43 protein-coding genes and 1 pseudogene (1 of these 44 running past the window's edge) are annotated in these 57,671 nt (G+C 71.4%); 27 read left to right on the forward strand and 17 right to left on the reverse strand.

Annotation, left to right across the window (positions count from 1 at the left end):
* Positions 1-52 precede the first annotated feature (52 nt).
* Entirely contained in the window at positions 53-295 is a 243-nt protein-coding gene (locus ACN27F_RS02450; protein WP_421430920.1) for a response regulator transcription factor, read from the forward strand.
* 32 nt (positions 296-327) lie between these two features.
* Here ACN27F_RS02450 and ACN27F_RS02455 read toward each other — a convergent pair whose 3' ends face one another.
* Positions 328-1,356: a LuxR C-terminal-related transcriptional regulator gene (locus ACN27F_RS02455; RefSeq protein ID WP_421439915.1), complete on the reverse strand. Its 1,029-nt coding sequence runs from the start codon at positions 1,354-1,356 to the stop codon at positions 328-330.
* A 422-nt stretch (positions 1,357-1,778) separates the two neighbouring features.
* Between ACN27F_RS02455 and ACN27F_RS02460 the strand changes: the two genes are divergently transcribed.
* The 10 genes from ACN27F_RS02460 to ACN27F_RS02505 all read left to right on the forward strand — a co-directional run bounded on the left by ACN27F_RS02460 (position 1,779) and on the right by ACN27F_RS02505 (position 18,240).
* A complete protein-coding gene (locus ACN27F_RS02460) occupies positions 1,779-3,560 on the forward strand; it encodes a BTAD domain-containing putative transcriptional regulator (protein ID WP_421430921.1) in 1,782 nt (593 codons plus the stop codon).
* Positions 3,561-3,630: 70 nt separating this feature from the next.
* Entirely contained in the window at positions 3,631-5,820 is a 2,190-nt protein-coding gene (locus ACN27F_RS02465) for a TOMM precursor leader peptide-binding protein (protein ID WP_421430922.1), read from the forward strand.
* Between the two features lie 35 nt (positions 5,821-5,855).
* Positions 5,856-7,736, forward strand: coding sequence for a TOMM precursor leader peptide-binding protein (locus tag ACN27F_RS02470; protein ID WP_421439917.1), 1,881 nt, complete (start codon positions 5,856-5,858; stop codon positions 7,734-7,736).
* A gap of 14 nt (positions 7,737-7,750) precedes the next feature.
* Entirely contained in the window at positions 7,751-9,502 is a 1,752-nt protein-coding gene (locus ACN27F_RS02475) for a nitroreductase family protein (RefSeq protein ID WP_421430923.1), read from the forward strand.
* Positions 9,503-9,524: 22 nt separating this feature from the next.
* A complete protein-coding gene (locus tag ACN27F_RS02480) occupies positions 9,525-12,314 on the forward strand; it encodes a lantibiotic dehydratase (RefSeq protein WP_421430924.1) in 2,790 nt (929 codons plus the stop codon).
* Positions 12,311-13,351: a lantibiotic dehydratase C-terminal domain-containing protein gene (locus tag ACN27F_RS02485; protein ID WP_421430925.1), complete on the forward strand. Its 1,041-nt coding sequence runs from the start codon at positions 12,311-12,313 to the stop codon at positions 13,349-13,351. The genes ACN27F_RS02480 and ACN27F_RS02485 overlap by 4 nt, the downstream gene beginning before the upstream one ends.
* Positions 13,348-14,550 carry a peptidase M50 gene (locus tag ACN27F_RS02490; RefSeq protein WP_421430926.1) on the forward strand — a complete coding sequence of 401 codons (1,203 nt, stop codon included), beginning with the start codon at positions 13,348-13,350 and terminating at the stop codon, positions 14,548-14,550. The genes ACN27F_RS02485 and ACN27F_RS02490 overlap by 4 nt, the downstream gene beginning before the upstream one ends.
* Before the next feature lie 23 nt (positions 14,551-14,573).
* Entirely contained in the window at positions 14,574-15,506 is a 933-nt protein-coding gene (locus tag ACN27F_RS02495; protein ID WP_421430927.1) for an ABC transporter ATP-binding protein, read from the forward strand.
* Positions 15,503-16,258, forward strand: coding sequence for an ABC transporter permease (locus ACN27F_RS02500; protein ID WP_421430928.1), 756 nt, complete (start codon positions 15,503-15,505; stop codon positions 16,256-16,258). The genes ACN27F_RS02495 and ACN27F_RS02500 overlap by 4 nt, the downstream gene beginning before the upstream one ends.
* 5 nt (positions 16,259-16,263) lie before the next feature.
* Positions 16,264-18,240, forward strand: coding sequence for a TOMM precursor leader peptide-binding protein (locus ACN27F_RS02505; protein WP_421439919.1), 1,977 nt, complete (start codon positions 16,264-16,266; stop codon positions 18,238-18,240).
* A gap of 98 nt (positions 18,241-18,338) precedes the next feature.
* Here the strand turns inward: ACN27F_RS02505 and ACN27F_RS02510 are convergent, their stop codons facing one another.
* Positions 18,339-18,533, reverse strand: coding sequence for a thiazolylpeptide-type bacteriocin (locus ACN27F_RS02510; protein ID WP_421430929.1), 195 nt, complete (start codon positions 18,531-18,533; stop codon positions 18,339-18,341).
* Between the two features lie 161 nt (positions 18,534-18,694).
* Between ACN27F_RS02510 and ACN27F_RS02515 the strand changes: the two are divergent.
* From ACN27F_RS02515 to ACN27F_RS02565, 11 genes and pseudogenes are all read left to right on the forward strand, one after another.
* Positions 18,695-19,975, forward strand: a pseudogene (locus tag ACN27F_RS02515) (amidohydrolase); the annotation flags it as partial.
* 111 nt (positions 19,976-20,086) lie between these two features.
* Entirely contained in the window at positions 20,087-20,575 is a 489-nt protein-coding gene (locus ACN27F_RS02520; protein ID WP_421439921.1) for a glutathione peroxidase, read from the forward strand.
* 273 nt (positions 20,576-20,848) lie between these two features.
* On the forward strand, positions 20,849-22,180 hold the full coding sequence (locus ACN27F_RS02525; protein WP_421430930.1) for an MSMEG_0569 family flavin-dependent oxidoreductase: 1,332 nt from the start codon (positions 20,849-20,851) through the stop codon (positions 22,178-22,180).
* Positions 22,177-22,521, forward strand: a complete 345-nt coding sequence (locus ACN27F_RS02530; protein WP_421430931.1) for a hypothetical protein — start codon at positions 22,177-22,179, stop codon at positions 22,519-22,521. Before ACN27F_RS02525 ends, ACN27F_RS02530 begins: the two co-directional genes overlap by 4 nt.
* Complete coding sequence (locus ACN27F_RS02535) at positions 22,503-22,988, forward strand: amidohydrolase family protein (protein WP_421430932.1); 486 nt, start codon at positions 22,503-22,505, stop codon at positions 22,986-22,988. The genes ACN27F_RS02530 and ACN27F_RS02535 overlap by 19 nt, the downstream gene beginning before the upstream one ends.
* Before the next feature lie 14 nt (positions 22,989-23,002).
* Entirely contained in the window at positions 23,003-23,515 is a 513-nt protein-coding gene (locus ACN27F_RS02540; protein ID WP_421430933.1) for an MSMEG_0572/Sll0783 family nitrogen starvation response protein, read from the forward strand.
* 10 nt (positions 23,516-23,525) lie between these two features.
* Positions 23,526-24,578 carry an MSMEG_0568 family radical SAM protein gene (locus ACN27F_RS02545; RefSeq protein WP_421430934.1) on the forward strand — a complete coding sequence of 351 codons (1,053 nt, stop codon included), beginning with the start codon at positions 23,526-23,528 and terminating at the stop codon, positions 24,576-24,578.
* Positions 24,575-25,933 carry an MSMEG_0567/sll0787 family protein gene (locus tag ACN27F_RS02550; protein ID WP_421430935.1) on the forward strand — a complete coding sequence of 453 codons (1,359 nt, stop codon included), beginning with the start codon at positions 24,575-24,577 and terminating at the stop codon, positions 25,931-25,933. Before ACN27F_RS02545 ends, ACN27F_RS02550 begins: the two co-directional genes overlap by 4 nt.
* A 73-nt stretch (positions 25,934-26,006) precedes the next feature.
* Complete coding sequence (locus ACN27F_RS02555; protein WP_421430936.1) at positions 26,007-26,843, forward strand: carbon-nitrogen hydrolase family protein; 837 nt, start codon at positions 26,007-26,009, stop codon at positions 26,841-26,843.
* Positions 26,844-26,847: 4 nt separating this feature from the next.
* A complete protein-coding gene (locus tag ACN27F_RS02560; RefSeq protein WP_421430937.1) occupies positions 26,848-27,675 on the forward strand; it encodes a carbon-nitrogen hydrolase family protein in 828 nt (275 codons plus the stop codon).
* The gene (locus ACN27F_RS02565) at positions 27,675-28,727 is read left to right on the forward strand and encodes an MSMEG_0565 family glycosyltransferase (protein WP_421430938.1); all 1,053 of its coding nucleotides are present in this window, start codon (positions 27,675-27,677) and stop codon (positions 28,725-28,727) included. The genes ACN27F_RS02560 and ACN27F_RS02565 overlap by 1 nt, the downstream gene beginning before the upstream one ends.
* A gap of 69 nt (positions 28,728-28,796) precedes the next feature.
* Here the strand turns inward: ACN27F_RS02565 and rhaS are convergent, their stop codons facing one another.
* From rhaS to ACN27F_RS02585, 4 genes are read right to left on the reverse strand one after another with little or no spacing between them, the layout of a single operon-like run.
* On the reverse strand, positions 28,797-29,855 hold the full coding sequence (gene rhaS, locus ACN27F_RS02570; protein ID WP_421430939.1) for a rhamnose ABC transporter substrate-binding protein: 1,059 nt from the start codon (positions 29,853-29,855) through the stop codon (positions 28,797-28,799).
* Positions 29,852-30,901, reverse strand: a complete 1,050-nt coding sequence (locus ACN27F_RS02575; protein ID WP_421430940.1) for an ABC transporter permease — start codon at positions 30,899-30,901, stop codon at positions 29,852-29,854. The genes rhaS and ACN27F_RS02575 overlap by 4 nt, the downstream gene beginning before the upstream one ends.
* Complete coding sequence (locus ACN27F_RS02580; RefSeq protein WP_421430941.1) at positions 30,891-31,949, reverse strand: ABC transporter permease; 1,059 nt, start codon at positions 31,947-31,949, stop codon at positions 30,891-30,893. Before ACN27F_RS02580 ends, ACN27F_RS02575 begins: the two co-directional genes overlap by 11 nt.
* On the reverse strand, positions 31,946-33,445 hold the full coding sequence (locus ACN27F_RS02585; RefSeq protein ID WP_421430942.1) for a sugar ABC transporter ATP-binding protein: 1,500 nt from the start codon (positions 33,443-33,445) through the stop codon (positions 31,946-31,948). Before ACN27F_RS02585 ends, ACN27F_RS02580 begins: the two co-directional genes overlap by 4 nt.
* A gap of 415 nt (positions 33,446-33,860) precedes the next feature.
* On the opposite strand from ACN27F_RS02585, the gene ACN27F_RS02590 reads away from it, so the two are divergent.
* Positions 33,861-34,880: a LacI family DNA-binding transcriptional regulator gene (locus tag ACN27F_RS02590; RefSeq protein ID WP_421430943.1), complete on the forward strand. Its 1,020-nt coding sequence runs from the start codon at positions 33,861-33,863 to the stop codon at positions 34,878-34,880.
* Here ACN27F_RS02590 and ACN27F_RS02595 read toward each other — a convergent pair.
* The 9 genes from ACN27F_RS02595 to ACN27F_RS02635 form a co-directional block, all read right to left on the reverse strand.
* On the reverse strand, positions 34,877-35,419 hold the full coding sequence (locus ACN27F_RS02595; protein ID WP_421430944.1) for a flavin reductase family protein: 543 nt from the start codon (positions 35,417-35,419) through the stop codon (positions 34,877-34,879). The genes ACN27F_RS02590 and ACN27F_RS02595 overlap by 4 nt on opposite strands.
* Complete coding sequence (locus ACN27F_RS02600; protein WP_421430945.1) at positions 35,412-35,825, reverse strand: Fur family transcriptional regulator; 414 nt, start codon at positions 35,823-35,825, stop codon at positions 35,412-35,414. Before ACN27F_RS02600 ends, ACN27F_RS02595 begins: the two co-directional genes overlap by 8 nt.
* Before the next feature lie 120 nt (positions 35,826-35,945).
* Complete coding sequence (locus tag ACN27F_RS02605) at positions 35,946-37,574, reverse strand: MFS transporter (protein WP_421430946.1); 1,629 nt, start codon at positions 37,572-37,574, stop codon at positions 35,946-35,948.
* Positions 37,492-38,223 carry a class I SAM-dependent methyltransferase gene (locus tag ACN27F_RS02610; protein ID WP_421430947.1) on the reverse strand — a complete coding sequence of 244 codons (732 nt, stop codon included), beginning with the start codon at positions 38,221-38,223 and terminating at the stop codon, positions 37,492-37,494. The genes ACN27F_RS02605 and ACN27F_RS02610 overlap by 83 nt, the downstream gene beginning before the upstream one ends.
* Positions 38,224-38,301: 78 nt before the next feature.
* On the reverse strand, positions 38,302-39,087 hold the full coding sequence (locus ACN27F_RS02615) for a thioesterase II family protein (protein WP_421430948.1): 786 nt from the start codon (positions 39,085-39,087) through the stop codon (positions 38,302-38,304).
* Complete coding sequence (locus ACN27F_RS02620) at positions 39,084-40,301, reverse strand: cytochrome P450 (protein WP_421430949.1); 1,218 nt, start codon at positions 40,299-40,301, stop codon at positions 39,084-39,086. The genes ACN27F_RS02615 and ACN27F_RS02620 overlap by 4 nt, the downstream gene beginning before the upstream one ends.
* Positions 40,298-42,220, reverse strand: coding sequence for a Gfo/Idh/MocA family oxidoreductase (locus ACN27F_RS02625; RefSeq protein WP_421430950.1), 1,923 nt, complete (start codon positions 42,218-42,220; stop codon positions 40,298-40,300). Before ACN27F_RS02625 ends, ACN27F_RS02620 begins: the two co-directional genes overlap by 4 nt.
* Complete coding sequence (locus ACN27F_RS02630; RefSeq protein ID WP_421430951.1) at positions 42,217-43,356, reverse strand: saccharopine dehydrogenase NADP-binding domain-containing protein; 1,140 nt, start codon at positions 43,354-43,356, stop codon at positions 42,217-42,219. Before ACN27F_RS02630 ends, ACN27F_RS02625 begins: the two co-directional genes overlap by 4 nt.
* Entirely contained in the window at positions 43,353-48,899 is a 5,547-nt protein-coding gene (locus ACN27F_RS02635; protein ID WP_421430952.1) for an amino acid adenylation domain-containing protein, read from the reverse strand. Before ACN27F_RS02635 ends, ACN27F_RS02630 begins: the two co-directional genes overlap by 4 nt.
* A 126-nt stretch (positions 48,900-49,025) precedes the next feature.
* Between ACN27F_RS02635 and ACN27F_RS02640 the strand changes: the two genes are divergently transcribed.
* The gene (locus ACN27F_RS02640; RefSeq protein WP_421430953.1) at positions 49,026-50,732 is read left to right on the forward strand and encodes a (2,3-dihydroxybenzoyl)adenylate synthase; all 1,707 of its coding nucleotides are present in this window, start codon (positions 49,026-49,028) and stop codon (positions 50,730-50,732) included.
* Here ACN27F_RS02640 and solA read toward each other — a convergent pair.
* Complete coding sequence (gene solA, locus ACN27F_RS02645) at positions 50,710-51,855, reverse strand: N-methyl-L-tryptophan oxidase (protein ID WP_421430954.1); 1,146 nt, start codon at positions 51,853-51,855, stop codon at positions 50,710-50,712. The two genes, ACN27F_RS02640 and solA, sit on opposite strands and share 23 nt — an antisense overlap.
* Positions 51,836-52,921: an LLM class flavin-dependent oxidoreductase gene (locus tag ACN27F_RS02650; protein WP_421430955.1), complete on the reverse strand. Its 1,086-nt coding sequence runs from the start codon at positions 52,919-52,921 to the stop codon at positions 51,836-51,838. The genes solA and ACN27F_RS02650 overlap by 20 nt, the downstream gene beginning before the upstream one ends.
* 246 nt (positions 52,922-53,167) lie before the next feature.
* On the opposite strand from ACN27F_RS02650, the gene ACN27F_RS02655 reads away from it, so the two are divergent.
* The 3 genes in view from ACN27F_RS02655 to ACN27F_RS02665 are tightly spaced (at most 33 nt apart) and all read left to right on the forward strand, a layout consistent with a single transcriptional unit that may run on beyond the window.
* The gene (locus tag ACN27F_RS02655) at positions 53,168-54,490 is read left to right on the forward strand and encodes a DegT/DnrJ/EryC1/StrS family aminotransferase (protein ID WP_421430956.1); all 1,323 of its coding nucleotides are present in this window, start codon (positions 53,168-53,170) and stop codon (positions 54,488-54,490) included.
* 33 nt (positions 54,491-54,523) lie between these two features.
* Positions 54,524-54,796: a tautomerase family protein gene (locus ACN27F_RS02660; protein ID WP_421430957.1), complete on the forward strand. Its 273-nt coding sequence runs from the start codon at positions 54,524-54,526 to the stop codon at positions 54,794-54,796.
* On the forward strand, positions 54,793-57,671 hold the beginning of the coding sequence (locus ACN27F_RS02665; protein ID WP_421430958.1) for an amino acid adenylation domain-containing protein. Its footprint extends 3,973 nt past the window's final position; only the first 2,879 of its 6,852 coding nucleotides appear in the window; it begins with the start codon at positions 54,793-54,795; its stop codon lies off the right edge, out of view. Before ACN27F_RS02660 ends, ACN27F_RS02665 begins: the two co-directional genes overlap by 4 nt.

A 57,671-nucleotide genomic window follows, 5' to 3' on the forward strand; every position in this document is an offset into this window, starting at 1 on the left:
GAAGACTTGATCGCTCCAGCTGCAAGTCATCGTGACTTACGGGGAGGCAAGTGTGATCATCGGCGTCGCTCCCGACCCGGGCGTGCTGAGCAACCGTGAGGTCGAGGTCATGCGGCACCTCGCGGCGGGCCTGACGTACGCCGCCACGGCCCGGCAGATGCGGATCAGTCCACATACCGTCGACGCCTATCTCCGTCGCATCAAGAAGAAGGTCGGCACCCGGAGCCGCACCGACCTCCTGCTGCTCGCCGTCAGCCTGTCCGGCGGGTCGGTGTCGTCACCGACAGCGGTGTGACCGGCTCCCGGGTGCCGGCCACCAGGCGGCCGTCAGCCCTGGCCGGTGGTGTCCGCGTCCACGTCGAGCAGTCCCCGTGCAGACATGAGCACGCCCGCCTGGAAACGGCTCCGGGCGCCGAGTCGCTCCATGATGTTCGCGATGTGTCGACGCGTCGATCGCAGCGACAGGCCGAGCCGGCGCGCGATCGCCTCGTCCTTCATCCCGGCGGCGAGCAGGTTGGCGATCGTACGGTCAAGGTCGCCGGAGACGGCCTCCAGACCGTCGGCAGCCGCGGTCGCGTACGGCTGGGCATGGGTCCACATCATGTCGAACACGTCGCCGAGAAACGCCACGATGGACGGCTCGCGAATCACCACGGCGCCCGACGCCCCGTCGCGCTGCGGTACGAAGGCCACCTCCCGGTCGAAGGTGATCAGCCTTCCGAACAGCTCGTGCGCCGTCCGGTACTCGGCGCCGAGCGCGGACATCCGCCGCGCGTACGCCTGGCTCGCCTTGTTGAACCTGGCCGTGTGGCTGTAGAGCACACGCATGCGCACACCACGCTGGAGCATCTCGACGTCGCGCCGGGACGCCTCGTCCAGTGCGTCCGCGTCGCGGTTGCCGCCGGGCTGGCTGGCGATCACCTCGGTCCGACACTCCACGGCGGCGTTGTTGATCGCGGCACGCACCTCGCCGATCCCCGGAATCACCTCGACCGCCAGTGATCCGCGACTCATCGCCTCAAGATACTCATGCCGCAGGCTCGCATATTGGAGGCGCACTTCGTCGGCGTGCGCCTGATAGCAGCGGATCACGCTTTCGAGCGGAGCGATCGCCACCATCAACGCGAGTTCAGGATTTGCCGCCTGAAATCGCGACGTGTCGCCACCCATTTCGGTGACGAGCCCACGGGACAGCAGCAGCTGAATGGCTTCCGCCATCTTGGCGCGGGTGAGTCCCAACTCCTCCGAGGCGTCCCATACCTGCGTGCGCCCGTGCCGGACTATCCAGCGGTAGACGGCTGCTTCGAGCTCCGACGGTCCGGTAGGAAGTTCCGGCAGGTCCGCCCCTCCCAGCACGGTCAAGCGTCCTCCTTGGTCGGCCGGCGTCCCGGTTCGCCCCATCAGGCCAGTATCGCCCGCAACCCTTCGCGTGTCATACGAGCAGCCCCGGGTTGTACCGGAACGCCTGGACGGCCGGCCGCGGCGCCACGACCCGGCATCAGCGGGAGTGATGTTTCGTCGCCAAAAGCGCGATGCCTGTCGAATAAGAGCTGTTTGCGGAAATAGCCAGTGATGAGCGATTGGCGATCCACCGGTGTCGACGCACCAGGGTCACCCATCGACGATCCGGTCGGAGATTTAGATCTTCCTATTGATGATACTGATCGACCTCGGTAGCATGGCTGAGCGATCCTCGATGCGGATGTCGAGGACCTCCAGACTCCAAAGAGGCGGTCCAACAGCCGGCTGATCGGTGGGCGCTACCCGGGGATTGTGTCATGACCAGCGAAATCGTGACGGAGGGCGGGCGCCAGGATCGGCGGCTGAGGTTCCGGATTCTCGGGCCCTTGACCATGGCCCACGGCGCGGACTCGGTCGTTCTACCGCCGTCGAAGCCGACAATTCTGCTGGCGGCACTGCTGCTCAACGCCAATAAGGTGGTCACCGTCGAGGCGTTGTGGCAGGCCATCTGGAATGACGAACGACCCGCTGCCGCGCGGGCCGCACTGCAGACCTGTGTACTCCGTCTCCGGCAGCTCTTCACGAAGTACGGGATATCGAACAGCGCTATCGAGACAGTACCCGGTGGCTACCGGATGGTCGCCGACGCGCGAACGCTCGATCTCGTGCACTTTCGCGAACTGGTTCGGCACGCCGCCGAGGCGCACGAGCCGGCCGCGCGCCTCGACCTGCTGGACGAGGCACTCGCGCTCTGGCACGACGCGCCGCTGGCCAACGTACCGTCCGACGTGCTGCGCACCGGTGTCCTGCCGGGACTCGTCGAGGAACGGCTGCGGACCATCGAGCGGGCCACCGACATCCGGCTCGCGTGTGGCCAGGTCGGGGCCGCACTGCCCGGACTGTGGCGGGTGTCCCGGGAGCACCCCGGGCACGAGGGCATCTCGAAACGGCTCGCCGAGTCGCTCTACCGGACCGGCCGACAAGCCGACGCGCTCGCCGAGATCCGACGGATCAGAAGCTATCTGCGCACCGAGTTGGGGGTGGATCCGGGCACCGCCGTCGAGCAGCTCGAGATCGCCATCCTGCGGGGTGAGGGGCCGGGACAACCGCCCGCCGGACCTCGGACACCCGTGCGTGCCGACAGCCGCTACGGCGTCGAGCCCTTTCCCACCACGTCCCGGTTCACCGGACGTGCCGACGTCAGCGCCGCGATCCTCGCCGCGCTGGATCCGGACCGTGGCCCGGGTACCGCCATCGTGGTGACCGGACCGCCCGGGATCGGCAAGACCGCGGTGGCCGTGCACGTCGCGCGGCTGGCTCAACGACGCGGCGCGGGTACGCCGAGCCTCCTTCGGGCGACCGATCCGGACGGCCTGCCCCGGGCCGCCGGTCAGATCGCCGCGGACCTGCACGCGCGACGCGCCCGGGTGCCCACCGGTGGACCGCAGCGGGCCGTCATCGTGCTGGACGACGTCCGCGAGATACAGCAGATTCCAGCGGATCTGCTGTGCTGTGTACCGGACCGGTCGGTGATCGTGACCAGCAGGATGAGCCTGGCCGGCCTGGTGGTGCGCAGCGGCGCCCAGGTCCATCGGCTCGACGTGCTCGACCAGGAGGAGTCCGTCGCCCTGCTGGGTTCGCTGCTCGGTGCCGACCGGGCAGACGCCGAACCGGCGGCGCTGCGGGCGCTCGCCACCGCCTGCGGGCACTTCCCGCTCGCCCTGCGGATCGCCGGGGCGCGACTGCTGACCCGGCCGAAGATGCAGGTCAGTGATGTGGTCGCGTGGCTGGCCCCGGACCGGATCGACCGGCTGGCCCTGCCCGACGATCCACAGATGTCGGTGGTCCAGCGGTTCCGTGGGTGGCTCGACCGCCTCGACCCGGCGCTCGTCGACGCCTTCGTGCGGCTCGGCAGTGCCGCCCCGCCGGTGTTCACCGCCGCCGACGGCGCTGCCGCACTCAGGACCACGGCGGCCGACGCGGAGCCGCTACTCGACCAACTGGTCGACGCGAACCTGCTGGAAGAGGGGTCCGGCCACTACACGATGCACGAACTTCTCCGAGTCTTCGCCCGTGGCTGCGCCCGCCCGGTGTCTTGAGAAAGGTGTGGCCCAGTTGTCCGCAACGTATGACCGAATAGCCCAGACCAGGCCACGAGTCCGTCGGGATGTGCTCTTCACCAGCACGCCGGAAGGCGTGCTCTTCCACAACGCCGAGGGCGGCTTCACCCTGAAGTCTCGATCCGCCTACCGATTCGCCAGCCTGCTCGTGCCGTACCTCGACGGTCGTCACCGGGTCGCCGACATCTGCGCCGCGCTGCGGCCCGACCAGCGGGACATGGTCGTGCACCTGGTGACCGCCCTCTACGAACGGGACCTGGCGCGGGACCTACCCGTCGAGGTCGGGATCGACCTGCCGGCCGCGGTACACCGCCGGTTCGCCGCCCAACTCGCCTACATCGAGCACTACCGGGACAGTCCACAGGCCCGCTTCCGCCGGTTCCGCGACACCGCCGTCGCGGTACTCGGCACCGGCCCGGTCGCCCGGTCCTGCGCCCGAAGTCTGATCCGTAACGGCGTGGCCGGTGTCGGCGTGCACCCGGCGGCCGACCAGGACGACCCGCGCCTGGCCGAGGTCCTCGCGGAGGCGGACGAGCTGACCGCGGCGGGCTGCCCAGCTGAGATCGCCACGATCGATCCGGCTCCGTCCACCTGGTCCGACCTGGCGCCGTACGATGTCGTCGTCGTAACGGACGAGGTCGCGGCACCCGGGCGGACGCTACCGCTGCTCGCATCGGCGGTACCGGCCGGCCGGACCCTGCTGCCGATGTGGTCGTTCGGGGAGCGGGCGGTCGTCGGACCGATGAGTACGGCGGAGCGCCTCGGCTGCTGGACCTGCGCTCTGCTGCGGCTCGGCGCCAACGGCGACCGTGGCGCGGCGGCCGACCTGTGGAGCGGGTCCAGTTCCCTGCTGACCGCCGCACCCAGCGGTCAGCAGCCGCTGGAGCCGGTCGCCGCGATGCTGGGCAACCTGCTCAGCTACGAGATCTTCCGCATCACCACCGGTGCGCTGCCGCCGGAGACCGATGGCAAGATCATCATTCAGAACCTGACGTCGGTGGACGTACTCGCCGAGACGCTGCTGCCCCATCCGGCCTGCGCACGATGCGTCACCCACGCCACCCGGCAGGCCGGCCACCGGACCGCAGCGCGGGTGACGCCGGCGGATCTGGACGCGGAGCTGGCCGGTGACACCACCACGGCCGACCCGGAAGGCCAGCAAGCGGCGGCGGAGGTGATCCTCGCCGACCTCGACCGCCGGTCGGTGCTGATCGGTCGGCATGCCGGAGTGTTCATCGCGTTCGACGACGACGCCTGGACACAGACCCCCCTGAAGGTGAGCATGGTCGAGGTCTCGCTCGGCCACGGGCCACGGCGCCGGATCGCGGCCTTCGACATCCACCACGTCGCCGGAGCCAGGCGCGCCGCGCTGCATCTCGCCGCCGAGGTGTACGCGGCGTGGGCTCCCCCCGCGCCGTCCGACTTCGACGAACCGGCCGGACCGGCCCTGCCGAGGGTGTCGCCGGCCGCGCTGGCCATCGCCAGCGGAACCACTGACGGCGGTTCGGCCTCGATCCGCTACCGCACAGCCACCTCGCTGCTGACCGGCGCACACCGCCGGGTGCCCGCCGGAGCGGTCCAGCCGCTCGGCCCCGACAACCGGGACCGGATGTTCCTGACCGGGCCCGCCGGCGACGGAGCCGGGCCTTCCGCCGCCGCGGCGACCTGGCACGGCCTGCGCTCGGCGTGGTGTCATCTCGCGCTGCTGGCGGCGATCAGGGGCCGGACCCCGCTGCGGCGGGTCGTCCTGCGTGCCCCGTACGGCGGTCCGGAGCTGGAGTTCCTTGCCAAGTCCGCGGACAACCTCGGGGTCACGCTGGAACTGCTGGACCTCACCCCGGCGGCACCGGGCGGGATGCACGTCCTGCTCGCCCGGTACACGGACGCGGGCACCGGGGCCACCGGGTGGCGGGCGGGCGCGCACACGTCCTGGAACCGAGCCGCCGTCGCGGCCGTGCGGGATCTGCTCGGCAGCGTCCAACTCGGCCGGCAGCTTGCGGACGGCACCGCCGTCGACAGTGGTGACCCGCTGCTGACCGATTTCGACCCGGGCACGCTGACACCGGTCGACGACGTCGCCGTGCCGACCAGCACCGGGCAGCGTCGGCCGGGACTCCTGGCCGACGCCGTCCGGGCGTGCGGCTACGAGCCGTTGGTCGTCGAGACCACGCCGGTGGACCTGCGCATCGGCGGTGTCACGACGGTCCGGGTGCTGCTCGCCCGGCAGGAGGACCGGTGACCGCGCCAGGCCTGACCGATCACCCCCTTACCGACCTGCTGGAGCGGGCGCTGAGTACGGAGCACCGGGCCGGGCCACGGATCAAGGTGTACGAGCTCGGCCGGCGTGACGAGCTGACGGCGCCGATCGGAGCCGACGAGCCGCCCGGTTGCGCCCGTCGGATTCCGGTCTTCCTGTACGGCCACCATGCGGTGATCGGTCCGCTGCCGGACCTCGGCACCGACCGGCCGGGATGCGCGTGCTGCCTCGCCCGCCGGTGGCAGTCGGTCCGTCCGGCGACCCTGCGCGACGCGCTGGAGCTCGGCGGTGTCGGCCGCGCCGTCGGCGCCAGCCCGTACCTGACCCCGTTCGCCGTCGACCTGCTGGTGGCGGTGATCCGGGCACAGACCGGCGATGCCCGGCACGACGCCGCAACGCGACGGCCGCCGCAACGCGTCCACCAGGTCGACCTGGCCGGCCTGCGGGTCCGCACGCTGTCCCTGGTGCCGGATCCGGAATGCCCACGGTGCGCCCGGCGCGTACCCGACACCCGCCAGCGGGCGGTGCCGGTGCTGCGGCCGGCGCCCAAACCTCGTCCTGACTCGTTTCGGCTACGGCCGGTCGAGGCGTACCCGTTCGAGGTCGAAGCGTTCGTCAACCCGACGTGTGGCGCCCTGAGCGGGTCCGCGATCCATGACCTGTCCTCGACGTCCACCGCCGCGGTCGTCGGCGCCTTCACCCTGCGCTCCGGACGGTACCTGCGGGAGACCCTCTACGGTGGGCACACCGACAGCTACGCCACCAGCGCCAAAGTGGCGGTGCTCGAAGGGCTGGAGCGGGCCGCCGGACTGCGACCCCGGGGTAAGGCGACCGTCGTGGTCGCACCGCTGGACGACCTCGGCGACGACGCGCTCGATCCCCGCTGCTGCGGCGTCTACTCGGACGAGTTCTACCGCCGGAATCCACACCTGACCAGGTTCACCGGGAGCACCCAGGTGAGCTGGGTGTGGGGTTACTCGTTGCGCGACGAACGCCCCGTCCTGGTGCCTGAGGTGCTCGCCTACTACCACACACCGCCGGCCGAGGCCCGGTTCGTGCAGGAGACCTCGAACGGTTGCGCCTCCGGTGGCAGCTTGACCGAGGCGATCTACTTCGGGCTGATGGAGGTGGTCGAACGCGACGCCTTCCTGCTCGCCTGGTACGGCCGGGCGGCATTACCGGAGATCGACCCGACGACCAGCACCCGGCCGCAGACCCGCCAGATGGTCGACCGGTTGGCGATGTACGGCTACCAGGCACGGTTCTTCGACACCCGGATCACGTTCACCGTGCCGGTCGTCACCGCCATGGCGGTCCGTCGCGACGCAGGTCCGGGCACGCTCTGCTTCGGCGGCGGAGCCAGCCTCGATCCGGAAGCCGCGTTGGCGGCCGCGCTCTGCGAGATCGCCACCGACGCGGTGAAGCTCCGCCTGCGGGTCGACGCGGACGAGGCACGGCTGCGCCCGATGCTGGATGACTTCGACCTCGTCCGTGGCCTGCACGACCACCCGCTGCTCTACGGTCTACCGCAGATGGCGCGGCACGCCAGGTTCCTGCTCGATGCCCGACCGGGCGGGCCGCAACCGCTCCGCGAGCGGTTCGCCACGGCCGAGCCACCCGCCGCTGACCTGCTCACCGACCTGCGCCGGTGCGTGGCCGAGATCGCGGCCGCAGGCTTCGACGTCATCGTGGTCGATCAGACCCTGCCGGAGGGGCGCGATCTCGGGCTGTACACGGTCAAGGTGATCGTGCCCGGTCTGGTCCCGATCGATTTCGGCTGGCAGCGGCAACGGGCGCCGTTGCTGCCCCGCACCCGTACCGCCCTGCACGCGGCCGGTCTGCGCGACCGCGACCTGCGGCCGGAGGAGATCCACGCCGTGCCCCACCCATTTCCCTGATCGGAGGTACGGCGATGTCCGCAGCACCGCGAGATCCCCGCCACGACCCGACGGCCGACGAACCGACGGGCAGCGACCCGACGGGCTATGCCCGGGAGTACGCGGCGGCGGTGCTGCGGCGCGGCCGGGTGCCGATGGAGCCGGCGGACTTCACCCCCGACTGGGGCGACGCGCCGCGCAAGGGCAAGTTCTTCCCCGGACCGGACCTGCTGCCGCTGCCGCTGCCGCTGGCGACGAGCAGCGAAGCGACGACCGCCCCCGGGGCGGCGACGACCGCCACCGTGCAGGCCGGGCTGCATCCACCAGCTGAGGTACCTCCCGGTCGGGGATTCGCGTTGCCGACGCTCGCCGGGATGCTGCACGACTCGTACGCCGTGATCGGACGCCGGCTCGGCGTCCAGGCGAACACGGACCTGGCGACGCTGCCGTCCTATCCCCGGGCGAACTGGTACCGAGGGACGGCCTCCGGTGGCGGGCTGTATCCGTGCGGGATCTACTGGTGCTGCGGGCCTACCGGCCCGCTGACGCCCGGCGTCTACTACTACTCGACGCCGCACCACGCCCTCGCTCCGTTGCTGGTCGGGGACGTCGCCGGCGTCGTCCGCGCGGCGCTCGGCGAGCTGCCCGCCGCCGCCCGGACCGACCAGTTTCTCATCGTCGACGTGAAGCTGTGGCAGAACGCCTTCAAGTACAACAGTTTCTCGTACCACGCGGTGACGATGGACGTCGGAACGACGCTCCAGACATGGCGGATCTGGGCCCGGGCCAACGGCCTACGGATCGAGCCGGCGTTGTGGTTCGACGAACCGCCGCTCAACCGACTGCTCGGCATCGACGCCGAGGTGGCGGGGGTCTTCGCGGTCGTTCCGCTCGACTGGGACCACGACGGTCCGCCCGCCCGCGACGCGACCGGCCACCAGCCGCCGTCGCCGGCGGAGTCGACCTGGCCGGAGTCGACCTGGCCGGCGACCACCTGGCCGGCGCCGGCGGTACGGCACCGGGACCGGGAGCGGTCCCGCCGGGTGCTGACGTTCTCCGCGCCGGCCCGGATGCGCCGGGCGACACTCGGGCGACTGGCGGACCGACCGAGCCCGGCTGATCTGCGCGCGGCGGCGGCGACCGCCGTACCCGACGGTCCGTGGCCACGGTTGCCCGACCCGCCGCCGCTCACCATGGACGTACGGACCGCGTTGCGTCGCCGTCGCAGCAGCTTCGGCCGTTTCGAGGCGCGGGTCCCGCTCGAAGCGGCGGCGCTGGCGGCACTGCTGGCGGCGAGCGCCGGGACCGGGTTCGACGTCGACACGCTCGGCCCGGGCACGCGCCCGCTGGTGAAGATGTACGCCTTCGTGAACCACGTCCGGCACGTTCCGCCCGGCGAGTACGAGTACGACCCGGTCAGGAACGCGCTACGACCGATCCGGACCGGCCCGCCCGGCGAATTCCTGCAGCGCAACTACTTTCTGGCCAACTACAACCTGGAGCAGGCGGCGGCGGTGCTGGTGCCCACCGTCCGTACGGCCGCGGTGCTGCAGGTGGCCGGCGACCGCGGCTACCACCTGGTCAACGCGACGATCGGCGCGGTGGCGCAGACCTGCTACACGGCCGCCTCGGCGCTGGGTGTCGGCTGCGGCGTCGCGCTCGGCTTCGACAACGTCTCCTACGTCGAGGAGCTCGGGTTGACCGGCACCGACGAGTACCCGCTGCTCATCATGCTGGTCGGTCACGAACGTCCCGACCCGGCCGACTTCAACTACGAGCTGGTCTGAGCGGGCCGGAAGGAGTATCGCCGTGCAGGAGCTGCTGGGTGCGGGCACGGTGGCCGCGACCACACCGCCGGACCCGGTCCTCAGCCCGCTGTTCATGCTGCGGGTGGCCGGGCTGCCCACCGCCGCGGTGCACCGGCTGCGCTGCCCCGCCGCCAGTGACTGGGCCGACACCGTGGTACGCCGCCAGGAGCAGCTGCGGGTCCGGGCAGCGGAGCTGAGCGATCTGCTGCACGGCCTGGTCAAGGCCAACGAGGACGGCCGCGCACGGCGACGGCTGCTGGCCCTGCGTCGGCAGGTGTTCGCGAACGTGCTGCCGGATGACCCGGCGGGTGCGGTCGATCTGGTGCATGGGTTCGACGGACACACCGCGGCGCAGCTGTCCGACTGGTTGTCCGACCAGCGGGAGCTCATCGCGTTGACGGGGCAGGGCGCGGCGCTGCTCGCCGACGAGGTCGCCGCCGGCCGGGACGAACTCTGGCGGCTCGCGGACGATCCCCGACTGCGGCTCGGTCTGCTGATCGCCTCACCCGTGCTGGACCGCCAGCTGCCGCGACACCCGCCCGGCGACGCCGTACCCGACAAGCGAATTCGCCGGATGGAACGGACGCTGCTGTCCTACGTCTACCGTACGGCCGGCAAGACCAGTCCGTTCAGTACCTTCACCGGCGTCGGCCTGGGCTGGTTCAGCCGGGTCACCGCCGCCCCGATCCAGGTCGTCGCCGAGCCGTCCGACGATGGCCGGCCGGGGTGCCCGCCGGCCGGCAGCGCGTCGACCAGGATCGACCTGCCCAGAACGTGGCGGAGTCGGGTCCAGCTCAACGTGGTGGTCCTCAGCCGGCTGATCGAACTGATTCTCTCCGACCCGGTACGGCGAGCCGACCTGCCGGTGCAGCTGACCGTCGGTTGGCGTCACGACGACGATCGCATTCGCTACGTACGGCACTGGGTCACCACCGGCGACGAGGACGCGACGGTCAGCTTCGACGCGGTCCGCGACCGGTTGTTCTTCCTGCGCCGCAGCGGCGTGCTCGACCGCCTGATCGACCTGTTCGGGCGGCGCTCCCGGCTGCGCTGCGGCGACCTGACGCGATGGTTGGTCGACGAGCAACGGGCGTCGCCGGCAGAGTGCGAGCGGTACCTGTCCGCCCTGCTCGAACTCGGCATGCTGCAGGTGCCGGACCTGCGGATCGACGTGCACAGCGCAGATCCGCTGGGCGAGCTGCGGGACGTGTTGCGGGATCTGGGCCGTGGCTGGGCGAACGACCTGGCCGGCCGGCTGACCGGAATACTCGTTCTCACCGACCGCTATCCCGCCGCGGGCCTGGCGGAGCGACGTCGGCTGCTGGCCGAACTTCGCGACCGGTTGACCCGTCTCGCGGCGGAACTGAGCCCCACACCCCCGCCGATCCCGCAGGCACTGCTCTACGAGGACGTACGGCTCGACGGGGAGCCGGCACGGCTGGATCTCGACCGGTGGCAGCGGCTGATCGGGCCGGGGCTGCGCGCCGTCGAACAGATCCTGCCGGCGTTCGACCCGACGCTGGCGCACAAGCTGCTGTTCAAGGGCTTCTTCGTGGCCCGCTTCGGTGCCGGCGGGCGCTGCGACGACGTGCTGAAGCTGGTCGAGGATTTTCACGAGGATCTCTACCGCCAGTACGTGTCCTTCACCGCCGACCGCCGACCGTTCGACGAGCACGGTGCCTACCTGCCCGAGGAGAACTGGCTGGGGCTGCCCGGCATCACGGTGCTCGATCGGGCCCGGCGGCGGCTCGCCGAGCACATGCGTGACCGGCTCGCCGACCATCGGCCCGACGCCGACCTGCACCTGGACGACGGAATCGTCACGGAGCTGGCCGGCTGGCTCGCCCCGCTGCGGACCCCGTACCTGGCCCAGAGCCACTTCGTCCAGCTCGTGGCACGTGAGCCCGATCCGGTCGTGGTGCTCAACCAGTCGTACGGCGGGTTGTCGTTCCCGTTCAGCCGTTTCACCCACTGTTTCGCAGCGCACGACCACCCGCACGGCGACGACCTCGCGGGCCAGTTACGTCGGCACGCGCGGCTGGTTCAGCCGCCGGGAACGGTGCTGGCGGAGGTGACCGGGGGCGCCGCCAGCACCAACCTCAACCTGCACGGCAGGCTCGTCGACTACGAGATCGTCAACCCCGGCGAAACCAGTTGCGCACCCGCGCACCAGCAGATCCCGCTCGACGATCTCACCGTCGCCCACGACCCACGAGCCGATCGGCTGGTGCTGCTGTCCCGACGGCTCGGGTGCGAAGTGATCCCACTCTATTTCGGCTATCTGATCCCGGTGGCGTTGCCGGAAGTCGCCCGTACCCTGCTGTTGCTCTCGCCGACGTCGACCGGACGGCTCGACGTCTGGGCGGGGGTGCCGGCCGGGGCGCCCGTCGAGGGGGTGAGCACCCGGCCCCGAGTCCGCTACGGCAACGTCGTGCTCAGCCGGCGAAGCTGGCACGTCACAGCGGCCGACCTGCCGTTGCCGCCCGCGCGTACCCCCCAACACGAACGGTTCCTCGGCTGGCGGCGGTGGCGGCTCACGCATCGTCTTCCCCGGCAGGTCTTTGTCACCGTCCACCAGCCGGCGGGGCCCGCCGCCCGCCCGGCCAAGCCCCAGTATCTCGACTTCGACAGTATGCTCTCGCTGCTGAGCGTCGAAGGACTGATCACTTCGACCCAGGCACGGCTCGTCCTACGCGAGATGCTGCCTGCGGAGAACGAGCTGCACGTCCACTCGGACGACGGTGCGCACGTGGCCGAACTGGCGGTACAGACGCAACGGAGGGCGCCTTGACCGAACAGCGCGGGCAGTGGCAGGCAGTGCACGTCTTCTACGCCGCGAACCCTCAGCCGCTGCTGGTCGACTGCGTCGCGCCACTGGTGCGTGAGCTGACCTGCGACGGCCTGCTCGACGGCTACTTCTTCATCAACTACTGGCTGGAGGGACCGCATGTGCGCCTTCGGCTGCGTCCGTCGCGTCCGGACGCGACCGGGCAGGTCCGTGCGCACGCGGCGGCGGCGATCGAGTCGTTCCTGCGCCGGCGGCCGGCCCTGTACGCGATGGGGCACGGGTTCCTCGGAGAGCTGTACGACACGCTGTTCGCACTGGAATTCCCGCACGGTCCGCCCGCCGACCTGGTGGGTCCGGACGGCCGGATGCGGCTGCAGCCCAACAACTCGTACAGCTTCCGTCCCTACGAGCCCGAGTACGGCAAGTACGGTGGCCGGGCCGGTGTGGCGCTGGCGGAGTGGCACTTCCAACGGTCCAGTGACCTGGTGCTGCATGCGATCCGGACGATGAACCTGCACATGCGCCCGATCCTGTTCGGCGTGGCGGCGCAGCTGATGATGGTGATGGCGGGCAGTTTCATCGCGGACCGGGCCGAGCTCGTCGACTATCTGGACCGCTACCACGCTTTCTGGCACCGGGCCTTCGCCGGCACCAACTTCATCGGCACGACCGAGTACGAGAGGATGTACGAGTCGATGGCACCCGCGCTGCGGCAGCGGTTCGCGTCCACTCTCGACGCCATCGACAGCGGGCATCCGCAGCGGCTTCCCGGTTTTCTGCGGGGCTGGGCGGCGCACTGCGCCGAGCTGCGCGCCCGGGTCGGCGCCCTCGCCGGGAGCGGCGACCTGCTGCTCGACTCCGGGGACGGCGACGGGTCGCAGCGGGTTTCCGATCCGGACACCGCGGTGGTGACGCTGCTCTCACCGTACCTGCACATGACGAACAACCGCTTCCACGTCACGATTCGCGACGAGGCCTACCTGGCCTACCTGCTCGGCCGGGCGTTGCGCGACGTCGTCGAATCGCGGGGGGTCCGGTGACGAGCGGCCCCCTCCTCGCCAAGCGACTCCGGCTGCATCCGGACGTGCTGGTCAGCCGGCGCCTGATGCGTGGCCCGGCGCAGATCCACCTGGTCAAGGACATGCGTACCGGCCGGGCTTTCGAGGTGAGCGCCCGGGAACACTTCATCATGACCCGACTCGACGGCAGGCGCAGCCTCGCCGAGATCGGTGAGGAGTACGCCCGCGCCTTCCGCCGTCGCCTGGTGGAGGCACACTGGCAGCAGCTGCTCGGCCTGCTGTACCGACGTGGTCTGCTCGACGACCCGAGCACGACCGGGCCGAGCACGAGCGGGCCGAGCACTGCGGTCTCTGGCCGGGCCACCCCGTCCCGGGCGTCACTCGCGCTGGTCGAGTGGGTCCACCGCCGGACGCGGTGGCTGCTGTCCGCTCCGGTGGCGCTGTCGCTGCTCGTCCTCGTGGTGGCGCTGGGCGCCACCGTCGCGGTGCGGATCGACGAAGCGGTCACCGGTCTGCGATGGTTCGCCGACCATCCGCTCTGGCTGCTCCCGGTGGCGCTGCTGGCCTGGGCCAGTGCCGCACTGCACGAACTGGCGCACGGTGTCACGGCGCGGCACTTCGGCTGCGCCGTCACCGCCGTCAGTATGGTCACGCTCCGTTGCCGAGTCGACGGCTACCTCTATCTGTCCTCGCCGCGGGCGCAGATCGCCATCGCCGCGGCGGGTGGGTTCGCCAATGGCCTGCTGATGCTGCCGATCGGGCTGGTGTGGCTCGTCCTGCCGTCCTCCGTGTCGATTCGACCGGCGCTGGCCGCGATACTGCTGATCGGCTACGTGCAGGCGTTGGTCAATGTCATCCCGCTGCCGCCGCTGGACGGATACAAGATCATCAGCCATGCGTTCGGTGTCACCCGCCTGTTCACCGGAACCCGGCAGTTCCTCTGGCACTTGGTACGCGGGCTGGTCGACCGTCGGGATCCCGGGGCCCTGGCCTACCCGACACGTGCCAGGCTCTGCTACCTGTCGTACGGCCTGATCTGCCTGATCCTCGTCGTGGCGGCGAGCTCGGCGGCCGTGCTGCTCGGTCGCCGGCTCAGCGACGGACCCGTCGGCTCGGCGGGCACCGTGATCACCGTCGTCGTGGTGGTGATGACCGCGAGCGGATGGCTCGCTCGCCCCCGGCGGCGCCCGGCCGCCCCCGACGCCACCGATGTGCCATGAACCGGGAAGGAAGGTAGATACCGATGGAAGCCGTCGAGCAGCCGGGCACGGACCCCGGCCCGGCGATCGAGTTGAACGACGTTCGCAAGAGATACGGCGACCTCGACGCTGTCGCCGGTGTGTCGCTGACGATCCAGCGTGGCGAGTTCTTCGGTCTGATCGGCCCGAACGGGGCCGGCAAGACGACGCTCATCGAGATCATCGAAGGGCTGCGTGAACCGACCTCGGGCACGGTCTCGGTGCTGGGCCTCGCCCCGTCGCCACGCAACGCCGCGCTGTTGCCCCGCGTCGGAGTGCAGACCCAGACCTCCGCCTTCTTCGTCCGGCTGACCGCCCGGGAGCATCTGGAAACGGTCGCCGCGCTCTACGGCGTGGCACCGGCGGCGGCCGGTCGCACCCTCGACCTGGTCGGTCTGGCCGCTGCTGGCGACACCCGGGTGAATGCCATCTCCGGTGGACAACGGCAGCGGTTGGCGATCGCCTCGGCACTCGTGCACGACCCGGAGGTGCTGTTCCTCGACGAGCCGACCGCCTCCCTCGATCCGAAGGCCCGCCGCGACCTGTGGCAGGTGCTGCGCGAGCTCAAGGCCTCGGGAAAGACCATCATCTACACCACGCATCATCTCGACGAGGCCGAGGCGCTGTGTGACCGGGTGGCGATCCTGGTCGACGGAGCGGTCCGGGCGCTGGGCAGTCCCCGCGACCTGATCGGCGGATCCGACCTGCCCACCCGGGTGTCCGTCCCGGCCGACCTGGTCAGTATCGACCAGGCCCGAGACCTCGACGGGGCGGCCAGAGCCGTCGTCGAAGCCGGCAGCATCGTCATCGAGACCCGCACCCCGGGCCGGGTCCTCGCCGCACTCGGCGCGATCGCCAGCCTCGACGGCGTGCAGACGCGGATGGTCACGTTGGAGGACATCTACCTCGAGCTGACCGGACCGGAGGCGGTGGGATGAACGCGTACGCGGCACTGACCAGGGCGGCCTACAAGGCATCGGTGAGGGACGCGACCACGGTCTTCTTCACGTTCGCCTTCCCGCTCGTGTTCCTGCTCGTCTTCGGCCTGATCTTCCAGGGTCGGGAGGTCGACGACACCGGTTGGAACTACATCGACTACATCGCGCCGGGTGTGCTGTCCTGGGGTGTCGCCAACGCCGCCCTGTTCACCATCTCGTTCACCTTGATGCAGTGGCGCAACGACGACATCCTCCGGCTCATCCGGATGACCCCGGCTCCGCTGTGGTCGGTGATCGCCTCCCGGTACGTCGTGGCACAGGTCGTCGGGGTGCTCCAGGCGGTGCTGTTCATCGGCGTGGCGCTGCTGCCGGTCTTCGGTCTCCACCTGTCCGACCGGTGGCCGCTGGCGTTGCCGGTCCTGATTCTCGGGGTCACCGCGTTTCTCGCCCTCGGGCTGATCGTGGGCTCGCGGACCAACACCCCGGAGGCGGTGGCCGCCGTCGCCAACTGCATCATCGTGCCGATGGCGTTCATCTCGGGTTCGTTCTTCCCGCTCGACATGATGCCCGGCTGGTTGCAGGGCATCTCGCAGGCCCTTCCGCTGCGTTACGTCAACGACGGCATCGCGGTCGCCATCGCCGGACGTGGCGACATGACCGAGTACGGCGTAGCGTGCGCGGCGCTCGTCGGCTACACCGTCCTGTTCGGCGCCATCGGTGCGCGGACATTCCGGTGGAGCAACCAGACGTGACCCTCGTGACCGGCGGCTCCGCACCGGCCGGAGCCGAGCAGGACGGCCCGTTCGCGCCCGCCCGGCAGGAGCTGGCCAGGTGGCTGGCCGACCGGTACGACCGGTACCGGGCCGCGTCGGGCGGCGCGGCCCTGCCCGGCCGTCCGGTGGTGGCCACCCTCGGCGCCACCGATCTGCTGGGCCGACCCGAGCCGGCCCGCCGGGACACGAACGTTCACCTGAGCGCCCGCGCGGTCCTCATCGGCCCGTGGGGGGGTGGCACCGAGGCAACCGGCTGCGGACACTGCCTCGGGCGACGCTGGCAACGGCTACGGACCCGGTCCGAACGCGACGCGCTGGAGACCGGTCCGGGCAGCCGGGGCGCGGCCGGTTGGCCGGTTCTCACCAGCCATCTGTTGGACGCGGTGTGGGCGCTCTACCTGGCGGTCCAGATCCGGCCGGTGACGGCCGACCGCACCCTGCGCCAGGTGTCACAGCTGGATCTCACCAGCCTGCGGGTGACGAGCTATCCACTGCTCGCCGACCCGATGTGCCCGAGCTGCGGACGACGCTGGCCGGCCGGGGCCGGCCAGGACGGTCGGGCCGGCCAGGACGGTCGGGCCGAGCGGGCGCGACCGGTGTGGTCGCACCGGAGCAAGCCCGACCGGCACACCTACCGGACGGTCGACCTGGCCGACCTCGCGTTGCCGACCGAGGCACTGGTCAATCCGGTCTGCGGGATGCTCGGCGCGGTGACCGTGGCCAACCTGACCTCGCCGACCACGGCTCCGGTCACCGGTAGCTGCTTCGTACGGGGCTATGCCGGGCTGGTCGACGTCTCCTGGAGCGGACAGGCCAACTCGTTCCGGACCAGCCGCAGCCTGTCCTTGTTGGAAGGGCTGGAACGGTACGCCGGCACCCACCGGCGCCGGACGGATCCGTTGGTGGTCGGCTCGTACCGCAGTCTCGCGCAGGACGCGCTGGACCCGGTCGACGTCGGGTTGTACCCGACGCGGACGTACCAGAGCGACCCGCTGGCCACGGCCTACTCGCCGGAGCGGCCGATGCCGTGGGTGTGGGGCTACTCGCTGCGTGACGACCGGCCGATCCTGGTGCCACGCCGGCTGTGCCACTACAGCAGCGGTACCCCGGACGACGGTTTCGTCTTCGCCACTTCCAGCGGCTGCGCCATCGGCGGCTGCCCGGAGGAGGCGGTGCTGCACGGGTTGCTCGAACTCGTCGAACGAGACGCGTTCCTGCTCGGTTGGTACGGCGGTGCGCGGTTACCCGAGATCGACCTCGCCTCGTGCCGCAGCCGACGGGTCCGGGCGATGGTCGACCGGGCCAGGTTGCACGGCTACGCCGTGCGTGCCTACGACAACCGGATCGATCTCGAAATTCCGGTGGTGACCGCGGTGGCGGCGAGGCTGGACGACGGCCCGGGTGCCCTCTCCTTCGCCGCCGGCGCCAGTCTCGACCCGGAGCAGGCGGTCGAGGCCGCACTCGCCGAGGTGCTGACCTACATCCCACACATGCCTCGGCAGGTCCGTCGTCGACAGGGCGAACTCGAGGCGATGGCAGGGGACTACGACCTGGTCCGCCAGCTCGCCGATCATTCCGGACTGTTCGGTCTGCCCCGGATGCGCGAGCACGCCGCCGGGTATCTCGCACCACGCGAGCGGGCCGGGATCGGGGATCTCTACCCCGACGGCGCACACGACGACGGCACCGACCTGTTGGCGGATCTGCGGCACTGCCAGCAGCAGCTGACCTGTGCCGGCTTCGACGTGATCGTGGTCGACCAGACCACCGCCGAGCTGACAAGGATGGGTTTGACCTGCGTCTGCACCGTCGTGCCGGGCCTGCTGCCGATCGACTTCGGCTGGCGCCGGCAGCGGGCGCTGCGAATGCCCCGGCTGCGTACCGCGTACCGCCGGGCCGGCTGGCGGTCGACGGATCTGGCTGAGACCGAGATCCGTCGCGTGCCGCACCCGTTCCCGTGACCGGGTTGCGGCCGGGACCGCACCGGCCGTGCGACTGCCCGGCACCGGTCCGGCCGGCCGGCGGTCGCCGGCACGACCGTCCCGGGCGGCCGGACCGGTCAGGCGCTGCAGCTCGTCGTCGAGGTGGTGCTGCTGCAGGTGCTGGTCGTTCCGGAGGACGAGCAGGAGGCGAGGATCGCCTCGGACGCGTCCGCGTAGTCCGAGACGGAGAACGTCTCCGACTCGAGTTCGAGCAACTCCTCGGCGAGCGAGGCGAGGTCGTTCGGCTGCGGCTGGTCGATGTCGTTGACCACGGATCCTCCTTGGCGGGTGCCGGCGGGAACCGGCTGCACGGGCGGGACTACCACCATCCCAGCGGATCGCGCTCACGGCGCGGCTGTCGTCGCGCTGTCAATCCGCTCACGGCAGCTGTCAGCGCCCCGGGCGCGCGACCACACCCGCCGGGCCCGCCCCGATGAGCCGGCACACGTCGGCCGTGCGACACACGACCGCGATCCTCGCCGGCCACCGCCACCGGCCGGTCACCACCGAGGCCGCGGCGCTCTACCTCGACCTGCACGCGCATCCCGAGCTTTCCGGTGCGGAACGGCGTACCGCGGGACGGTTGGCGTCCTGGCTGGCGCACGACCGTCTGCGGGTGACCCGGGAGGTCGGCGGACACGGGGTGGTCGGGGTGTTGGAGAACGGGCCCGGACCGACGGTCATGCTGCGGGCCGAACTCGACGCCCTCCCGGTGGCCGAACGCACCGGACTGCCGTACGCCAGCACGGTGACCGGCACCGACCCGGACGGCCGGCCGGTGCCGGTGGCCCATGCCTGCGGTCATGACATGCACCTCGCCGCGCTGGCCGGCGCCGCCCGGCTGCTGGCCGGCGCCCGGGACCGCTGGCGGGGAACTCTTCTGGTGGTCGGCCAGCCGGCGGAGGAGACGCTCGACGGTGCCCGAGCGATGCTCGACGACGGGCTCTTCAAGCGGTTCGGGCGGCCCGATGCGGCGCTGGCGCAGCACACCGCACCGCTGCCGGCGGGGATGGTCGCGCACGGAACCGGCGTCATGCTCGCCGGCAGCCGGACCGTCGAGGTGGTCATCCACGGCCGGGGCGGGCATGTGGCCGCCCCGCACCTGTGCGTCGACCCGATTCCCATCGCGGCCGGCGTCGTCCTGCGCGCCCGGTCCATCGTGACGCGGGAGGCCGTGCCCGGTGAGCCGGCGGTGGTCACCACCGGATCGATCCGGGCCGGACACCGCAGCAACCTGGTACCGGACGAGGCCCGGCTCGAGGTCACGGTACGCGCGCTGCGGCCGGCGTTGCTGGACCGGCTCGTCGCCGCGCTGCGACGCGTGGTGCACGCCGAATGCGCGGCGGCCGGATGCGCCGAGCCAGCACAGGTGCGGGTCATCGCCGAGTCGCCGGTGACGACCATCGACGCCGGGCTCACCGCAGCCATCCGGGCGAGCCATGAGGCGGTGTTCGGCCACGCGCGGGTCGCCGGATGGCCACCGTCGTTGGCGACCGAGGACTTCGCACAGTTCGCCGTGGCGGGCGTCGCCACCGCCTACTGGATGCTCGGGTCGGTGGGGCCGCGCCAGTGGGCCGCGGCTCGCGCCAGCGGCGGCGGTCGGCCGGACGGCGACGGGCGGTGGCAGGAGGTGCCCGGCAACCACTCGCCCCGATTCGCCCCGCAGCTGTCCGGGACGCTGTCCACCGGGATCACCGCGCTGCTCAGCGCGGCGCTGACCCGACTGGATCCGGCCCCGGTGCACGGCGGAGCGCCGGTACGTGCGAAGCTGACCACCGCGAGCGACGGCTCCTCGACGAACCCGGACAGCGGAAGGTGCACATCGATGGGTGTACACGGCATCCCGCTACGTACTCTTGCCGGGCAGCCCGCCTCGTTGGCCGACTTCGCCGGCAAGGTCCTGCTCGTGGTCAACGTGGCGTCGAGGTGTGGCCTGACCCCTCAGTACGCCGGGTTGCAGCGGCTGCACGACAGGTACGCCGATCGCGGCTTCTCGGTCGTCGGCTTCCCCTGTAACCAGTTCGGCGGCCAGGAGCCGGGCAGCGCCGAGGAGATCGGGCGGTTCTGCTCGACGACGTACGGCGTGACGTTTCCGATGTTCGAAAAGATCGAGGTGAACGGCCCGCGACGGCACCCGCTGTACGCCGAACTGACCGCGGTCGCGTCCGCCGACGGGCAGGCCGGCGACGTCCAGTGGAACTTCGAGAAGTTTCTCGTCGCCGCAGACGGAGCGGTCATCGGCCGGTTCCGGCCCGGCGTCGATCCGCATGACGACGCGGTGGTCGCCGCGATCGAGGATCAGCTGCCCGGGTAGCCGCACCAGGCCCAAGCCGCGCCAGGCCCAGTTCGCCGCGATGGCGCACAGTCGCATCACGCCCGAAACACCCTGGACGCGCCCGGCTGTTGTGCGGGCTTTCTAACGCCAGCTTGTTCCGGATGAAACCTCGTCGACATCGGTGCTGCCTTCACTGACTCCCACGAACAGCGTGATTCCCCTGGTCGGATGAGGTATCGCCATGCCGCAACGGTCCGTATCGGTGCACCGCCGCCATGACGCCCCGACGATCGCCAGTGACCGGGTCGAGGCGTGAGTCTCGACCGGACACACCGGGCGGTCGCCGTGGTCGGCGGCGGGCAGGCGGGCCTGTCGATGAGCTGGCACCTGCGGCAGCACGGCGTCGACCACGTGGTCATCGAACGCCACCGGGTGGGCTACGAGTGGCGCGACCGCCGGTGGGACTCGTTCTGCCTGGTCACTCCGAACTGGCAGTGCCAGTTGCCCGGCTTCGGGTATCCGGGCGACGATCCGGACGGGTTCATGGTCGGCGCGGACGTCGTCGACTACCTGGAGCAGTACGCCGCCAGCTTCGACCCACCCCTGGTCGAGGGCACCGCGGTCACCCGGCTGCGACGTACCCCGAGCGGGGTCTTCGAACTGGTCACCACGGCCGGGACCTGCACCGCGGACCAGGTGGTGGTCGCGACCGGGCCCTACCACGACCCGGCCGTGCCCCGGATCGCCGAGCGGCTGCCCGGTGACGTCACGCAGCTGCATTCGTCGCGGTACCGCAACCCGGAGCGCCTGCCGGCGGGCGCCGTGCTGGTGGTGGGTTCCGGCCAGTCCGGTTGTCAGATCGCCGAGGATCTGCACCTGGCCGGACGTCGCGTGCATCTCGCGGTGGGCGGCGCGCCGCGCGCCGCCCGGCGCTACCGGGGCCGTGACACGCTGGCCTGGCTCGACGAGATGGGCCACTACGCCAAGGGCGTCGACGAGTTCGCCGACGCGGACCAGGTGCGGCTGCGGGCCAACCACTACATGACCGGCCGCGACGGTGGCCGCGACATCGACCTGCGGGCCTTCGCGACCGAGGGCATGCGCCTACACGGGCGGCTGACCGGTGTGAACGGCTCAGTGGTGACCTTCGGCGACGATCTGAAAACCAATCTGGACAACGCCGACGCGGTGGCCGAGGGCATCAAGGACGCGATCGACCGCTACCTCGCCACGACGGGCATCGAGGCGCCGGTCGAGGACCGCTACACGCCGGTGTGGCAACCCACCGACGACGGTGCGACGACGATCGACCTGGCCGCCGAGGGCATCACGGCGGTCGTCTGGAGCACCGGCTTTCACCGCGACCACCGCTGGATCGAGGTGCCGGTCTTCGACGGGCGCGGCTACCCGACTCACGACCGCGGCGTCACCGGCTGCCCCGGCCTCTACTTCATCGGACTGCCCTGGCAGTACACCTGGGGCTCGGGCCGGTTCGCGGGCGTGGCCCGCGACGCCGGCCACCTCGTCGAGCGGATCACCGCAACGCGCCGCGCGCGGATCGCCGAAGGCGTCGGCTGGCTGGCCGGCACGCCGACCGAGACGTACCCGGAGCTCGACTGGTGCACCTCGCGGACCGCCGCATGAGAAAGAGTGTGCACGACGCGCACCGGCACCTCGGCGTGCTGCCGGCATACCCGTTCTACGGTGGGCCGCCGGTCCGCCCGGACACCACCGCCCGGGCCACCATCGACGAGTTGATCGCCGACCTGGACGCCGAGGGAACCTCACGTGCCCTGGTCCTGCCGAACTACGGCGTGCCGGACGCGGACGTCGCGTTCGGCTTCAACCCGCTCGTGGTCGAGGCGGCCCAGCGCGACGACCGGATCCGGTGCGGGCTGTGGGTCTCGGCGCAGGAACGCGACCGGGAACGCACCGCGGCCGCGCTCCGGCTGGCCGGCGAGACGGCGTGCGGGCACTCAAGCTGAGTTTCCTGCTCGGCGGGAGCGTGGACGACGCGGGCCTGGAGCCGATCTTCGCCACGGCCCGGGCCAACGACCTGGTCGTCCACGTGCACACCTCGCCCGGCGCCGCCTCCGACATCGACCAGGTCGGCCAGCTGGTCGACCGGTACGCCGACGACGTCAAGGTGCACCTCGTGCACTTCGGCGGTGGAATGAGCGGGCACATCAAGCTGATCGGTGCCCGGTTCTTCGACTGGGTGGCGGCAGGCAAGCAGGTCTACACCGATCTCTCCTGGGCCATCGGGTTCGCCCCGCGCTGGCTGGTGGCCGAGATCGACCGCCGCGGTCTCGGTCACGACCGGGTGCTGTTCGCCAGCGACGAGCCGTGGGGTGACCACGCCGGCGAGTTGGCCCGGTTGAACGCCGCCGTCGGTGGCGACGAACTGTCCCGGGCCGTTTTCCATACCACGTTCGACAAGCTCTACGCCTGAAGGAGAAAGCGACCATGCCGGACCTGACCGAACTCGAACAGAAGAGCCTCAACGAGATCCCGCACCCCGCGTTGGCGGAGGGATCGAGCATCTACGGCGGCACCAAGGTCTTCCCGGACTACAAGGCCGAGGAGGGAGAGAGCTACTTCACCCTCGTACACGGCATCGCGCACGAGTCCTCGGTCAGCTTCGTCGCCATCCTGCAGGCCACCCGGGCCCTGCGCAAGGGTTTCGAGTCGGCGATCTACTTCTACGGCCCCGGCTCGCTGAACTGCCTGGCCACCCGGGGCTTCCCGACCACCGGCGCGTCGGCGTTCCCCGGCGAGCACAACATCAACAACTCGCTGAAGACGTTCATGGCCGAGGGCGGCAAGGTGTACTGCTGCCGGTTCGGGCTGTCCCTGCACGGCGCCCGCGAGGAGGACCTGATCGAGGGTGTCATCCCGACGCATCCGCTGGACGTGCAGGACGCGCTGATCCACTACGCGCGCAAGGGCGCGATCATCAACTCGACGTACATGTTCTGAGGTGGCGGCGGTGAGCGTTGGCATCCGGACTGACATAGCCGTGCGGGGAGTGCGGGTCGAGGCGCCGCTGCGGCGCCCGCCCGGCGCCGGGCCCAGCGACGACGGGCACCTGGTCATCGACGGTGCCAACGCCGCCCTGCCGATCAACCCCGAGAGCCCGTATCAGGTACGCGGTGAGCGGCTCTGGCTCGGCGAGGTCGACACCGGCCTGTCGATCGAGGTCGTCCGCCGCCCCAGGTTCTACGATCTCGTCACGAGCGACGGGGTGCGTTACGAGCAGATCGCCCGGCTGCACGGCAAGGATGTGCTGGCCACAACGGTGGTGCAGACCTGCGTCCGGTACGCCGAGGAGCAGCGCTGCCGGTTCTGCACGATCGAGGAGTCGCTGCGCACGGGCTCCACGATCGCGGCCAAGACACCGGCGCAACTGGCCGAGGTGGCCGCAGCCGCGGTACGGCTCGACGGCGTGAAACAGATGGTCATGACCACGGGCACCACCACCGGCCCGGATCGCGGCGCCCGCGGTCTGGTCCGGGCCGTGCGGGCGGTCCTCGAAGCCGTGCCGGACCTGCCCGTCCAGGTGCAGATCGAGCCGCCTGGCGACCTGTCGGCCATCGACGAGCTGCGTGCGGCGGGCGCAGTATCGATCGGTATCCATGTCGAGTCGCTCGACGACGAGGTGCGCCGCCGGTGGATGCCGGGCAAGGGCACCGTACCGATGGTCGAGTACGAGGCCGTTTGGGACCGTGCCGTGCGCGTGTTCGGCCGCAACCAGGTGTCCACCTACCTCCTGATCGGGCTCGGCGAGGATCCCGACGAACTCGTCGCCGGCGCGGCCGGCCTGATCGAACGCGGGGTCTATCCCTTCGTGGTGCCGTTCCGGCCGATGGCCGGCACGCTCGCCCGCCGCGACGGGGTGCCGGGGCCGGCGCCGGCGCTGGTCCGCGACGTCACCGTGCGGGTCGCCGCGCTACTCAACGCCGCGGGGATGCTCGGCGTCGACCAGAAGGCGGGTTGCGCGGCCTGCGGGGCGTGCGGCGTGCTGCGGGCGGCGGGCGCATGACGGACCTCGTGCCGACCCTGCTCGGACCGCACCTGATCGTCGAGGAAGCCGACGACCTGGCCGGCTACCACCGGCTGCGCAAGCAGGTCTTCGTCGACGAGCAGGGCCTGTTCCACGGTTGCGACCTCGACGACCGGGACGACGATCCGCGTACGGTCGTGCTGGTCGCCCGGTCCGCCCGCGGCGAACTGCTCGGCGGTGTGCGGGTCGGCCCGGCCCGCGACGGCCCGGACATCGGCTGGTGGGCGGGCGGCCGGCTGGTCGTCGACCCGGCGGTCCGGGGGGCTGGGGCCGTCGGACCGGCGCTGGTACGCGCGGCCTGTGCCTACGCCGAGAACGCCGGCGCGCTGCGGTTCGACGCGACCGTGCAGACCCGGCACGAACGGCTGTTCCGCCGGCTCGGCTGGCACAGCGTACGGCCGGTCACCGTGGCCCGGCGAGCGCACACGCTGATGCGCTGGCCGATCGGGCGGCTCGCGGCGGTGGCCGCCGCTAGCAAGGAACACCTCGGTGACCTGCTGCACGAGCTGGCACCGGGCGGCCCGGGCTTCATCGGCGACGACGGCGCCCCGGTGCCCGGCTCGGATCTGATCGCCGCGTGCGACGCCATCCTGCCGTCCATGGTGGAACGCGACCCGGACTGGGCCGGCTGGTGCGCCGTACTGGTCAACGTCAACGACCTGGCCGCGATGGGCGCGACACCCGTCGGCCTGCTGAACGCCGTCGGCGCCCGCAACGCGGCCCTGGCCGCGCGCGTGCTCGGCGGGTTGCGCCGGGCCGCGCACGCCTACGGCGTGCCGGTGCTCGGCGGGCACACCCAGCTCGGCGTGCCCGCGGCCCTGTCCGCGACGGCGCTCGGACGCACGGCCCGGCCGGTCCCGGGCGGCGGCGGGCGGCCGGGCCTGCGGGTGCGGCTCACGGCGGACCTCGGTGGTCGCTGGCGTCCCGGCTATCACGGCCGCCAGTGGGACTCCACCAGCCACCGCACGCCGTGCGAGCTGCGCGGCATGCTGTCGTTCGTCGCCTGCGCGCGGCCCGCCGCCGCCAAGGACGTGTCCATGGCCGGCATCGCCGGCACGCTCGGGATGCTCGCCGAGGCCAGTGGGTGCGCGGCGGTGCTCGACGTGGCGAACGTGCCACGGCCGACGACCGCGACCGTCGGGGACTGGCTGACCTGCTTCCCGGGCTTCGCCATGATCACCGCGGGCGACCTGGCCAGCACCGAGGCCGGACCGGCGGTCACCGCCGCCTGCGGTGACCTCGTCGCCGGTCAGGGGGTCCACCTACGCTGGCCCGACGGTGAACTCACCGGCGCCATCGACGCGGGTGTCACGGGATTGGGCACGGCGGCATGACGCAGCGCAGGTGGCCCCGGAGCACCCCGGACGCGGCGCGGGCCGCGCCGACACACGAAAAGGCAGGCTGAGCATGAGGGTCAGGATGGGCGCGGTGGCGGAGGCGTTCGATCGCGATCTCGAAGGGGACTTCGCGAAGATCGAGAAACTGGTCGCGACGGCACGGACGGACGGCGTACAGCTGCTGGCTCTGCCGGAGGCCTGTCTCGGCGGCTACCTCGCGCACCTGGACGGAGGCGCGGACGAACCGCCGGCGCTGCGCGTCAACGGGCCGGAGATCGCCCGACTCGCCGCGCTGGCCGGGGACATGGTCGTGTGCGCCGGCTACTGCGAGGCCGACGGGGACAAGCGGTTCAACAGCGTGGTCTGCGTGCACGACGGCCGGGTCCTCGGCAACCACCGTAAGGTGCACCAGCCGCTGCGGGAGAACGCCAGCTACGACTCCGGCGACTCGTTCGCCGCGTTCGACACGCCGGTCGGCCGGATCGGGCTGCTGATCTGCTACGACAAGGCGTTCCCGGAGTCGGCCCGAGCACTCGCGCTCGACGGCGCCGAGATCATCGTGGTGGTGTCGGCGTGGCCGGGCAGTCGCACGGACGCCCCGGCCGACCTGGCCGAGGACCGGTGGACCCGTCGGTTCGACCTGTTCGACCGGGCCCGCGCGTTGGAGAACCAGGTGGTGTGGGTGTCGGCGAACCAGTCTGGCCGGTTCGGGTCGCTGCGCTTCGTGTGCAGCGCGAAGGTCGTCGACCCGGGCGGCGACGTGCTGGCCACGACCGGCACCGCCGCCGGGGTGGCGGTGGCCGAGGTGGACGTCGATTCGGCGTTGTCGGCGGCTCGCCGGTCCATGGCCCACCTACGCGACCGCCGCCCCGACACCTACCGCGCGCACGCGGCGTCGATGGTGTGAGGTGATGGCCCGGATCGCCGCCGCCGCGGCCCACTTCGGCCGGAACCTCGACCACGACCTCGGGCGGATCGGCAAGCTCATCGACGATGCCCGCGCCGCGGGGGCCCAGCTGCTGGTGCTGCCCGACGCGGCGATCGGCGGATACCTGGCCGACCTGCGCCACCCCGACCCGGCCGCGTTCCCACCGGCGCTCAAGCCGGACGATCCGGTCTTCGAGCGCATCGGCGCGATGGCCCGGGACATGGTGGTCTGCGTCGGGTTCTGCGAGGCCGACGGCGACGACCGGTACAACGCCGCCGTCTGTCTGACCGGCTCGGGCGTGCTCGGCCGGCACCGCAAGGTGCACCTGCCCGCCGCCGAGGGAGTCGCCTACCGGGCCGGGGACACGTTCGCGGCGTTCGACACCCCGGTCGGGCGGCTCGGGATGCTGATCGACTACGACAAGACCTTTCCCGAGTCGGCGCGCACCCTCGCGTTGGACGGCGCGCAGATCGTCGCCTGCCTGTCCGCGTGGCCGGCGAGCATCACCAACGCCGCGCCGAAACTGTCCCAGGACCGCCAGTCCCGGTTGTTCGACCTCTACGACTGCGCCCGGGCCGCGGAGAACCAGGTCGTGGTGGTCTCCGCCAACCAGACCGGGGCGGCCGGTGGGATGCGCTTCCTCGGCCAGGCCAAGGTGGTCGGCCCGGCCGGCAACGTGCTGGCCCGTACCTGGGCCAAGGCCGGGCTCGCGGTGGCCGAGCTGGACGTGGCACGGGAGATCGCGACGGCCCGGCGGGTGCTGAACCACCTGCGCGAGCTGCGACCGGCGACCTACCGGACGGCGACGTGATGCGGATCGCGCTGCTGAGCTATTCGACCCGGCCGCGCGGCGGAGTCGTGCACACGCTCGCCCTGGCGGAGGCGTTGGCGCAGCGGGGACAGGACGTGACGGTGTGGACGCTGGGCCGTGGTGGCGACGCGGGATTCTTCCGACCGGTCGACCCACGGGTGCGGCTGGCGGTCGTGCCGTTTGCCGACGTGCCGGACGAGGGGGTCGGGCCGCGCATCCTGCGCTCGATCGCGGTCCTGCGGGCGGCCTTCACCCCGCAGGCGTACGACGTGGTGCACGCCCAGGACTGCATCAGCGCGAACGCCGTCGACCGGTGCGTGCGCACGATCCACCACCTCGACCAGTTCACCACCCCTGAGCTGGCGGCCTGTCACGAGCGGGCGATCGTCCGCCCGTACGCGCACATCTGCGTCTCGGCCGCCGTGGCGGCCGAGGTGCGGGCGGGCTGGGGTCTGACGCCGACCGTGATCCCGAGCGGGGTGGACGCGGCCCGGTTCGCCGCCGCCGCGCCGGACACCCGGCACGGCTCCTATCTCCTGGCTGTCGGCGGCATCGAGCCCCGCAAGGGTGCGCTTGACCTGCTCGATACCTATGCGCTGCTGCGCCGGGACCTGCCGGAGCTGCGACTGGTCATCGCCGGTGGGGAGACGCTCTTCGACTACCGTGCCTACCGCGCGGCGTGGGAGGCCCGCGCCGGCGATCTCGGTATCGAGGCCGTGGTTCTCGGCGCGGTCGCGCACGACGAGCTGCCCGGCCTGGTCGCCGGGGCGACCGCGTTCGCCTTTCCCTCCGTCAAGGAGGGCTTCGGGCTCGCGGCCATGGAAGCCCTGGCCGCCGGGGTCCCGGTCGTCGTGCGCGACCTGCCGGTGCTCCGGGAGGTCTTCGGATCCGCGGTCGGCTACGGTACGGATCCGGCTTCGCTCGCCGCAGCGTTGCTGCGCGCTGTCAAGGAGCCCGACCCGACCCGCCGCGGCCGAGGCACGGCGCTGGCGCGCCGGCACTCGTGGGCCACGGCGGCGGCCCTGCACCTCGATTTCTACGCCTCGCTGTAGTCAGGTCGATCTCCGTCGTCGCCTTCCCCGGCCGTCGCTGCCGACCGGGGTCGAGACGTGTGGCGCGGTTCAGAAGTCGAACTGGTCGATGTTCGAGGCGTCGAACACGAACGGGTCGCCCAGCAGGATCTCACCGTTGGCACCGACCGTGTACTCACCGAGCTTTCCGGCGGTGAAGGTCTCCCCCTCGGCGCCGGTGATGATTCCCGAGGCGAGAGCCGCACCGGTGTACGCCGCGAGGTAGCCGAGATCGGCCGGGTTCCACAGCGCGAAGGACGTGACCGTGCCGTCCTTGACGAACTCGCGCATCTGGTTCGGCGTGCCGAGTCCGGTCAGCTGCACGTTGCCCTTGTAGGACGACCCTGACAGGTACCGCGCCGCGGCGGCCACCCCTACCGTGGTCGGCGAGATGATCCCCTTGAGGTCCGGGTATCGCGACAACAGGCCCTGTGCCTCCTGGAACGACTTCTCGTCCTGGTCGTCGCCGTAGACAGTGGCGACCAGCGTGAGCGAGCTGTACTCCGGCTTGGTCAGCTCGGCCTCCATCAGCTCGATCCAGGCGTTCTGGTTGGTCGCGTTCGCGGTCGCGGACAGGATGGCGATCTCGCCGCCCTCGGGGCCGATGGCCTCGGAGATCAGCCTGATCTGAGTCTGCGCGATGCCCTCGGCGGTCGCCTGGTTGACGAAGGCGTCCCGGCACTCCGGCTTGGTGTCCGAGTCGTACGTGACGACCTTGGCCCCGGCCGCCCTGGCCTCGGTCAGCGACCCGCACACCGCGTCCTGGTCGTTCGCCGCGATGATGATGACGTCGGTGCCCTGCTGGGACAGCGTGTTGATGTACGACACCTGCGCGGACGGGCTCGCCTCGGACGGCCCGGTCTGGGCGTACTCGCCGTTGAACTCCTCGACCGCGGACCGACCGCCCTGGTTGTCGGACGTGTCGAAGTAGGGGTTGTTGACCTGCTTGGGCAGGAAGGTGATCGTGAGGCCCTCCTGGATGGTGCCGGAGGGGTTGCTGGCGGTGTCACCCTCCGTGCCGGTGCCGGTATCCTCTGCACAGGCACTCAGGGTGAGGGCGGCGGCCGCCAGGACAGCGGTCGCGATGAACCGGGTACGTCCGACGCTCATGACGGATTCCTTTCGACAATAGGGGTGGGCCGACGTCGACGCAGGCGCTCGCGCGTCATCCGCACGAGGTTCGGTCCGACGACGGACAGGACGAGCAGCGTGCCGGTGACGATGGTCAGCGCGTTCGCCGGCACGTTGGCCAGCTGCAGCGCGTTGCGGAGCACTCCGAGCAGGGCCACCGCCGCGATCACGCCGACGAGTCCGCCACGGCCGCCGAAGATCGACACTCCGCCGAGCAGGACGGCGGCCACCACCGCCAGTTCCAGGCCGGTGGCGTTGTCGGCCCGCGCGCTGGCGAACCGGAACGTCCAGAAGACGCCGGCCACGGCCGCCATGGCTCCGGTGGCGACGAACAGCCAGAACTTCGTCCGCGCCACCGGGATGCCGGCGAAGGCGGACGCCTCGCTGTTGTTGCCGATCGCGTAGAGCGCCCGGCCGACCGGGGTCGCGTACAGCACCACGCCGAACACGACGGCGAGTGCCGCGAGAACCAGCACGAACCAGGGAACGACCGTGCCCGGGATCGGGGCGATGGCGTTGCGGGTCCAGGCCGGCGGGTAGTCGGCGACTGCCCGGTCGCCGAGGACCACGTAGGCCAGGCCACGGTAGAACGCGAGGGTGCCGATGGTGACGGCCAGCGAGGGAAGTCCGAAGCCCGTGACGAACAGGCCGTTCACCGCGCCGAGGAGGGCACCGAGCAGCAGGCTCAGCGCGACCAGTACCGGTAGCGACGTGACGCCGAGATGCCACAGCTGGCCGAGCACCGCACAGGTGAGGCCGACCGTGCTGGCCACTGACAGGTCGATCTCACCGGTGATGATGACAAGGGTCATCGGCAGCGCGATCAGGGCGATCGGGATCGCCTCCAGCGCCATGAAGCGGTAGAAGCGGGGGCTGCCGGCGCCCTCGATGGTGGCGCTGGCCGCGAGCACCACGATCAGCAGCCCGAGGATGAGAACGGCGTCCCAGGAACCGAGCAGTCGACGCCAGGCCGGCGTTTCCCTCGTCGTGCTCGGCGCCGGATCGGCGAGGGTGTCAGTTGCCACGGGTCCTGCCTCCTCGCAGACGACGGGCCATGCGGACGGCGAGCGCCCGGTCGAGCCCGATGGCGGCCAGGATCAGCGCGCCCACGGCGGCGCGCTGCCAGAACGGGGTCACCCCGAGCACCGGTAGGGCGCTGCCGATGGTGGTCAGCAGCACCGCGCCGAGGGCGGCGCCGTAGACCGAGCCGCTGCCGCCGAAGATCGCGACGCCGCCGACGACAACGGCGGCGACCACGTTGAGTTCGATACCGAGGCCGGCGTTGGCGTCGAGGGTGCCGAAGCGGGCCGCGTACAGTACCCCGGCGAGTCCGGCGAGCGCCCCGCTGATCACGAAGGCGGCGAAGACCCGACGGCCGACCGCGATCCCCGACAACCGGGCGGCGTCGGGATCGGAGCCGATCGCGTAGAGCTCGCGGCCGCTGCGGTAGTTGCGCAGCAGGTAGCCTGCGCCGAGAAGTACCGCGACCGCGAACAGCGCCAGGACCGGAACGCCGGCGACGGTGGCGTTGCCCATCCGCAGGAAGGCGCGCGGCATGTCGGCGGCATTGATCTGACGCCCGGAGGCCCAGGTGTAATCGAGGCCACGGAACACGTACAGTGTGCCGAGGGTGACCACCAGGGCGGGCACCCGCGCCGCCGCGATCAGGCCGCCGTTGACCACGCCGCACAGCGCCCCGAGCGCGACCCCGGCGAGCATCGCCAGCGGGATCGGTACGGCCGGGTTGTCGACGAACAACACGCCGGTGGCGAACGCGGACAGTCCGAGGACGGAACCGACCGACAGATCGACGTTGCGGGTGATGATCACGATCGCCTGACCGACGGCGAGGATCGCCAGGACCGTCGAGCTGAGCAGCAGGTCCTTGATGTTCTGCGCGGAGAGGAACCGGTGGTTGACCCCGAAGGTCAGCCCGACCAGGAGCACGAGCGCGAGCAGGATGCCCAGCTCCCGTACCATGAACAGCCGATGCGCCAACTGGGCGCCGGACGTCTGCGCCGCCTGCTGTCGCGTGCCCGCTGTGACCGGTGGGCGTACGTCTGCGCTGGTCATCCGGCGGCCTTTCGTTGCCCGGTCGCGGCGAACATGACGCTCTCCTCGTCGGCCCTGCCCCGGGCGATGTCGGCGACCAGTCGTCCGTCGTGCATCACCAGCACCCGGTCGGCCATGCCGAGCACCTCGGGCAGTTCACTCGAGATCATCAGCACCGCCACGCCCTCGGACGCGAGTTGGGACAGCAGGCGGTGCACCTCGGCCTTCGTACCGATGTCGATGCCGCGGGTGGGCTCGTCGACGATCAGCACCCGCGGCTCGGTGGACAGCCACTTGGCCAGCACGACCTTCTGTTGGTTGCCACCCGACAGGGTCGACACCGGGTCGGTGTTACGGGCGGCCTTCACCTGCAGCCGCTTCGCCCACCGGGCCGCCGCGCGTCGCTCGCTGCCCCCGAGCAGCAGCCCGAGGCGGCTCAGTGCCCAGCGTCGCGGCAAGGTGGCGTTACGCTCGATCGACAGTTCCATCACCAGGCCCTGCTGGCGGCGGTCCTCCGGCACGAGCGCGAGGCCGGCGGCGATGGCCGCCGACGGGTTACCCGGCGCCAGCCGCTGTCCGTCGATCCGCACCCGCCCGGCGTCGTACCGGTCGATACCGAAGATCGCGCGGGCCACCTCGCTGCGCCCGGCACCGACCAGCCCGGCGAGTGCGACGATCTCACCGCTTCGCACGGTGAAGGAGACATCGCCGAAATAGCCCTGCCGGGTCAGCCCGTCGACCTCGAGGCGTACGTCGCCCGGCTCGGTGTGCACCTTGGGGAAGAGCGTGGCGACCTCCCGGCCGACCATGGCACGTACCACGCCGTCGACGGTCAGCTCACCGATCTCCCCGGTCGTGATCCATCGACCGTCACGCATCACCGTCACCCGCTGGCAGAGTGCGAACACCTCGTCGAACCGGTGCGAGATGAACAGGATCGCGACGCCGCTGTCGCGCAACGTGCGTACCACGGCGAAGAGCCGGTCGACCTCGACACCGGACAGGGCGGCGGTCGGCTCGTCCATCACCAGAACCCTGGCGTCGAAGGAGAGCGCCTTGGCGATCTCGACCAACTGCTGGTCCGCGATGGACAGACCACGGGCCGGGCGGTCCGGATCGATCCGCACGCCAAGGCGCGCGAACAGCTCGTCGACGCGCTCGCGCATGGCCGCGGAGTCGATCCGGCGCAGGCGCTTCAACAACTGCCGGCCCATGAAGATGTTCTCCGTGACCGACAGGTCGGGAAACAGGGTCGGCTCCTGGTAGATGACGGCGATACCCGCTGCCCGGGCAGCGGCCGGGCCGCCGAAGGTGACCGATTTCCCGTCGAGCAGGAACTCGCCAGCATCCGCCGTATGTACGCCCGCGAGGATCTTCACCAGGGTGGACTTCCCGGCACCGTTCTCACCGACCAGCGCGTGCGCCTCGCCGGCGAAAAGCTCCAGCCGCGCGTCACTCAACGCGACCACCGGGCCGAACGACTTGTCCACATTCCGCAACGCCAGCACCGGAAGCACAGGGTCTCCCCGGGGTCGTAGTAGCAAACGAATGGGCCTATCGGCGCCACTTCATGAAACGTTTCATGGTGCGGACGACTCTAGGGCGAACTCAACGGCGAGGTCAAGGGTTTCCGGCCGGTTACCAACTTGTTATGCACGAACCGTTTCAGCCCTTCGGCTGGCTTTTGTTTCATCGAGCGACCAGCATCGCAGGCAGTCAGCCCTTCGGCTGGCTTTTGTTTCATCGAGCGACCAGCATCGCAGGCAGCCGGCGCCCAGCCCGATCGTTCTTGGTACGTTTCACTCAGTAGTGCGAACGCTTCGGGCGTACCGGGACGAACGTCGGGCCGCTGACGGCTATACACTGGCCGTGATCGTCACCTCGGTCGACGCTTCTGCGGCGTCACAACATGTCCGGACCGTTGAGGTAGCCATGACAGCGGCAAGTATCAGGGAGGTGGCGCAGCACGCTGGCGTGTCCCTCGGTACCGTGAGCAACGTCCTCAACCGCCCGAACGCCGTCGCCCCCGCCACCCGCAAGCGAGTCCTCGACGCCATCGCCGAGCTCGGCTACGTACGCAACGACTCGGCCAGACAGCTACGCGCGGGCCAGAGCCGCACGGTCGCGATCGTCGTGCTCGACGTCACCAACCCGTTCTTCACCGATGTCGTCCACGGCGCGGAGCAGGTCATCGAGGATGCCGGAGCGGTGCTCGTCGTCTGCAACAGCGGCGAGGACGGCGCCCGGGAACGACGGCACCTCGAACTGCTGGAGGAACAGCGGGTACGCGGCGTGCTCATCACCCCCGTCGCGTACGACCATCAGTCCGATCTCGACCGTCTGCACAACCGGGGCATTCCCGTCGTGCTCGTCGACCGTGGTACCGGACAGGCGGGCCGCTGCTCCGTGTCGGTGGATGATGTGCAGGGCGGTCGGCTCGCCATGACGCACCTGCTGGAGCAGGGGCACCACCGGATCGCCTACGCAGGCGGCCCGTTCTCCATCCCCCAGGTAGCCGACCGGCACGCCGGTGCCGCGGCGGCGATGGCCGAACACGGCACCGGTGACCTGCGGGTCGCCACGACGACGAGCCTGACGGTGGCCGCCGGCCGACGCGCCGCCGACGACGTGTTGGCCCTGCCCGTCGGGCAGCGACCCACCGCTGTGCTCTGCGCCAACGACCTGATCGCGCTCGGCGTCCTGCAACAGCTGACCGAGCGAGGGCTGCGCGTTCCCGACGACGTGGCGATCGTCGGCTACGACGACATCGAGTTCGCGGGGGCGGCGGCCGTCCCGCTGTCGTCGGTACGTCAGCCCCGCGGCGAGTTGGGCCGGGCGGCGGCGCAGCTGCTGTTGGAGGAGGCGGAGTCCGGTGCGGCGCACCGTCACCGGCACGTCGTCTTCCAGCCCGAACTCGTCGTGCGTCGGTCCAGCGGGTTGCTCCGCCGTTAGCTGGCGGACGGCCGGCAGGATCTGTCGCCAGGGCCGGTGCGGATCGACGTAGCGGCGACCGTGTAGAAGCCGCGGTGGCAGAAGACCAGCGGCAGCTGGTCACGCAGACTGTCGATGGACAGGACGTCCGCGACGACGATCGAGTGGTCGCCGGCCGGGTGTTCGGCTGCGGGCGTGCACTCCAGGTGTGCGAGGACACCGGAAAGAACCGGAACGCCCGTACCCGACGGCCGCCACGGCACGCCGGCCAACCGATCCGGGCTTGGCGCGGCGAGCGCCGCGCCAAGATGTTCCTGGTCGGCGGCGAGGATGTCGATCCCGAACCGGGCGGCTCGGCGGATGTCCGGCCACGTCGTGGATCGGCATCCCACGCAGAACCCGACCTTGACCGGCTGAAGTGAGACGGAAAAGAAGGAGCCCACCAGCAAGGCGTGCGAGCCTCGGTCAGTGGTCGCCGTTATCGCGACCACACCGGTCGGGTAGGCACGCATCAGCTCCCGGAAGCGGTCCGCCGCCGCCGTGGGCGTCGGTTCAGCCATCGTTCGCCTGGACGCACTCGGCGCACACACCGAAGAGTTCGAGCATGCAGTTGATGTCGGTGAAGCCGTGCTCGGCACCGAGCTGGTTGATCCACTCCCGCGCCGGCGGCCCCGTCACCTCGACCGTGCGGGCACACAGCCGGCAGATCAGGTGATGGTGCTCGGTCTGGCTGCACCGACGGTACAGTTGCTCGCCACCGGTGCCGTGCATCACGTCCAGTTGTCCGGTGCTGGCGAACACCTGCAAGGTCCGGTAGACGGTCGTCAAGCCGACGGTCGAGCCCTTGGCGCGCAGCATCGTGTACAGCTGCTGGGCGCTACGGAATCCGCCGGTCGCGTCGAGCAGGGTGATGATCTCGTTGCGCTGGCGGGTGGAGCGGCTGGCGTCACCGGGCGATCGACTCACTGGGCCCACCCCCTTGATTACAACGACTTCCATTATCATAATGACGGCAAGGAAGGTCGGTGGCGGTGTGGGGCTGGTGAGTTTGGCGTCTCCCCAGCACCCACACCGCCTGGCTTCCGATCAGTCATCGGCGTCCGCTTCTTCGGCTCTCACGCTCGTCGGCGCCCGCCGGACAGCAGGCTCCGGCACCTCGCCTCGGGGTGGGATCGTCACCAGCGCCACCACGACTCCGACGGCCGCCGCGGCGGCAGCCACCCCGGCGACGGCGGCGAGACCGCCGGCGAACGCGGCACGGGCCGCATCCACCACGCTGGGCGGCAGGTCCGCGAATCGGCCGGCCGAGGTCAGTTCGCGCACGCTCGGCGCGATCTGCGCCGGCGCGCCGGTCGAGATCACCACCCCGTCGGACAGCTTCGCGCCGACCCGGCTGGCGAGCACCGCGCCGAAGACCGCGGCGCCGACCGCTGTCCCCAGCGGGAAGAAGGCGTTCGCCGTGCCACTGGCCATCCCCGCCTGCTGGGACGGCACCACCGACACCGAGATGCCCATCAGCGGCGCGAACAGCAGTCCCATGCCGGTGCCGATCAGCAACAGACCCGGCAGCACGACCAGCCACGTCGAGTCGGCGGTGACCCGGGTGACGAGCAGATAACCCACGCACATGGCGGTGAAACCGGCGACGACGACCGCACGCGTGCCGTGGCGGTGCTGCAGACGCGCCACCACGAGGCTGCCGACCACGATCGCCGCTGACAACGCGGACAATTGAAGCCCCGCCTGCAGTGGCGAGTAGCCGAGCATGCCCTGTAGCCACAGCACCAGGTACGGCATCGTGCCGAAGCCGACGGCACGGGTGAGAAAACTCAGCACGCTGACACCGGTGAAGGCCCGGATCCGGAACAGGGCCAGCTGCAGCATCGGATCGGCCACCCGCCGCTCGGTGATGACGAACAGGACCAGGGCGAGAATTCCCACGCTGGCGGCGGCCAGCGTCACCGGCCGGGCCCAGCCGTCGTCCCCGCCGGAGATGACCGCCAGATTCACCGAGCCGAGCAGCAGCACGCCCAGGGCGGCCCCGGCGACGTCGAGCCGACGCGCCGGCCGCGGACCGGTGGCGGGTAGCCAGCGGAGTGCACCGAACAGCACGAACGCACCGGGCAGCAGGTTCACCAGAAAGATGGAACGCCAGCCGAGGCTCGCCACCAGCGCACCGCCCACCAGCGGCGCGATCGCCGCGGAGACGGCGGCGGTCGCGCTGAACACCCCCATCGCGGCATTGCGCCGCTGTCCCGGGTAGGCCTCCGCCAGCAGCGGCAGCGAGGGGGCGAGGAGCAACGCACCGCCGACACCCTGCACCGCGCGGCCGGCGACCAGCACACCCGGATCGGGCGCGACACCGCACAGCAGCGAGCCGGTGGTGAACAGCAGCACCCCGGCGACGAAGATCCGTCGCCGGCCGAGACGATCCGACAGGGAGCCGCCGACCAGTAGCAACGCGGCGAACAACAACGGGTACGCGTTGACGGTCCACTGCAGCTGCGGCAGGGTGGCCGACAGATCGGCGGCTATCGCCGCCAGCGCCACGTTCACGATGGTGATGTCCATCGTGGTGATAGCCGCGGCGACGCTGACAGTCCATAGCGTGCGGCGGGCAGCCGCGCCTGAGTCATGCGGCGGCAAGGACGACCACCTCCGGGGCCCCCGCGCCGGTGGTGGCAGCCGCCGGACGGCTGACCATACCGGATTCACGGGCGAGTCGAACGCTGTCGAGCGTGTGCCAGTCGTAGCTGTCGCTCACTTCGCGCACCAGCTGTCCGGTGCGGTACACCCGCCAGGTGGTGGTGAACCGCATCCGGTCGCCGCCGGCCGGGCTGCCGGCGACCCACCACTCGTAGTCGTGCCGACCGATCGAATCGCGTATCGACAGCGCCGGTGGGATCTCGCGCGGCTGACGTACCCCCATGAGCTCCACCACCACCACGCCTCCGGGGGCGAGGCGGTGCCGCAGTCGCTGCCACAGCCGTACCCGGGCCGGTTCCTCGAGGTGACCGGCGACGCCGAACACCACGGCGGCGGAGATGGTCGTCGGCAGCGGCAGATCCGGCGCCGCGGCGTCGACGACGGTGACCCGCCGACGGAGCGTGTCGTCGGTCGCTACCCGGCTGGTCAGCACCGCCCGCATCGCGGCGGACGGCTCGACCGCCACGATCCGGGCACGCGGCAGGGCGGCGGCGATGATCTCGGTGACCCGGCCCGTCCCGGCACCGATCTCGACGACCGGGCCGGCCGTCGGGTCGACGCCGGCGAGTACGGCGGCCAGTGCCGGCCCGCTGCTGGCAGCCTGACGGGCGGCGACCATTTCGTAGAACTCGGCCACCGGGGAGTAGTAGTCACGCACCGGATCACCTTCGATCGGACGGGTCGGCATGGGATTCGATCGGACGGGTCGGCATGAAGGACGGGTCGTGCCTGCCCGTCATGGCATGCTGGGCCAGTCGGTCGGGGCGCGGGTCAGCACCGGATCGAGCCTGCCGAGGATGGCGGCGACGACCGCGCGGCGCTGCGGCACCAGGTAGAAATGATCACCGGGAAACGTGTGCACGTCGAGCCGGCCGCGGGTGACCCGGCCCCAGCCGGTCGCCTGCTGGCGGCTCAGTTCGGGATCGCCGTCGCCACGTAGCACCATGATCGGACAGTCCAGCGGCGCGGCCGGCTCCGGCCGATATCGTTCGATGAGCCGGTAGTCGTTGCGGACGTAGTTCAGCACCGCCCGGCGCAGTTCCGGGTCGCTCAGTACGTCACGGTGGGTGCCACCGAGCCGGTTCAGCTCGGCGCAGAGGCCGTCGTCGTCGCGCAGGTGCACCTCGCCCCCGACCACGTCGCCCGGCGCCGGCCGGCCGGAGACGAACAGCCACTGCGGCTCACGGGCGCCGAGGGCGCGCAACCGCTGCACCGTCTCGTACGCCACGGCCGATCCCATGCTGTGGCCGAAGACCAGGTACGGCCGGTCGGCGAGCCGCGCCACGGCGTCGGCGACCGGCGCCGTCAACGCGCTCATCTCGTCGACGAGCGGATCGGCGAAGCGGTCCTCCCGACCGGGGTACTGCACGCAGACCAGCTCCACCGACGACGGCAGCAGCGCGTCCCAGGCCCGGAAGCTGCCGGCACCGCCACCGGCGTGCGGAAAGCAGACCAGCCGTACGGCGGCTGCGGGGCGTCGCTGGTAACAGCGCAGCCATGGACCGAACACCGCAGCGTTCACCAGGTCACCTGCATGATCTCGATGCCGAACGTCGCCGCGTCGTGCTTGTAGTCGAGCTGTTCGAAGGCACCGGCCAGCCGCAGCGCCGGAATCCGCCGGATCAACGTGCCGATCGCGATCTCCAGTTCCAGCCGAGCCAGGTTCTGACCGATGCACTGGTGGATTCCGTAGCCGAAGGCGACATGGTGCCGGTTGCTCCGGTCGAGGTCCAGCCGCTGCGGTTGCGGAAACACCTGCGGATCGTGGTCGGCGGCGGCGAGCAGGGCGATGATGCCGTCTCCCGCCCGGATCCGGGTCCCGTCGACATCGATGTCGGCGGCAGCCACCCGTAGCGGGATCGAGTCGGCCACCGACAGGATCCGCAGCAGCTCCTCGACGGCCGCCGGCATCAGCTCAGGCTGGGCGCGAAGCCGGGCCAACTGATCGGGATGCCGCAGCAGCAGCAGGGTGCCGAGTGCGATCATGCTGGTGGTGGTTTCCCGACCGGCGACGATGGTGATGCCGATCGCGGAGAGCAGCTCGTGACGGGTCACCGCACCGGCCTGCAGGTGATTGACGACCAGCTTGGACAACAAGTCGTCGCCAGGCGCCCGTTCCCGGGCGGCGACCAGTTCGTCCAGCATCCGGAACAGGCTGGCGAGGGCGGCACCGACCTCCTCGGCGCTGCTGTTGCGTCCGCCGGAGATGCGGGTCACGTCGCGAAAGAACTCGATGTCGTCGGTGGGTGCGCCGAACAGACCGAGCACCGTCGTCGTGGAGACCGCGTTGGCGAACGCGCTGACGAGGTCCACCGGCGGGCCGCTGGCGAGCATGTCGTCGATGAGACCGTCCACGGTGCGCTGGATCGCGGGCCGCATGTCCCGGATTCGTTTGACGGTGAACTCGGCCTGCAGCATCCGCCGGTATCGTGTGTGTTCCGGCGGATCGGTGCGGATGAACGGTCGGGATTTGGCACCGGCCTCCTGCTCGCCGATGCCCATCGCGGGGAAGTTCGGATGCCGGATGTCCGCGCTGACCCGGGGATCCGCCAGCAGCGCGCGGACGTCGGCATAGCGGGTGACGATCCACGGCTGCTTACCGGTCGGCAGCCTCACCCGCGACACCGGCTCGGTGACGCGCAGTTCGGCGTAGCGGTCCGGCGGGGCGAACGGGCACTCCCTCGGCACCGGGAACGCCGGCGGCGTCCGCGTTCCGTTAGGCAGTGTCTCGGTCATCGGCGGGTTCCTTCCTTGTCGGTCGGGTTCGAGGTCGGGCCCGCGGGTAGCAGTACGCCGATGGGTGGCCTGCCGGTGCCGGCCTGCGGAATGTCGCGCAGTCGCAGCCCCGACTCGGCGGCGATGCCGGCGAGCGTGAGGGTGTGCCAGTGGTAGTGGTCGGAGACCTCGCGGACCGACGCACCGTCGCGGGAAACCCGCCACGTCGTGTGCAGCCGCATCCGGTCGACGCCGTCGGGCTCGCCGGAGAACCACCACTCGTAGCGCTGCCCGCCGAGGTCGACGCGGGACAGCCGGGTGGGATCGAGCACCAGGGGACGATCGATCGCCATCAACTCGACGACGATCCCGCCGCCGGGTGCGAGCCGTTCGGCGAGACGCCGCCACAGACGTACCCGGTCCGGTTGATCGAGGTGCCCGGCCACGCCGCAGACGACGGCGGCGCTGATCGTGTCCGGCAGGTCCAGATCGGGGGCGGCGTCGGCCGACACGGTGACCCGGCGACGCAGATCGGGATCCCGGTATATCCGGCTGGTCAGAACGGCACGCATGCCCGTGGCCGGTTCGTAGGCGACGATCGCCAGGTCGGGGAAGGCCCGGGCGAGCGCGGCGGTGACCAGACCGGTCCCGGCGCCGATCTCGACGACCGGACCGGCGGCGGTGTCGATACCGGCCAGCGCCGCGACGACCGCAGGCGCGCTGCCGGTCGTGACGTGTGTCGCCGCGGCGAGATCGAAGAACTCGGCCGTCGGCGAGTACGGCTCCGCCGCGGCGGAGCCGGCGGGGTCGGACTCGACCGCGGTGGTTCCGGGGTCCGCCGGATCGGCGGGGTCGACGGGATCGACGGGATCGGCGGGGTCGACGGGATCGGCGAGATCAGCCAGGGTGACGGCCGCCGGTGTCTGCGGGCGGACCACGTCGGGTGGCCCGAGCCGGGCTGTCAGCTCCGACCAGATCCGGCCGGCGGTGATGTCGTACTGGGCTGCCCGCAGCGGATCGTCGCCGCGACGCACGGCGACCGCGAACTCCCGCACCGCGCGACGGACCGCCTGCGGCCACAGCCGGTCGAAGATGTCCCGCTGAGGGCCGGCGGCGGTGCCCGGCAGGAGCACGGTGCTCGGCAGGTCGAGATGGCCGCCGCCGAACACCAGCCTGCGGTCGGCGTCCCGGCCGGCGTGCAGTGTCGGTGTCCACAGCGCCGGACCGTGGGTGTCGGCCAGGGTCAGCGTTCCGGCCCGGGTGCCGACGCTGATCCGGTGCCAGAGCAAGGCGTGGTTGTCGCGGTCGGCCGGGTCGAGCTCGTGATGCACCCGTAGGGTCAGCGGCACACCGCCGACCCGGCCGGTGACCGACCGCAGCGGGCCGCCGGCGACGGCACCGTCGACCTGCCAGGGGCGCAGGCCACCGAGCGCCCGACCGAGGATGTCCACGAACGGCTGGAGCACGTGCACCGGGCTCGCCGCGTCGACGAACACCACACGCTCACGCGCGCGCAGCCGGGCCGCCGCCGCGACGAATCTGCGGACCGGCTCGACGTACCGGTAGTGGGTGTTGACCCGGTACTGCACCCGGTGGCGGCGGGCGGTCCGCAGACAGTCGACGAGTTCGTCCTGGTGCACGGGATGTTCCTGCAGCACGTGCACACCCCGGGCCAGCAACGTCCGGGCGATGTCGGTGCCCGCACCGCCGGAGATGGTGGACCCGACCACGACACAGGCGACGTCGATCTCATCCGCGCCGACGGTGTCCAGGCTGTCGTGGTGGGGCACCCCGTACACACGGGCGAGCGCGCGGGAAGCGGCTCCGCCCCGGCTGAGCACCCCGGCGAGGACCACATCGGGTGCCAGGTCGGCGACAGCGCGCAGGTAGAACCGGCCGAAGTTGGTGCCGCACACCAGCACCCGCAGCGGCGTGTTCACAGCGTGCCCTCCTCGGCATCGTCGTCCGGGGCGTCGCCGGCGACGAGCCGCAGCGCGAGCGGCTCCCCCGCCGCCCGCAGCCCGGTGACCGTGGTCGCCGGATCCAGCACGTCGGCGGCGTAGTGCACCCCGGGCGGGACCTCGCCGCCGAGCACCGCCACGGCGGCCAGCGCACCGACCAGCCCGGTGAGTCGGTAACTGCTGGTGGTCCGCAGCACCGCGGTCCGCTCGGCGCGGACCCCGCCCCGCGAGCCACCCATGGTGAACACCATCTGGTAGTAGGGGCTGCGGCCGGCGAGGTCCAGCTGGGCGGCACGGACCATCCGCCGGGCCAGGTCCGCCTCGTCGACGCCGTGGCTGGCGGCGGCCGGCAGGGCGGCCAGCAGGGTCCGCACCTGGGGTCCCGGGTAGACGTTGAGCCAGTCGACGTCGCGTAGCCGCACCGTTCGGGCCAGCCGGCAGGTCTCGGCGCTGAGGAACGGTTGCACCGCCACCGATCCGGCGAACTGCGGTACGGTCGCGTCCTCGGCCGGACGCAGCGCCCGTGACCGGACCGTCCCGCCCCGCCACGCGGCGTTGGCCTCGCCGTACGCCGCACCGGCGGCGCCGCCCGAACGCAGCGACAGCATCATGTCCACGGCGACGACCGGCGAGCAGTGCTCGACGCCGCCGACCCACGCGGTCAGCGTGTCGACGCTGTCGAACTCGGTGGCGGCGAGCCAGCGCGGCAGCAGGCTGGACAGGCCCGGCAGGGTGCCGGCGGACAGCAGCACCGTACGGTCGCCGCCGGGCACGCCGCCGCCGGTCAGCGCCTCGTGGACCGGGTCGTCGCCGGCGACGTCGACGCAGTGCGCTCCGGCCGCCAGCGCCGCCGCGGCGACCGTTTCCTTGAGCTCGTACGTCGGTCCGGCGCAGTTGACCACCAGGGAGGTGTCCGCGCAGAAGGCGGCCAGGGCGGCCGGATCCCGCACGTCGACCTGGACCGTCTCGATGTCGGCACCGGGCAGACCGGTGGCGACCTGCTGCACCGGTTCAGGTCGGCGGGCGCCGAGACGCAGCGGCCCGACACCGAGCCGGTGCAGGTGCTCGACGGCGCCCTGCCCCACCGACCCGGAGGCACCGAGGACGCCGATCATCGGGTCACCGCTCCGTCGGTGATCTCACTGAGCAGTTTGACGATGCCCGGGGCGTGCGCCACGTCGATGCAGCTGAAGTGGTCACCGGGCACGTCAACGATGCGCAGGTCGCCCAGGCACAGCTCGGCCCAGTGCTGGGTGACCGCGTCCCGACTGCCGGGGAACGGGTAGGCACCGCTGTGCCGCAGGAACGTGATGTCACCCGCGTACGGCTCCGGTTGGTAGCGGGTGATGGCGAACACGCTCTGTCGGAAGGTACGGAACAACCGCATCATGTGCTCCGGCTCGTACATGCCGGCCGACGCCGGAACGGCGTCGCACATCCGGGCTACCCGCTGGTCGCGGGGCAGCTCGGCCAGTGCCCGGAACGCGGCGGCGACCTCGGCGTGCCCGCCGGTCAGTTCGACGAATCCGCCGTCACGCAGCACGCCGGGGCTGTCGGCGAGCACCGCGTCGGCGGCGCGGGCCACCGCGAGTTCGTCGGCGGGAAAGCCGATCTCGGCAGGCGCGATACCCATCATGACGGCGAACGAGTACTCCGACAGCAGCTCGTCGTCGAGCCGGAACCTGGGGCTGTGGCTGCTGATCGCGGTCAGGGTGGCGACGTTGGCGCCGCTCTCGCTGAGACCACGGGCGATCTCGGTGGCGATCAGGCCGCCGAGGCAGTAGCCGACGACGTGCAGCTCGCGGGCGCCGAGTTCACCGATGGCCGCGACGTAGTCGGCGGCGATCCGGTCGATCAGGCCGTCCGGGTCGGCGTCCAGATAGGTCGGCAGATGCGGCACCTCGATCCCGATCACGGCACCGGTGCCGGCGGAGCGGCGGCGGATCTCGGTGATGACCGCCCGGTACGGCATGATCGTGCCGGTGCCGGCGTGCACCAGTACGGTGAGCGGCTCGGTACCGGAGCCGTGCAGCCGGACCACCGGCGAGGTCCGGACCGGTCCGGTGCCCGGCACCGCCACGTCCGCCGTGGTGACGCTGCGCAGGTACGCGGCGAGCGCGGCGACGGTGGGTTGACGCAGCATGTGCCGCAGCACCACCTCCCATTCCAGGGCGACGACGTCGGGGACCCGTTCCCGCAGCAGGCCGACGAGACGGGCGACGAGCAGCGAGTCGCCGCCGAGGGCGAAGAAGTCGTCGTGGCGGCCGACGTATTCGCGGTCGAGCAGCTCAGCCCAGATCGCGGCGAGCTGGCGCTCCAGCGCGTCGACCGGATCCGCGGCCACCGCGGCGGTCCGCCGGCTCTGGTCGGTGCCGGGCAGCCAGCTCCGCAGCCGGTTACGGTCGATCTTGCCGTTGGCGGTGTGCGGCAACGCGTCGACGAGCTGCCATACCGCCGGCATCATGTACTCGGGCAGCCGGGTGGCGGTGTGCCGGACGAGGCCGGCGGTGGTCAACGGCACCCGGTCGGTCTTCGCCCGGGCCAGGAAGAGCTGCTGGCCGGTGGGGTGCAGCGGCTCACCGGCGGCGGGCAGCTGCGCGACGAGATCGGCCCCGGCCGCACCGAGCAGGTGCCGCCACTGGGCCTCGGTGAGGAACGACTGGCCGGTGGCGGCACGTACGTCGGTGAACGGGCCGGCGGCGGCTTCCAGGAACTCCATGGACACCAGCAGCGCGGGCTCGTCGTCCCGGGTCTGCTCCATGATCACCAGCCAGCCGCCAGGAGCGAGCAACCCGGACAGCCGCCCGAGCGCGGCGGCGACGTCCGACGTGGTGTGCAGGTGGTTCGCGGCGACGATCACGTCGAAGCTGTTCGGCGCAAGACCCTGCGGGCGCGGGTCGGTGCGCAGGTCGAAGCGGGCGTAGCGGATCCACGGATGGTGGTCGAGCTGGTCCCGGGCCTCGTTGAGGAAGAACGCCGACGGGTCGGTGAACAGGTAGTCGGGGCGGTATTCGGCCACGGCGGGGGCGAGCAGGCTGGTGGTGCCGGCGACGCCGCCACCGACCTCCAGCACACGCAGTGCCCCGTCGCCGTCGTGCTGCTCGGCGATGTGCCGCAACGCGGCGACGGTGGCCTGGTGCAGGTGGGCGACGGCGAGGTTGTCACGGTAGGCGGCGGCCATCGCGTCGGCGCGGGCACCGGGGAACAGCAGGCCGCGGACATCGGTGCTGCCGTCGATCAGCGACGGCAGGTGGGCGGTGCAGGCGCGGACCGCCTCGATCAGCTCGGTGCTGTAGTCGACTCGGCGTTCGGCCTCGGCGAGTCGCTGCCAGGCGCGGTCGAGATCGCCGGCGGCCGGTACGGTGAGACCGCCGTACCGGCCGTCGCCGGTGGCGGTGATCCGGTCGGCACGCGCCAGCGCGGCGAGCCAGCGACGCACGATCGGCGCGGTCACCGCGGTGGCGTGCAGCACCGCGCAGATCTCGTCGACGCTGTGCCGGGCGTCGCCGGTGCCGCAGCCGGCACCGGCGAGGGTGGTGGCCATCGCGGTCAACGCGACGTCGGCCAGTGCGCTTCGGAAGGCGGCGAGGGCCTGCGGGTCGACACCGGTCTGCGCGGCCCGGGACGCGGCCGCCGCGGCGGCGCCGATTCCGGCGGCGGCGGTGCCGGCGGCCGGGTCCGGCGTGGCGGTGGCGGGCTCGACGAAGGCGGCGAGCCGCTTGCCGCCGGGGTGGGCGGTGTCGACGAGCACGGCCGCCCTGGCGACGCCGGGCTGGGCCTGGACGGCGGCCTCGACTTCGGCAAGTTCGATCCGGTAGCCCCGGATCTTGACCTGGTCGTCCTGGCGGCCGAGGAACTCGATCGTCCCGTCGGGCCAGTAGCGGCCCAGGTCACCGGTGCGGTAGAGCCGTTCTCCGGTGCTCGGGTGGCGCAGGAAGCGTTCGGCGGTGCGGCGCGGGTCGTGGTAGTAGCCGAGGGCCACGCCAGCGCCACCGATGTAGAGCTCGCCGGCGACCCAGTCGGGACAGTCCCGCAGCTGGGCGTCGAGCACGTGGAACGTCTGGTTGGTCAGCGGGATCCCGTACGGGATGCTGGGCCGGCCGTGGTCGACCTCGTCGATGGGATGCCAGATCGACCAGATTGCGCCCTCGGTGGCGCCACCGAGGCTGACCACCCGCAGTTGGGGAAGCAGCGCCCGGATCGCGTCCGGCAGGCTCACCGGAATCCAGTCGCCCGAGATCATGGCCAGCCGCAACGCCGCCGGCCGCAGGTCCGGCACCGACCGCAGGTAGTCGTGCAGCATCTGCAGCTGACCGGGCACCGAGTTCCAGACCGTGACGGCGTGCCGGTCGGCGAGGTCGGCCCAGTGCGACGGGTCGCCCCGGCGATCCGCCTCGGGCAGCACCAGTCGGCCGCCGACGGCGAGCGGGCCGAAGACGTCGTAGACGGACAGGTCGAACCCGAGGCTGGCGAGGCCGAGCACGGCGTCGTCGGGGCCGACGGCGAACCTGCGGTTGATGTCGTCGACAGTGTTGCGCGCCGCCCGGTGGCTGATCATGACGCCCTTGGGCGTTCCGGTGGATCCGGAGGTGTAGATGACGTAGGCCAGGTCGTCGGGTCCGGGCCGGGCGGCGGCCGGTTGCGCCCCGGGCTGCGCCTGCGGGTCAGAGCCCGCCTGCGGGTCGGGGCGCGGCTTGGTGCCGGCCGGCGCTGAGGTGCCGATCGTGTCCACCACGACGGCGCTCACCGCCTCGGGCAGTTCGGCCGCGTCGACCAGCCAGGACTGGGTGAGTACGGTACGCACCCCCGCGTCGGTGAGGATCGTGTTGCGTCGAGCGGCCGGCTGGGTGGTGTCGACCGGCAGGTACGCCCCGCCGGCGAGCAGGGCGCCGAGTACCGCGACGACCTGTTCCCAGCCCTTGTCCATCAACACCGCCACGGGTTCGGCCGGCCGCAGCCCTTCGCCGGTGAGCAGACCGGCGACGGCGGTGGCGCGGTCGAGCAGCTGCCGGTAGGTGAGCTGGCGCCCACCGGTGACGACCGCGAGCCGGTCGGGAGTGCGTCGCGCCTGCGCGACGACGTCGTCGTGCAGCAGTCCGTCGGGTAGCGGACCGGCGGTCGCGTTGACCTGGCGGCGCCGGTCCCGTTGGGTGGCGGGCAACGCGACAGGAGACCAGGCGCGCCACGGGTCGTCGTGCCCGGCGAGGCGGTCGACCAGATCGACCCACACGCCGAAGGCGTCGTCGGCCAGGCCCGGTAGCAGCACCCCGTCGCGTACGTCCCAGGACAGCGCGAGGCCGTCGCCACGCGGCATGACCTGGCAGTCGACCAAGACCTGCGGCGTCTGGCTGATCGCGTAGCCGACCGTTGCCTGGGCCGGCGACGGCGCTGGGGTGTCCAGCGTGCTGGTGAACACGACCGGGAGCAGCTGCCGGGTGCCGGTACGCCGGCTCAGCTCGGCGAGGACCTCACTGCCGGTGAACAAACCGTGGGACAGGTCCTCCAGCAGTTGGCCGGCGACCTCCGTGGCCCGTTCGGCGAAGGGTCGGGGCGTGCCGAGGTCCACCGCAAGGGGTTCGACCACGGTGAAGTCACCGACCAGTGACTCGACGGTGGGGTGCAGTGGCAACCGTTGAAAGGTGGGGATGTTGAGGGTGAACCGGGGGTTGCGGCTCCACCGGGCGACGACCTCGGCGTAGGCGGTGAGCAGCACGGTGGAGACGGTCACGCGGTGGCGGGCCGCCCGCTCGCGCAACGCGGTCCACGTCGCGCCGCTCAGCCGGTGTTCCAGCCGGCGGAAACGGACCGGTCCGTCGCCGCCGGCGTCGCCGGTCTCGCCGACCGGCAGCTCCGGTGCGGGTGGCAACTCGTCGAGGCGACGCAGCCAGTACTCACGGTCACGCCGGTACGCGGGAGTGTCGGTCATCCGACGGCGGCCGAGAAGGTAGTCACGGTAGGTGATTTCGATCGGCTCGACAGCGGCCTGCGGGTCGGTGTAGAGCCGGTCGAACTCGGCGACGAGTCGCTGCACGCTGGCGTAGTCCACGATGAGCAGATCGAGTGACAGGTGCAGCACCGCCCGGTCGTCGGTCCGGGTCACATGCAGGGAGAACAGCGGCCAGCGGTCGGTGCGGGCGACCCGGTGCGACAGGTCCTCACGCATCCGGCGCAGGTGCTCGTCGACGGCGCCGATGCTTTGACCACGCAGGTCGGTGACGCCGATCCGGTAGGCCGGCGGTTGCGCGAGGACGATCTGGAAGCCGTCGTCGTGGACCACCGCGCGCAGCATGTCGTGGCGGGCGATGAGCTGGTCCCAGACCTGCTGCACCCGGTTCGGGTCCAGATCGGGGTAGTCGTACTCGACGTAGGCGTGGCAGGCCACACCGCCGTACTCGTAGTGCGAGCCGCGGCCGACCAGGTAGGCGGCCTGTAGGTCGGACAGTGGGAATGGTTCGTGTCGGCCGGCCGGGTCGGCGGCGATCCGGGCGTGCGCTCCCCGGCTCAGGTGCTCGCGGATGGCGTCGCGGTGACGGCGTACGGTGGCTCGCCGCTCCTCGGTGAACGCTCCCTTGCGTGCGCGAAAACGCAGCTCTTCGCCTTCCAGCCACAGGGTCACGCCGTCGGCGTCCAGCTCGGTGATCAGTTCGTCAACATCCATCGGGCTCCGCCTCGTGGTCACGGTGCGTTCGGGTCACTCCACCCAGCGACTTGTTGAAAATGACATTCAACTGCGATAGACGTTATCTAAGCACAGTCCTGATCGACGGACCAGAAGGGAACCGGCATGAACCCCGACCGCGAGGAACCGTCCGGGAACGCCGGTACGGCCACGGCACCGGACTGGGTCGGCTGGCCGGCCGCCGACGCCCAGCGCTACCGGGCGGCCGGATACTGGGCCGGCGTCACCTTCGGCGACCTGCTGCGCGACTGGGCCGACCGGTTCGGTGAGCGGACCGCCCTGGTCGACGGGGGTCGACGGTGGACATACCGACAGCTGGACGCCGCCGCCGACCGGGTCTGCGCCGGGCTGGGTCGGCTCGGGCTGCGCCGCGGTGACCGGGTGATCCTGCAGCTGCCGAACCGGGCCGAGTTCGTCGAGATCTGGTTCGGTCTGCAACGGCTCGGCGCGGTGCCCGTACACGCCATGCCCGGCCACCGGCGTGCCGAGATCGCCCACCTGGCGGCCCTGTCGGGCGCGGCCGGGTACGTCGTCGTCGATCAGCACGCACGCTTCGACTACCGGGTGCTGGCCGCACAGGTCCACGCGCAACGCCGCACCGCCGACGAGCCGTTGCGGCACGTCGTGGTGCTGGGCGATCCGGCCGGCTCCGGTTTCACCAGCTACGCCGACCTGCTGGACGGCTCCGCCGGGCAGCGCGGGTCGGCGGCGACCGGCGACGGTCCGGCCGCCGGCGACCTGGCGCTGCTGCTGCTCTCCGGCGGTACCACCGGGCTGCCGAAACTCATCCCCCGCACGCACGACGACTACGCCTACAACGCCCGCAGCGGTGGCGAGATCTGCCGGCTCGGACCGGACGACGTCTACCTGGCCGTGCTGCCGATCGCGTTCAACTTCACCTTCGCCTGCCCCGGTGTGCTGGGCACGCTGATGGCCGGTGGCACCGTCGTCGTCGCCGCCAACCCGAGCCCGGCCACCGCCTTCCGGCTGATCGAGCAGGAGCGGGTGACCTGCACCGCGCTCAACCCACCGCTGGTGCCGTACTGGTTCGCCGAGTACGCCGACAGCCGGCCCGACCTGTCCAGTCTTCGGTTCGTGCAGGTCGGCAGCGCACGTCTGGCCGACGAACTGGCCCGGCGGTTCACCCCCACCCTCGGCGTCACGCTGCAGCAGGTCTACGGCATGGCCGAGGGACTGATCAACTACACCCGCCTCGACGACCCCGCCGACCTGATCTGTACCACCCAGGGACGTCCCGGCTCCCCCGCCGACGAGGTCCGCGTGGTCGACGCCGACGGGCATCCGGTGCCGCCCGGGGAACCCGGTGAATTGCACACCCGTGGCCCGTACACGCTGCGCGGCTACTACCGGGCCGATGCCGCCGCTGCCGCCTCCTTCACCGTCGACGGCCGCTACCGCACCGGTGACCTGGTCCGGCAACTGCCGACCGGACACCTCAACGTGGTCGGGCGGGTCAAGGACCAGATCAACCGGGGCGGTGAGAAGATCGCCGCGACCGAGGTGGAGGGTCATCTGCTGGCACATCCCGCGGTACGGCAGGCCGCGCTCGTCGGCGTGCCGGACGACCAGTGGGGAGAGGCCCCGGCCGCCGTGCTGGTCTGCACCGCACCGGTGCCGACGGCCGCCGAGGTGGTGGCCTTCCTGCGCGATCGCGGGCTGGCCGCGTACAAGTTGCCGGACCGCGTCGAGTACGTCGACGCCATGCCGCTGACCGCCGTCGGCAAGATCGACAAGAAGGCGCTCGTGCGGCGGCTCACACCCGCCGGGGTCACCACCGGTCCGGATGCATGAACGCGACCGGCACCCGCGGCGACACGCCACGGATCAGATCGGCCACCACCTCGCCGACGCCGGTGGCGTGTTTGAAACCGTGCCCGCTGTCACCGCCGGCAACGACCACACGGGCGTCGCCACCGGGGCTGCCGAGCACGAACTGCCGGTCCGGGGTGATCGGGTACATGCAGACCGCGGCCCGCGACGGCGTCGCGGCGAGGCCGGGCAGGGCGGTGTCGAGCCGTCGCGTCAACGCCGCCCAGTCGTCCGACCCGACCTGGCGGTCGTCACCGTCCGGGTGCATCTCGCGCAGCAGCCCGCCGTGGTCCTCCAGACCGAGTTTCAGCTCGGTTCCGGAGTGCACGCCGTGTCCCCACAGGCAGGTCCCGTCGTCCAGTTCCCGGATGAACACCGGCACGTCGGCCAGCCCGTACCGGTCGCCCTCGGCCGGATCGTCCGGCTGGAACCAGGTGATCGGCACCCGCAGCACCCGCACCGGGAGCCCCGGCAGCAGGCTGGGCAGCCACGCCCCGGCGGCGACCACGACCTGCCGGGCCCGCACGGCACCCCCGGCGGCGTGCACCAGCACGCCGCCGGGAACCAGCTCGATCCCGGTCACCCGGGTGCCGGTACGCACCCGCGCGCCGAGCCCTTCCGCGACGCGTACCGCCGCCCGCACCGCCCCTTCGGCGGCGAGCAGCCCGGCGGCCGGCTCCCACACGCCGGCGTGGTGCTCGCCGATCCCGGCGTGCCGGGGCAGCCGGTCGCGTAACTCGGTGGCGTCCCACACCTGCACGTGCAGTCCGTGGCGGTGCGCGGCCGCGATCGTGCCCGTGACCACATGTCCGGTCCGCGGTCCGATCAGGACCCCACCGGTCGGCTCGAACAGCGCCTCCCCGGCCGCCTCAGCCAGTTCCTGCCACAACTGTCCGGAGCGCCGCGCCAGCGGCACCAGATCCGGATGCTCCAGGCAGGCGGTCCGGAACATCCGGGTGCCACCGTGCGACGAGCCGAAGCCGTGGCCCGGAGCGAACTGGTCGACGCCGACCGCGTCGACACCGGCCGCGGCGAGCCGCCACAGGACGGCGGCACCGAACACACCGAGACCGATGACGGCGACCTCAGCGTCCGGCGATCGCATGGCTGGTCTCGCCGGTGAAGTGGGGCGCCACCTGCTCGGCGAACAGCCGCAGCGCCCGCTCGGCGTCCGCCGCCGCGGTGGCTCCCGGGTTGACCTGCAGGCAGACGGTCACGTCGGTGCCGAACCACTCGGCGATCGTGGCCAACTGGTCGCGCACCTGGGCCGGGGTGCCGGCGAGCACCTTGTTGTCGGCGTGCGAGCGGTCGAAGTCGTACCGGCGCACCTTGTCGATCAACTGCTCGTACCCCGGGTAGTCGGCGCTGCGCACCGTCGCCCAGGAGGCGATCGCGGTGGCCATCTTGTCGATGTAGTTGAGCTCCCAACGGCGTGCGGCTGCCAGTGCGGCAGCGCCGTCCTCGGCGAGATAGCAGGTGTACTTGATCTGCACTCGCCCGGTTTCCGGGTGGCCGGCCGCCACCCGCGCCTGCCGGTACGCGGCGAGCATGTCCTGCAGCCCTTCGCGGCTGGTCACCGTCGGCACGACCTGCAGGTGGTACCCGGCCTTGCCGGCTTCGGCGCAGGATCCAGGGCTGGTGGTGGAGGCGACGAAGATCGGCGGATGCGGTCGTTGGTACGGCCGCGGCAGCATCGTCACCGGGCCGAAGCTGACCCAGTCACCGGACCAGGACACGTCCTGTTCGGTCCACAGCCGGCGGCAGATCTCGATCCCTTCGGCGAACCGGGCCCGGCTCGCGCTCATCGGCACCCCGAAGGCGGCGAACTCCTCCGGCAGAAACGCCCGGCCGAAGCCGGCGTCGAGCCGTCCGTGCGACAGGTTGTCCAGCATGGCCAGCTTGCCGGCGAGCTTGATCGGATGGGTGAAGGCGGGCACCACCGCCCCGGTCGTCACCCTGATCCGCCGGGTCCTGGCCGCGACCGCGGCCAGGAACGTCACCGGGTCCGGGCTGTACCCGCCGTAGGCGGAGAAGTAGTGCTCCACCACCTGGACGTGTTCGTAGCCGAGCTCATCGGCGAGTTCGGCCAGCGCCAGGCTCTCGTCGTACCAGTCGACCGCGTCTTTCTCGTCCGGCGCCAGGACCGGAAAAAAGCCCACACCGAATTGCATGCGTGTCCTCCGTGACGAATAGCCGGTAACGCGTACAAGTGAAGTGCACCAGCCCACCGAATGTCAACAAGGAGGGGCACGGAAAGTTTCCCCCATCACATCGGAGACGCATTTAGCGGTCACCCGCAAATGCACATTTCAGGCTGCCCGAAAACCGAATCACCCAGCTTATCGCGCTTTTTGCATGTCAGGTTGACCATGATATTTTTCTGTCCACCCCTCGCTACTGCAGGAGCCGCGGAACCAATGGACGATCACGATTACCAGGTTTCCTTTCCGGCGCGCGGCAGCGTGCTCGGCGCCGCGGAACTGGCTGCGCTCACCGAAGTCGTCGGCTCCGGACAGGCACTGTCGGCCGGGGGCTGGCGGACGGCGTTCGAGCGGCGATTCGCCAAATACGTGGGAACCCGGCACGCACTCTCCGTAACCAGCGGAACCGTCGCGCTCGAACTGGCGATCCATCTCGCGGACCTGCGGCCGGGTGCCGAGGTGATCGCCACACCGCAGACCTTCTCCGCCACCATTCACCCACTTGTCGATTATGACGTGCAGGTACGGTTCTGCGACATCGATCCCGTCTCGCTCAACATCGATCCGGCCACAGTCGAGGCAGCGGTCAACGAACGAACCGCCGCAGTCGTCCTGGTGCACTACGGAGGATATCCGGCAGATATGGACCGCATCGTCGCCGCCGCGCACCGGCACGGCGCCGTGGTCATCGAGGACTGCGCCCACGCACTCGGCGCGGCTTGGCACGGACGACGTCCCGGCGCACTGGGCGACATCGGTTGTTTCAGCTTCCACAACTCCAAGAACATCACCACTCTCGGCGAGGGCGGGATGCTCACCTTCGACCGCGACGAATGGAGTGTCCGACTCGACCGCATCCGGTCGAACCAGCCAGATGTGGAGTACGGTCCGCCCCGCTTCCCCGGTCCACCACCGACCGCGCTGCTGCCCTGGATGCGATTCGCCGAGGAGATCTACGCCTGCGACTACGCCCGGGTCCGCAGACCTGGCACGAACGCCACCATGTCCGAGGCCGCCGCCGCCGTCGGGATCGTCCAGTTGGACCGCCTGGCGGAGGTGACCGCCCGACGCCGGCACGTCGCGGCCCGCCTCGACCAGTGCATCGGCCGCTACGCCCAGGTCCGGCTGCATCACCCACCACCGGACGTGGATCACGCGTACCACCTGTACACCTTCTTCGTCGAAGCCGGCCGGGCGGTACGCGAGGGTCTGGTCCGGGAGCTGGACCGCCGTGGGGTGGAAGTGCAACTCCGCTACTTCCCGCTGCACCTGACCCCCGAGTGGCGCGCCCGCGGGCACCAGCCCGGTGAGTGCCCGGTCGCCGAGCAGCTCTGGTTCGACCAGCAAATCAACCTGCCGTGCCATCCGGGGATGACCGACGCGCAACTCGACTATTTGATCGAGGCGGTCACCGCCGCGCTCGACCGGACGCTGCCGCCGGCCGACCCGCCACCACCGGCCGACCCGCCACCACCGGCCAGGTCACAACCACCGGCCGACTCCGTACCACTGACCGACCACACCGCGACCCCGGCTTGAATCCGGCCGCCAGCCACTCGAAACGGAGAGCTCATGCCCTTCATCGACGTCCGCATCTTTGAAGAGCGGCTTACCCCGGCCGTGCAGGAGGCGCTCGTCGCCCGGCTCACCGATGCCGTCGCCGACGTGCTCGGTGAGCCCACGCGCGCCCAGACCTGGGTGGTGCTGACCGGCGCGCCGGCGGCCCGCTGGGGCGTCGGCGGTGTGCAGGGAACACCACCGACGCCCGCCTTGGCGCAGGCCGATGACGACGACCAGGCGGCCACCGGCACGCGGCCCTGCCACGGCGAAGGAGACGCGCGATGACGGTCTCCCCCCGGCACGTCACCGACCAGGCCGCCGGCGGCACCGGCGGCACCGCCCCGCCGGGCGCCGACCAGGTACGCGCGGCGGTCGCCGCCGCGCTCAACGTCGAGTACGCCGACCTGACCCCCGAGGCCGACCTGTTCGCGCTCGGACTGGATTCACTCACCCTGATCCGGCTGGTCTCCGGATGGCGGCGGGCCGGACACCCGGTCACCTTCGAACAGTTGGCCGAGACGCCGACCCTGGCCGGCTGGACGGCGGCCCTCGGGGTGCCCGCCGGGCCCGCGCAGGCGGACGCCGGCATGGCCGCCACCGGCGAGGTCGCCACCGGCTCGGGCACGGTGCCGTCCGACGACGCCGTGCCCGAGCCGCCCGACCCGACGGCGTCCTTCGAGTTGGCGACGATGCAGTACGCGTACTGGATCGGCCGCCAGGACAGCCAGCCGTTCGGCGGCGTCGCCGCCCACTTCTACGTCGAGTTCGACGGGCACGGCGTCGACCCGCCGGCCATGGGACGGGCGTTGGCGGCGCTGGCCGCCCGGCACGCAATGCTGCGCGCCCGTTTCGACGACACCGGTCGGCAGCAGATCACCGCCCGGGGCGGACCGGCGTTGACCGTGCACGACCTGCGGACGGCGACGCCGGACGAGGTGGCCCGACAACTGGCGCGGCTGCGGCAGCGATACACCCACCAGCGGATGGACGTCGAACACGGCGAGGTCCTCACCGTCGCCTTGACCCTGCTGCCCGACGGCGACACCCGGCTGCACGTCGACCTCGACATGCTCGTCGCGGACGCGTTGAGCATGCGGATCCTGCTCAACGACCTGCGCCGGCTGTACCGGGATCCGGACGACCCACTGCCACCGGTCACGTCGAGCTTTCCCCGGTACCTGGCCGAACACCGGCGTACGGCAGCGCCCGACCGAGACCGGGCACGCGACTGGTGGCACGAACGTCTCGCGGAGCTGCCCGGCGGCCCGCAGCTACCGCTGCGCCCCGACGCGGGCCGTGCGGACGTGCCGGCACGTAGCGAGCGGCTGCACCACTGGCTCGACCCGCAACGCAAGCGGGCGCTGTTGGAGCGGGCCGCACGGCACCAGGTGACGCCGGCTGCGGCGCTGGCGACCGCGTTCGCCGAGGTCCTCGGGGCGTTCAGCGACGACCGCCGGTTCCTGCTCAACCTCCCGCTGTTCGCCCGGGAGCCGCTGGTGCCCGACGTGGACCGGCTGGTCGGAGACTTCTCCAGCTCGGTGCTGCTCGGCGTGGACACCAACGGTGTCGTGCCGTTCACCGAGCGGGCCCGGCACCTGCAGGCGGCACTGCACGCCGCCATCGACCACGGCGCCTATGCCGGGGTCGAGGTGCTGCGTGACCTGTCCCGCCGGGCCGGACAGCCGGTACTCGCCCCGGTCGTCTACACCAGTGCGTTGGGCCTCGGCGAGATCTACGACGCGGCGTTGCAGGACACCTTCGGCGCCCCGTCGTGGATCATCTCGCAGGGTCCACAGGTGTGGCTCGACGCCCAGGTCACCGAACTCGACGCTGGGCTACTGCTGAACTGGGACGTACGGCTCGACGTGCTGGCCGACGGGGTGGCGCGGGCAGCCTTCACCGCGTACCGGGAACTGGTCGAGGCGTTGGTCGACGCCGACGCCGCCTGGCGGCGCCCGGTCGGAGCGCTGCTGCCCGCCGGACAGGCGTCGGTACGGGAGAAGGTCAACGCGACTGCGCTCGATCGGCCGGCGCGCTGTCTGCACGACGGCTTCTTCCGGCACGCCGCCGTCCGGCCAGGGCATGGCGCCCTCGTCGACGGCGACCGCACGGTCAGCTACGAACGGTTGGCCGACACCGCGACGCGGGTGCACACGCTCCTCGCCGCCCACGGGGTGGGCCCCGGTGAGCCGGTCGGTGTCACCCTGCCCAAGGGGGCGGACCAGATCGCCGCGGTGCTCGGCGTGCTGTCCGCCGGAGCCTGCTACCTGCCGATCGGGGTCGACCAACCGGCGCACCGCCGCAGCCGGCTGCACGCTCTCGGCGGGGTGCGGGTGGTGCTCACCGACGCGGCCCACCGTGACCTGGTCTCGGCCGCCGGTGCCCGGCCGCTGCTGGTCGCCGACGCGGCGACGCTGGCACCGTCCACCCCGGTGCCGGCCGACCCGCATGCGCTGGCGTACGTGTTGTTCACCTCGGGATCCACCGGCGAGCCCAAAGGCGTGGAGATGACCCACGCGGCGGCGATGAACACCATCGACGCGTTGAACGCCCGCCTCGGGGTCGGACCGCACGACCGGGTGCTGACCCTGTCGGCGCTGGAGTTCGACCTGTCGGTGTACGACATGTTCGGCCTGCTCACCGCGGGGGGCGCACTGGTGCTCGTCAACGAGGACCAGCGCCGCGACGCGGCGGCCTGGTGGCGTCTTCTCACCCGGCACGGGGTCACCCTGTGGAACACCGTACCGGCGCTGCTCGACATGCTGCTGGTCGCCGCCACCGCACGGCCGGTCGCCGCCACCGCACGGCCGGCCGCCGCCACCGCGCGGCCGGCCGCCGACGACGTTCCGACGGACGACGTCCCGACGGGACGCCCGCCGGCACCGGCGCTGCGGGCCGTGCTGCTCGGCGGCGACCAGATCGGCCTGGACCTGCCGGACCGGCTGCGGGCCGTCGCCCCGACCAGCCGGTTCCTCGCCCTCGGCGGAATGACCGAGGCGGCGATCCACTCCACCGTGTGCGAGGTGGCACAGGTCGATCCGCAGTGGAAGTCGATGCCGTGGGGCGTGCCGTTGGACAACGTGCTCTGCCGGGTGGCCGACGCCGACGGCCGGGACCGGCCCGACTGGGTCACCGGTGAGCTGTGGGTCGGCGGCGCGAG

Source organism: Solwaraspora sp. WMMB335 (assembly GCF_049179075.1).
GTDB lineage: Bacteria > Actinomycetota > Actinomycetes > Mycobacteriales > Micromonosporaceae > Micromonospora_E.

Excerpts from the sequence above, each read along its gene's own strand:
- ACN27F_RS02495 (WP_421430927.1), top strand. The coding sequence starts at position 14,574 with ATGGAAGCCGTCGAGCAGCCGGGCACGGACCCCGGCCCGGCGATCGAG.
- rhaS (WP_421430939.1), bottom strand. The coding sequence starts at position 29,855 with ATGAGCGTCGGACGTACCCGGTTCATCGCGACCGCTGTCCTGGCGGCC.
- ACN27F_RS02640 (WP_421430953.1), top strand. The coding sequence starts at position 49,026 with ATGAACCCCGACCGCGAGGAACCGTCCGGGAACGCCGGTACGGCCACG.
- ACN27F_RS02475 (WP_421430923.1), top strand. The coding sequence starts at position 7,751 with ATGTCCGCAGCACCGCGAGATCCCCGCCACGACCCGACGGCCGACGAA.
- ACN27F_RS02560 (WP_421430937.1), top strand. The coding sequence starts at position 26,848 with ATGGCCCGGATCGCCGCCGCCGCGGCCCACTTCGGCCGGAACCTCGAC.
- ACN27F_RS02630 (WP_421430951.1), bottom strand. The coding sequence starts at position 43,356 with ATGATCGGCGTCCTCGGTGCCTCCGGGTCGGTGGGGCAGGGCGCCGTC.
- ACN27F_RS02520 (WP_421439921.1), top strand. The coding sequence starts at position 20,087 with ATGGGTGTACACGGCATCCCGCTACGTACTCTTGCCGGGCAGCCCGCC.
- solA (WP_421430954.1), bottom strand. The coding sequence starts at position 51,855 with ATGCGATCGCCGGACGCTGAGGTCGCCGTCATCGGTCTCGGTGTGTTC.
- ACN27F_RS02530 (WP_421430931.1), top strand. The coding sequence starts at position 22,177 with ATGAGAAAGAGTGTGCACGACGCGCACCGGCACCTCGGCGTGCTGCCG.
- ACN27F_RS02620 (WP_421430949.1), bottom strand. The coding sequence starts at position 40,301 with ATGACCGAGACACTGCCTAACGGAACGCGGACGCCGCCGGCGTTCCCG.
- ACN27F_RS02555 (WP_421430936.1), top strand. The coding sequence starts at position 26,007 with ATGAGGGTCAGGATGGGCGCGGTGGCGGAGGCGTTCGATCGCGATCTC.
- ACN27F_RS02590 (WP_421430943.1), top strand. The coding sequence starts at position 33,861 with ATGACAGCGGCAAGTATCAGGGAGGTGGCGCAGCACGCTGGCGTGTCC.
- ACN27F_RS02460 (WP_421430921.1), top strand. The coding sequence starts at position 1,779 with ATGACCAGCGAAATCGTGACGGAGGGCGGGCGCCAGGATCGGCGGCTG.
- ACN27F_RS02565 (WP_421430938.1), top strand. The coding sequence starts at position 27,675 with ATGCGGATCGCGCTGCTGAGCTATTCGACCCGGCCGCGCGGCGGAGTC.
- ACN27F_RS02650 (WP_421430955.1), bottom strand. The coding sequence starts at position 52,921 with ATGCAATTCGGTGTGGGCTTTTTTCCGGTCCTGGCGCCGGACGAGAAA.
- ACN27F_RS02635 (WP_421430952.1), bottom strand. The coding sequence starts at position 48,899 with ATGGATGTTGACGAACTGATCACCGAGCTGGACGCCGACGGCGTGACC.
- ACN27F_RS02540 (WP_421430933.1), top strand. The coding sequence starts at position 23,003 with ATGCCGGACCTGACCGAACTCGAACAGAAGAGCCTCAACGAGATCCCG.
- ACN27F_RS02580 (WP_421430941.1), bottom strand. The coding sequence starts at position 31,949 with ATGACCAGCGCAGACGTACGCCCACCGGTCACAGCGGGCACGCGACAG.
- ACN27F_RS02660 (WP_421430957.1), top strand. The coding sequence starts at position 54,524 with ATGCCCTTCATCGACGTCCGCATCTTTGAAGAGCGGCTTACCCCGGCC.
- ACN27F_RS02500 (WP_421430928.1), top strand. The coding sequence starts at position 15,503 with ATGAACGCGTACGCGGCACTGACCAGGGCGGCCTACAAGGCATCGGTG.
- ACN27F_RS02595 (WP_421430944.1), bottom strand. The coding sequence starts at position 35,419 with ATGGCTGAACCGACGCCCACGGCGGCGGCGGACCGCTTCCGGGAGCTG.
- ACN27F_RS02655 (WP_421430956.1), top strand. The coding sequence starts at position 53,168 with ATGGACGATCACGATTACCAGGTTTCCTTTCCGGCGCGCGGCAGCGTG.
- ACN27F_RS02550 (WP_421430935.1), top strand. The coding sequence starts at position 24,575 with ATGACGGACCTCGTGCCGACCCTGCTCGGACCGCACCTGATCGTCGAG.